This is a genomic window from Azospira sp. MPR-E4 (assembly GCF_058809645.1).
The window spans coordinates 55717-110682 of the sequence record NZ_JBXAST010000001.1; the positions used below are offsets into that span (position 1 = coordinate 55717).

Below are 54966 nucleotides of genomic sequence, written 5' to 3' on the forward strand. Positions count from 1 at the left end.
GATACCCCGCACCAGCACCAGGAAATGGGTGAGGGGCAGGACATTGCCCACCACCTGGGCCCACTCCGGCATGCCGCGGAAGGGGAACATGAAGCCCGAGAGCAGCATGGAGGGCAGGAAGAAAAAGAAGGTCATCTGCATGGCCTGCAACTGGTTGCGGGCGATGGAGCTGAAGGTGATGCCCAGGGTCAGGTTGGCGCAGATGAAGAGCAGTACCACGGCGTAGAGCAGCAACAGGTTGCCGTGCATGGGCACGTCGAAAATGTAGCGGGCGGCGAGCAGGATCAGGGTCACCTGGATCAGGCCGATGAGGATGTAGGGCACGATCTTGCCGGTCATCACCTCCACCGGGGTGGCCGGCGTCGCCAGCAGGTTCTCGAAGGTGCCCCGCTCCCGTTCCCGGGTCATGGCCAGGCCGGTCATCAGCACCATGGTCATGGTCAGGATCACCCCCAGGAGGCCCGGCACCACGTTGTAGGAGGTGAGCCCTTCCGGGTTGTAGCGGCGGTGCACCCGCAGGTCCAGGGGCGGCGTCGCGGTCTTTTCCAGCCCCGGCAGGTCGGGCGCGAAAACCTCCAGTCCCAGTCTGTTGAGCACCGAAATGGCGCCACCGGCGGCCATGGGATCGGTGGCGTCCGCCTCCACCAGCAGGGTCGGTGCCTTGCCCCGCACCAGGTCCCGGTGGAAGCCGGGTGGGAAGGTGACGACGAACTGCACCTGGCTGCGGTTCAGCAGGGCGTTGGCCTCTTTTTCGTCCACGCTGCCGACGATCTTGAAGTAGTCGCTGTTCTGCATCGCCGCCACATAGGAGCGGGCGAAGGGGCCCGGGTCGGCCATGACGATGGCGGTGGGCAGGTGCTTGGGGTCGGAGTTGATGGCGAAGCCGAACAGCAGCAGCTGGATGATGGGAATGCCGACGATCATGCCGAAGGTGAGCCGGTCCCGCTTCAGCTGGATGAACTCCTTGAGCAGGATGCCGAACCAGCGGGAAAAGGAGAAGGTGAAGGAGAAGGCTTGGGAGAAATTCTGCAGACGCTGTTTCATGGCATCACCCCTGGAACGGATCCGGACTGCCCTGCATGAGGTGGATGAAGGCATCCTCCAGAGAGGCAGGAACGACGGCCATCTCCATGGGCTTGCCCTGGAGGAAGGCTTCCAGACTGGCTTGCAGCCTGGCCTCGTCGCGGCCGCTGACGTGGAGCACGTTGCCGAAGCTGGCCACCAGATCCACCCCGGGCAGGCCCCGCAGTGCCTCCCCCAGGCCGTGCAGGCTGGCGCCGCTGATTTCCCGGGTGTGCAGGCCCTGGGCCGCCACCACCTGCTCCGCCGTGCCCGAGGCCAGCAGGGTGCCGTAGGCGATGTAGGCGAGACGGTGGCAGCGCTCGGCCTCGTCCATGTAATGGGTGGATACGAGCACCGTGATGCCGGCGGCGGAGAGGCGGTGGATTTCCTCCCAGAAGTCGCGCCGGGCCTTGGGGTCCACCCCGGCGGTGGGTTCGTCCAGGAGCAAGAGCCGGGGCCGGTGCAGCAGGCAGGAGGCCAGGGCCAGGCGCTGCTTCCAGCCGCCGGAAAGGGTGCCGGCCAGCTGGCTGCGGCGGCCGGCCAGGCCCAGTTCCTCCAGGGCCCGGTCCACCGCCTCCCGGCGCCGCTCCATGCCGAACATGCGGGCGACGAAATCCAGGTTTTCGCCGATGGTAAGGTCGTCCCACAGGGAGAACTTCTGGGTCATGTAGCCCACCTGGCGCTTGATGGCGGCGCTCTCCCGCAACACGTCCAGACCCAGGCAGGTGCCCTGGCCGCTGTCCGGCGTCAGCAGGCCACACAGCATGCGGATGGAGGTGGTCTTGCCGCTGCCGTTGGGGCCGAGGAAGCCAAAGATTTCCCCCTGCCGCACCTGCAGCGCCAGGTCCTTCACCACGTGCTTGTCGCCGAAGTGCTTGTTGATGCCGGTGACGTCGATGACCAGCGGGGAGTCGTTCATCCCGGCTTCCATTTCAGCGCTCCAGCAGGCGCACATCCACCGGCAGGCCGGGACGCAGGCTGGCGGCCTGCTCCGGGGCCGGTGCCGCCTCGATGCGGAACACCAGTTTTTCCCGGCTGCCCCGGCTGTAGATCACCGGCGGCGTGTATTCGGCCTGGGGCGCGATGAAGTCGATGCTGGCGCGGATGGGCTGGGCGCAGCCGTCGCAGGCCGCTTCCACCGCCTGTCCCGGCTTGAGCCCGGCCAGGGCCGTTTCCGGCACGTAGAAGCGCAGCTTGCGGCGGTTGTCCGGCAGCAGGCTGGCCACGGCGGCGCCGGCGGGCACCCATTCGCCGGGACGGTAGTAGGTCTCCGTCACCTCGCCGGCGGCAGGCGCGCTGACGGCCTTCCGCTCCACCACCCAGCGCTTCTGGGCCGCCAGGGCGGCGGCGGCCTGGAGGTCGGCCTCGGCGCCTTTGATCTCGGCCTGGCGGCCCAGGGTGCTGCGGTAGGTGGCCAGCTGCTGGCGGGCCGCCTCCTCCTGGGCCAGGGCCTGGTCGAAGGCGCTCTGGGCTTCGTCCAGCTTGGCCTGGGCGACGAAGTTCTGCCGCGCCAGGGCCTGCTGCTGGTCGAGGCGGGTGCGGGCCAGGCGGCGGCCCGCTTCGGCCGCCCGCAGATTGGCTTCCAGCCCGGCGATCTCCGGCGCCCGGCGCGGTTCCTTGAGGTTTTCCGCCTTTTCCCGGGCGGCGGCGATGCGGGCCTCGGCCTCGGCCAGGGCCTGGGCGTCCGGGTCCGCCGCCACGGCAAAAAGGGCCTGGCCCTCGCTCACCCGGCTGCCCCGGGGCGTCTCCAGGGACTTCAGGTAGCCGGCCTGGGGTGCCGCCAGGTAGAGGTATTCGCCTTCCACGTAACCCGGGTAGACGGGGGCGGCGTCGCGGCCGCAGGCAGCCAGCAGGGGCAGGGCGGCGGCGAGCAGCAGGGGCAGGGTGGCGCTTTTCATGGTGCGGGACTCCCCGGGGCGGTGGGATGGGGCAGGAGGGCCAGAAGCTGGCGCAGGCCCACGGCCAGCTCCGCTTCGGATTGGGGGCTCTGGCGGCCCAGGTTCATCACCGCCAGGCCGACGATGGCGGCGTGGAAGACCAGCACCTGGGGCGCCTCCGGCGCGTAGCCCAGGTGGCTCAGCAATTGGGCGATGGATTGGCGCACATGGTCCACCAGGCGGCTCACCGCTTCCCGCAGGGACGGTTCCTGATCGGCGGCGGCCACCAGGCCCAGCAGCATGCGCACCCGAGGCAGGAAGCGCATGGCGGCGGCCAGGGCCTGGGCCGGGTCGGCCTCCGGGCTGCCCAACTGGCGTGTCAGGGCGTCATTCACCGACTGTTCGGCGATGGCCAGCAGCAGTTCGTTGCGGGTGGGGAAGTAATAGGTGAGATGGCTCTGGCTGACCCCGGCCGCCTTGGCGATGCGGGGCTGGGTGAGGGCCGCCAGGCCCTGTTCGTGGAGCAGGGTGACGCCGGCGGCGAGGAGCCGTTGCTTGACGCTCATGGTCGGTGGATGCCGTGGGTGAATACTGTTTGGTAACTCTACCAAGATTTGGTGGGCTTACCAAAAATATTTCGCCCGGGCCGGTGGTGGCTGCCGGTTGAGTCTGGGACAATGCGGCCCTTGGCTTTAGCGGCCGTCATTTTCTGAAGGATTTTTCATGGCCATCGTTTTTCCCGTGCGCGGCGAATACATCCAGCTCGATCAACTGCTCAAGGCGGCCAGCCTGGTGTCTTCCGGCGGCGAGGCCCACATCATGGTGGACGAGGGCCAGGTGAAGGTGGACGGCAAGGTGGAAACGCGCAAGCGGGCCAAGCTGCGCCCCGGGCAGAAGGTGCAGTTCGGCGGCGAGACCATCCAGCTGGTGGCCGAGGAGGCCTAAGCGCCCAGGAGGCAGTGGCCGGGCGGGACTGCTCCCGCGTTGGCTGAGTGCGGCGACACACAAGACAAAGGGCCGGCAACTTGCGTTGCCGGCCCTTTGTCTTGCGGCCTGTCGGATTGGCAGTTGACCAATCGACCGAGGCTAGAGGTCGGGGGCGCTGATGCCCAGGGCTTCTTCGGCCCAGGCCAGGGCCAGCTGGCTGGTGTTGCCGAGGCCCGCCGGATCGATGCCCAGTTCGCCGGCGATGTCCGCTGCCTGGGCGCTGGGGCCGTGCTCCACGGCCAGGGCCAGCTGCAGGAAGCGGGCGTAGGGCCCCTCGCTGCGCAACAGGACGGCCGTCACCTCGTCCGCCAGATTGATCAGCTGCAGCACCTTGGTCAGAGGCATGGCCAGCAGCACGTCGAAGAGGGAGAGCAGGCCCACCAGGAACAGCTCGTCGCAATCCTTCTTGGCCAGCACGCCGTCGGCCACGGTTTCGAGGAAGCGGGCCCGGGTCATGGCCACTTCCAGCAGGGCCTCGTCCCGGTCCCGGGGCGTGCCGACGCGGAACATGGCGACGGTGAGCCAGCGGTACAGGCGCTGCCGGCCCAGGACCATGATGGCCTGTTCCAGGCTGGCCACCGGCGCCGACAGGCCGGCTGCCGGGGAGTTGGCCAGGGCCAGCACCTTGAGGGCGATGCCCGGGTCCTTCTTGGCCACGGCCCCCAGGTCCGCTAGGTCGGCCTCGGCCCGGATCAGGTTGAGCATTTCCATGAGCACGACCCGGGAGTTGTCCAGCTTGCCTTCGGGTTCCTCGCAATCGGCCAGCACGGTGAACGGGCCGAGGCAGTAGTCGAAGCCCCAGGCCGCGCACATGCGGCGTTCCGGCCAGCCGGGCACGCCGTCGGCGGCCAGCTCCAGCTGGGGCGCAGCCGCCTTCAGGCCCCGGGCCAGGCGCTGGAAATCGGTGAGGTCGTAGTCGTCCAGGCGGAGCAGGGCCAGGTCCGCCAGGGCCAGCAGGGGCGCGTGTTCCGGCAGCAGGGTGAGGCCGCGCAGGGCGAGGCGGCAGCCATCCGCCCTGGCCTGCTGCAACAGGGGCAGCCAGGCTTCCACGTCCGAACCTTCCACATCCAGCAGCAAGGTGCTGCGGGCGGCCCGCAGGGGCAGGTGGCCGCCAGCGGCCAGGGCGGCGCGGGAGATCGGCACCAGGGCCAGGCGGCGGGTGGCGAAGGCGGGCAGGTCGATCTCTGCCAGGGCGGCGAGGAAAGCGCTTTCCGCCGGCGCGTCGGCCTGGGGTGACGTTTGTCCGGCGGCGCTGCCGGCGGTGGAAAAGCGGTAGCCGCAGAGACGGTTGCGGCTGTCGATGATTTCTTCACGCCGCAGCATGGCTTCGGCGGCGGCCCGTTGCCGTTGTTGGGCCGCCACGGCCGGATCGACGATGGGCGTCGTCACCAGGGCGGAAAGGGGCAGGGGCTGGAGCGGGGTGTCGTCCTGGCCGGTGAGACGGCCGATGAGTTTGCCAAAAACCATGGGTCGGGGATTTTATTGTGGGTTGTTGTAACCCGTTATTTTACGTCCCTCGCCGGGGTGGAAAGCTGTCAAAAGTTGGCAGTCGGGGCGCTAAATCTTATCCCCGATTCACCGGAGCAAGTCTGTGGATAGGCCGGGGATAAGCGCGCCAGCCCCCTGATTCATCGCTGTTTTTGCTCTCCGCCTAAAAAAACGGCAATCGGGGCAAAACCGGGGGATGGGCCGCAGATCGAGCATTGGCGCGGGGTTCCGCCGGTGGATAAAACGCCTTTATCCACCTTTTAGGGGAACAAGCCTGTGGAAAAGCAGTGGGCAAATCACCTAAGTACGTCACCCGCCAGGGTTTTTGGCCTCCGCCTAAAAAACAGGCGGAGGCCTTGTTATCCGGCTTGCCGCCTAGCTCAGCAACTGGCGCAGCACGTAGGGCAGGATGCCACCGTGGCGGAAGTATTCCACCTCGATGGGGGTGTCGATGCGACACAGCAGGGGCACTTGCTCCACCCGTCCGTCGCTGCGGGTGATGCGCAGCATCAGGTCCTGCTGGGCTTGCAGGGGACCGTCGGCGCCGGGCAGGTCGAAGCGTTCGCTGCCGTCCAGGCCCAGGCTGGCGGCGCTGGTGCCGGCCTTGAACTGCAGGGGCAGCACCCCCATGCCCACCAGGTTGGCCCGGTGGATGCGCTCGAAGCTGCGGGCCACCACGGCCCGCACGCCGAGGAGCCGGGTGCCCTTGGCGGCCCAGTCCCGGGAGGAGCCGGTGCCGTATTCCTCGCCGGCGAAGACCAGGGTGGGGGTGCCCCGCTGCTGGTAGGCGCTGGCGGCCTCGAACACCGTCACCTGCTGCCCGTCGAGCAGGGTGTAGCCGCCTTCCACCGGGCTGCCGTCTGCCTTGGGCGGCAGCATCAGGTTCTTCACCCGCACGTTGGCGAAGGTGCCGCGCACCATGACCTCGTGGTGGCCGCGGCGGGAGCCGTAGGAATTGAAGTCCAGGGACTTCACGCCCTGGGCGGTGAGCCACTGGCCCGCCGGGGTGGCCGCCTTGAAGGAACCGGCGGGGGAAATGTGGTCGGTGGTGACCGAGTCTCCCAGCACCAGCAGGGCCCGGGCACCGTTGATGGGCGCCAGGGGCGGCGGCTCGACAGTGAAGCCGTCGAAGAAGGGCGGCCGGGCGATGTAGGTGGAGGGCGGCCAGTCGTAGATTTGTCCCTCCGGCGCCGGCACCGCGTTCCACAGGTCGTGGTCCCGGGTGAAGTCCGCGTAGAGGCGGCGGTAGGTGGCCGGGTCCTGGGCGAAGGGCAGCACGGCGGCGATTTCTTCCGAGCTGGGCCAGATCTCCCGCAGGTACACCGGCTGGCCGTCGCGGCCCGTGCCCAGGGGCGTGGTGGTGAGATCCACATTGACCCGGCCGGCGATGGCGAAGGCCACCACCAGGGGCGGCGAGGCCAGGTAGTTGGCGCGGATGGCGGGATGGATGCGGGCCTCGAAATTGCGGTTGCCGGAGAGCACGGCGGCCACCACCAGGTCCCGCTCGGCGATGGCCTGGTTGAATTCGGGCGCCAGGTCCCCCGCATTGCCGATGCAGGTGGTGCAGCCGTAGCCTGCTAGGGCGAAGCCCAGTTGGGCCAGGGGCGCCAGCAGGCCGGCCTTTTCCAGATAGTCGGTGACCACCCGGGAACCGGGGGCGAGGGAGGTCTTGATGTGGGGCTGCACCGAGAGACCTTTGTCCACCGCCTTTTTCGCCAGCAGGCCGGCGGCGATCAGCACCGCCGGATTGGAGGTGTTGGTGCAGGAGGTGATGGCGGCGATGAGCACGTCGCCGTGGCCCAGGTCCACGCCCGCCCGGGCCGTGGGCTGGCGCTGCGGCAGTTGTTCGGCCGGCTTGCCGAAGCCGTTGGCGCTGGTGGGCTGGCTGAACAGGGTGTCGAAACTGCGGCCCATGTCGGACAGATTGATGCGGTCCTGGGGCCGCTTGGGGCCGGCCAGGGAGGGCACGATGGTGGCCAGGTCCAGGCTCAGCTGGGTGCTGTAGTCGATGTCGCCGGCCCGGGGGGCGCCGAACAGGCCCTGGGCGCGGAAGTAGGCCTCGAAGGCTTCCACCTCGGCCTCGTTGCGGCCGGTCTGGCGCAGGTAGTCCACGGTCTTCTCGTCCACCGGGAAAAAGCCCATGGTGGCGCCGTACTCGGGCGCCATGTTGGCGATGGTGGCCCGGTCGGTGAGGGACAGGCTGGTGGTGCCGGGGCCGAAGAATTCGACGAACTTGCCCACCACCTTTTCCCGGCGCAGCAGTTCGGTGACGGTGAGCACCAGGTCGGTGGCGGTGACGCCCTCGTTGAGGCGGCCGCGCAGTTCCACGCCGACCACGTCGGGAGTGAGGAAATACACCGGCTGGCCGAGCATGGCCGCCTCCGCCTCGATGCCGCCGACGCCCCAGCCGACGACGCCGACGCCGTTGATCATGGTGGTGTGGGAGTCGGTGCCCACCAGGGTGTCCGGGAACAGCAGTTCGCCCTGGCGGCGCACGCCGCGGAACAGGTATTCCAGGTTCACCTGGTGCACGATGCCGATGCCCGGCGGCACCACCTTGAAGGTGTCGAAGGCCTGCATGCCCCATTTCATGAACTGGTAGCGCTCGGCGTTGCGCTGGAACTCCAGCTCCATGTTGCGGCGCAGGGCCGTGGGGGTGCCGTACTCGTCCACCTGTACCGAGTGGTCCACCACCAGGTCCACCGGCACCAGGGGCTCGATGCGCTTGGGGTCCGTGCCCTGGGCCGCCGCCGCATCGCGCATGGCGGCCAGATCGCAGAGCAGGGGCACGCCGGTGAAGTCCTGCAGCACCACCCGGGCGACGACGAAGGGAATTTCCTCGGTGCGTTCCGCCCGGGGCTGCCAGTTGGCCAGCTGGTGCACGTGCCGGGGCGTCACCCGGCGGCCGTCGCAGTGGCGCAGCAGGGCTTCGAGGACGATGCGCAGGGACACCGGCAGGCGGGACACGGGGCCGATGCCGGTGGCCTCCAGGGCAGGCAGGGAGTGGAAGAGGCCGATGGGCCCCCGGGCGGTGGCCAGGGGCTGCAGGGTGGAAAAGGAATCAGTGGTCATGACGGCTCCGGAAAAGGGGAGGGACATGGGTACTGAGTCCGCCGCCGGCCGAACGTTCCGGAAATGTGGCCACCCATGTCACGGCCCCCCCGGGCGGGCGTGGCGTGTCTGTCGGCCGTTGCCCAGCCTCGGGGCGGGCGGGCCGCCGGAGCAAAACGCCGGGCAAGAAAAAGGGCGGCCCGCGGGCCGCCCTGGGGTGTGGGGCGTTCGTCCTCAGGCGGCGTTGGCGCGGCCGATGGCGGCGGCGAGGCGCTCGGTCTGAACCATGGCGCTGATGCCGATCAGCAGGTGGGCGGCCTGGACCAGCCAATGGTAGTCGCCGGGCAGCAGGGCGGTCTGGAACACGCCCAGGGCCAGCACCACGACGCCCCAGGTGGCGCCGAGGATGGCCAGGGCCGGGGCGGCCTTGAGACCGAGCAGGGACAGCAGCCACAGGGACAGCACCAGCAGGGCGCCGGTGCCCATGTGGGCGTGGAGCAGGGCGCCGCCCTGGCCGAGCCAGAGCAGGATGCCGAGAATGAGGGCGGCGGTGCCGGCCAGGCGGGCCGTGACGATGGCGATGCGGGTGAGGGTTTGCTGCATGTTGCGTTCTCCTTTGATGTTTATGGTTTGTTGTGGCGCCGTCCCCGGCCGGGGACGGAGACGCGGCCTTTTCGCCTTTGCCGGCGTTACGGGCCGTGCTGATTCTATGCTGCAATGCCGGAAATGCCGAAGCCCTTTCACACTGCGCCCGGCACCTCGGCTGCAAGCCGCGCCCCTGGCCGATCCCGGCGATGGCATGCTGAAGATAAAGGACTGGTGACGCTTTCAGGGCAGGTGCCATGAAAAACGGGAATGGATCGCTCCATTCCCGTTACTGTGGGGACGGGCCGGAAGTTAGGGACGGGCCGGCAGGGGCGCGAACTCCACCGGCACCCAGGCGTAGCTGCCCTTGCCTTCGGCGCGGACGTGGCCGAGGCCGGGGAAGGGCAGGTGCATGCCGCCCACCAGGACCTTGCTGGCGGCGGCTTCCTTCATGATGGCCTTGCGCGTGGCGATGGCCTGCTTCTGGTCCACGTCGAACTCGATGGAGACGCCGGGCTTGGCGAACTGCACGGCGTGGGCATGGACCAGGTCGCCCCAGATGAGCAGCTTCTGGCCTTTGGACTCCACGGCGAAGGCAGTGTGGCCGGGGGTGTGGCCGTTGGCCTTGACCGCCCGGATGCCCGGCACCAGCTCGCTGCCGGCGGCGAAGGTAGCCCATTGGCCCTTGGCCAGATAGGGTGCGGCGCTGTCCCGGGACAGCTTGAAGAAGGGCTGCATGCCTTCCGGCGCGGCGGCGGCCACCTTTTCCGAGAGCCAGAAATCATTGTCTTCCTGGGCCGCCAGGATGCGGGCCTTGGGGAAGATGGGCTGGCCTCCGGCGTCGTTGAGGCCGCCCATGTGGTCGGCGTGGAGGTGGGTCAGCACCACCGTGTCCACCTGCTCCAGGCTGTAGCCGGCCGCCTTCAGGTTGGCGGCGATGTTGCCGAGGGAGGGGCCGAACAGCTTGGCGGCGCCCGTATCCACCAGCACCAGGTTCTTGCCGGTGTTGATCAGGTAGGCGTTCACCGCCGTCTGCATCTTCGGGTTGCCGACGAACATGCGGGCCAGCAGGGAGTTCAGGTCCTGGGGCCGGGCGTTCTTCAGCAGCTTGGTCTCCAGCTCGATGGCGCCGTCGTAGAGGGCGGTTACCTCGAAGTCGCCCAGCTGGGTGCGGTAGTAGCCGGGCACCTGGGTCTGCACCTGGGGCGCTTCGGCCCGGGCCAGGGGCGCGAGGAAAAGGAGGGCGGCGGAAAGGGCCAGCAGTGAGCGGCGCAGTTGCATGGGGAAATCTCCTGTTATGGGTTTGGGATGATGGGAGAAGGAGAGGAGTGTAGCCTATGACGCGGGGCTCGCCGCAAGGACTGTTTCCCCGTCTTTTATCCCTTGACCTGGAGTGCGCTCCAGCTTTTAGGATGCCTGCCATGAAGCCCTATCTCTCCATCCAGGAAGCGGCCGCCAGCACCGGCCTGAGTCCCGACACCCTGCGCTACTACGAGCGCATCGGCCTCATCGGCGCGGTGCCCCGGGGGCCGGGAGGACAGCGCCGCTACGTGCCTGACGACATGGCCTGGCTGGCCTTCCTGTTGCGCCTGCGCAGTACCGGCATGCCGGTGCGGCAGATGCAGCAATTCGCCGAGCTGCGTCGGCAAGGCGAAGCCACCGCCGGGGCGCGCCGGGAAATGCTGGAGCGGCACCTGGAGGGCGTGCGGCGGAACATCCGCCAGCTGGAGGAAACGGCGGCGGTGCTGGCCGGCAAGGTCGAGCATTACCGGCAGCTGGAGGCTTCATCCATCCAACCCAAGGCAAAAGGAGCCTCCCATGGAAAAGTCCGAAGCGATGCAAAACGAGCGTTACGCCAGAGGCCTGGCAAAGCTGCAGGAGATTGACGGCCAGGCCGGGGAAAAGGTGGTGGCCAGCCTGGCCGATATTGCCCCGGATTTTGCCCGCTACCTGATCGAATTTCCCTTCGGCGACATCTACAGCCGCCCGGGCCTGGACCTGCGCTCCCGGGAAATCGCCGTGGTGGCGGCCCTGACGGCCCTGGGCAATGCGGCGCCCCAGCTCAAGGTGCACATCCAGGGCGCCCTCAACGTGGGTGTGAGCCGTCAAGAGGTGGTGGAGACCATCATGCAGATGGCCGTCTATGCCGGCTTTCCGGCGGCCCTCAACGGCCTGTTTGCGGCGCAGGAGGTGTTTGCCGAAGCCGGGTGAGCGGGACGGCGGCGATGTTCCCCGGGGCGGGAGTCCCGGATGCCCCTTGTCGTTGTAAGGGGCGGCAGGTTATGGTCCTGCTCTTGCACATGTCATGGTCCGGAAAATGTCGCGCCACCCCATGTATCCTTCCGCCCGCCTCGCCTTGTTGTTGCTCAATACCTGGTCCTTCTTCACCGGCCTGGCAGCCTTTTATCTCTACTGGCTTCTGTCCCTGTCCGGCGCCGCGGTCATGGCCGGAGGCATGGCGGCCGATATCGGCCAATTGAACGATGTCGGCATCCTGCGGCAACTGGCCCTCAGTTTGCTGCATGCAGCGGTCGATTTCCGTCAAAGCGGAATCACCCTGGCAGTATGGGGCCTGTCCCTGCTTATGCTCTCGAGCGGCCTGTCCTTGCTGCTGCTGTTCCGGGAAATGCGCCGTCCAGCGCAGCCCAGGGAACCGGAGCCGACGGATACAGGAAGCGGCTTCGTGGCCGACCTGCTGCAGGGGCGCCTGCCGTTGTGGAAGGCCTTCTGGCTTGTCTATGTTCCGGAGCCCTTCCTCGCCAGCCTTGTCGTCAATGTCCTCATCGGGAACCTGGACGGAAAGACCCAGGTGCTGCTGTCCATGTTCGTATTTCCATTGACCGTCGGTTTTGTGTGGACGCTGCTTTTGAGCGTGACGGTCCTGGTCTGGCGTTGCAGCGACAATACCGCCCGGCCGGTTTGGGGCAAGGTGGCGCGGGTGCTGCTGGTACTGGTCGTTGCCGTACCGCTGCTGCAGTTCCTGATCCGCATGGTGCCTTTCCTGGGGCTGCTTTCCCGCAGCTGACGGGGGCTAGTTCTCCCAGGGCGCCTGCTCGAAGGCCGTTGCCAGGAAATTGACCAGGGCCCGCACCTTGCCCGAGAGGTGCTTGCGTGAGGGATAGACGGCGTAGATGCCCAGTTCCCGCTGCTTGTACTGGGGCAGGATGGGCACCAGGCGGCCGCTGGCCAGGTCCTGGTGGCAGAGGAAGGTGGGCTGGAAGACGATGCCCTGGTGGTCCAGGGCGGCGGCGCGGCAGGTGTCGCCGTTGTTGGCGTGGAAGCGGGGGCGGAGATTGACGCTTTCCATGCCGTGGGGGCCTTCCAGTTCCAGGGTGTCGCCGCTGGGGGAATAGCTGTAGCCGATGAACTGGTGCCGGGCCAGGTCCGCCAGGGTCTGGGGCGTGCCGTGGGCCGCCAGGTACTGGGGCGAGGCGCAGAGCAGGATGCGGGTGCTGGCCAGGCGCCGGGAAACCAGGGAGGAGTCGGGCAGGCGGGTGATGCGCACCGCCAGGTCGTAGCCTTCCTCCACCAGATCCACCACCCGATCGTTGAGGCTCACATCCAGGCTCACTTCCGGATGGGTGGCGAGAAAGGCGCCCCACAGCGGCGCCAGGTGCAGCACGCCGAAGGAGAGGGGGGCGTTGACCTTGAGCTGGCCCACGGCCCGGTTGGTGGTGAGGCCCACGGCGCTGTCCGCGTCCTCCAGTTCTTCCAGGATCTGCTTGCTGCGTTCCAGGTAGAGGCGGCCGGCCTCGGTGAGGGACAGGCGGCGGGTGGTGCGATGCAGGAGGCGGGCGCCCAGGCGGCTTTCCAGGTCCTGCACCAGGCGCGATACGGCGGCCTTGGAACTGCGCAGCTGGTCCGCCGCCTTGACGAAGCTGCCGCTGTCCACCACGGCAACGAAGGCTTCCATTTCCCGGAATCTGTCCATTTTGTTCCGAATATAAAAACAGTTAGTCACTGGATTGTATATTTATCTTCAATCGTCGGTTCAATAAAGTACGTTCCATAGCGGCCACACCTGTTGCCGCCCACTTTCGAGGGACCGCACCATGACCCTGCCCACCCTGTTCATTTCCCACGGCGCGCCGACCTTCGCCCTGGAGCCCGGCATCATCGGCCCCCGGCTGACGGCCCTGGGGCGGCAACTGCCCAAGCCCCGGGCGGTGGTGGTGGTGTCCCCCCACTGGATCACCGCCGGCCTGGAAGTGGCCACCAGCCCCCGGCCCGAGACCATCCACGACTTCGGCGGCTTCCCGGAGGCCCTGTACCAGTTGCGCTACCCGGCCGCCGGTGCCCCCGAGGTGGCGGCCGAGGTCCTGGAGGCCTTGGCCCGGGCCGGCTTCCCCGGTCGCAGCAATCCCCACCGGGGCCTGGACCACGGCGCTTGGGTACCTCTCATGCACCTCTACCCGCAAGCCGACGTGCCGGTGGTGCAGCTGTCCCTGCCCATGACCGGTTCGCCCCAGGTGCTGCTGGCCCTGGGCCGGGCCCTGGCGCCCCTGCGGCAGCAGGGCGTGCTGCTGCTGGCCTCCGGCAGCATCACCCACAACCTGATGGACTTCCGCCTGGGCGGCGGCGAAGCGGCCTATGCCCGGGAGTTCATGGAGTGGGTGGCTGACACCATCGCCGCCGGCGACCTGGACGCCCTGCTGGACCTGCGCCGCCGGGCACCCCACGCGGTGCGCGCCCATCCCACCGACGAACACCTGCAGCCCCTGCTGGTGGCCATCGGTGCCGCCGGCGAGGACTGGGCTGCCGCCCGCCGCCTGGAAGGGGGCCTGGTCTATGGCGTGATCGGCATGGACAGCTATGCCTTCGGCGTCACCGCCGGGGGGGCAAACCAAATCGACCATTCCGCGTCTACCCCGGTGTCCGCCGCGGTAGCTGCCCACTGAAGCGAGGAATCACCATGAACCACAGCACCGACCGTTACAGCAGCACCGCCAAGGCCCTGCACTGGCTGATGGCCCTGGGCCTCTTCGGCGCCCTGGGCGTCGGCTTCTACATGACCGGCCTGCCCCTGTCGCCGCAGAAGCTGCAGATCTACTCCTGGCACAAGTGGGCCGGTGTCAGCCTGTTCCTGCTGGTGCTGCTGCGTTTTGCCTGGCGCCTCGGCCACCGGCCGCCGGCTCCCGTGCCCATGCCGGCCTGGCAGCGCCTCGCCGCCGAGGGCGTGCATCACCTGCTGTACCTGCTGATGTTCGCCATCCCCCTCACGGGCTGGCTGATGAGTTCGGCCAAGGGCTTCCAGACCGTCTATTTCGGCGTGCTGCCCATCCCCGACCTGATCGGCAAGGACCCGGACCTGGGCAACCTGCTGAAGACTGTGCATGTGAGCCTCAACTTCCTGCTGCTGGCCCTGGTGGCCGCCCATGCCGGCGCCGCCCTGAAGCACCACTTCCTGGACCGGGACGCCACCCTGCGCCGCATGCTGCCGGGCCGCTCCTGAGCTGCACCAAGAAAAACGCACGCCAACCCCAACGTCACGGAGATAACACCATGATCAAACAAACCCTCGGCGCCGCCGCCCTGGCCGCCGCCGTCTTCGCCCTGCCGGCCCAGGCCGTCGAGTTCAACGCGGTGCAGGCCGACAAGACCCAGATCGCCTTCACCTACAAGCAGATGAACGTGCCCGTGGATGGCAAGTTCAGGAAAAGCGCCGCCAGCATCGCCTTCGATCCGGCCAAGCCCCAGGCCGCCAGGGCCAGCCTGGAGATCGACCTGGCCAGCATCGATGCCGGCTCCCAGGAGGCCAATGACGAAGTGGCAAGCAAGCTGTGGTTCAACACCAAGGCCTTCCCCAAGGCCACCTTCGTCTCCAGCAGCGTCAAGGCCCTCGGCAACAACCATTTCGAGGTGGCCGGCAAGTTGAGCATCAAGGGCAAGACCCTGGACGCCACCGCACCCTTCACCTTCAAGCAGGAGGGGGCCAACGGCGTCTTCGACGGCGCCTTCGTGCTGAAGCGGGCCGACTACGCCATCGGCGAAGGCATGTGGGCCGACTTCGGCACCGTGGCCAATGAAATCCAGATCAAGTTCCATGTCGTGGCGGCGGCTGCCGCTGCGGCCAAGAAGTAAGCCGTACCGCTGTATCGCCCCAACCCCAAGCCGTACCCAGAGAAATCTTAGAAAACCCCTTACAGGAGATTAACCATGATCAAGCAACTCGTCGCCGTCGCCATCGCCGCTTCCTCCTTCGCCGCCGTGGCCGCTCCCGAAACCTATGTGATGGACGGCAGCCACACCTTCCCCCGCTTCTCCTACAGCCACTTCGGCTATTCCACCCAGCTCTCCCATTTCGACAAGACCAGCGGCAAGATCGTGATCGACAAGGCCGCCAAGAGCGGCAGCGTGGAGGTGACCATCGACATGAAGTCCGTCAATACCGGCTCCGCCCTGTTCAACGGCCACATCCAGGGCGAGGATTTCCTCGACACCGCCAAGTTCCCCACCGCCACCTACAAGTCCACCAAGGTGAACTTTGACGGCGACAAGGTTGTGTCCGTGGACGGCAACCTGACCATCAAGGGCATCACCAAGCCGGTCACCCTCAGCGTCACCTCCTTCCAGTGCATGCCCCATCCCATGCTGAAGAAGGACGCCTGCGGCGCCAACGCCACCGCCGTCATCAAGCGCAGCGAATTCAACGCCGGCAAGTACGCTCCCTATGTGGGCGACGACGTCACCCTGACTATCGCCGTCGAAGCCATCAAGGAATAAGCCTCCCCGAGGCTGCCTCCGGGCCCGCCGATGCAAGGCGCATCGGCGGGCCTTTTTGCCTTTAGAATGGGCCTCCCCAGATATCGCGCCGGCCCGTCGTGTCTCCCCGCTTCTATCCCAAGTCCTTTCTCAAGCTGCTCTCCCTGGCCTTTCTCGCCGCGGCCCTGCCTCTGGTGGTGGCCCTGGTGCAGACGGCCATGGAGGTGAACCTGCTGGTGCAGCAGAGCCGCCAGGCCGTGGGCCAGACCGCCCAGGCGGCCCGGGCCAGCCGCCAGCTGCTGGAACAGACCGTGGCCCTGGAACGCTCCGCCCGCCAGTACCTGGTGCTGGGGGAGCCGTCCCTGCTGGCGGACTACGACACCCTGCGGGCAGGCTTTCGCACCACCTTCAGCGAGCTGTCCCTGCTGCCCCTGGATGAAGCCCAGCTGCTGGAACTGAACCGCACCATCGACACCGAGGCCGCCCTGCGCGAGCGCCTGGAGAAGATCCAGGGCGGCAAGGCCCGCCTGGCCGAAGACTATGCCGCCCTTTCCGACCTGGCCCGGGGCGTGCAGCGCATCAGCGACGCCCTCACCGACCGGGAAATGAGCCGCCTCGGCGAACTGGCCGGGGAGGCGGAACAGCGCCTGTGGAAGCAGCTGCTGGCCATGCTGGTGCTGGGCCTGGTGGTCTCGGCCCTGGCCGCCGCCCTCATCGCCCGGCCGGTGCGGGAACTGGAGGCCGCCGTCTCCCGCCTCGGCGGCGGCGACCTGCAGGCGCCGGTGGCGGTGCACGGCCCGGCCGACCTGGAGCGCCTGGGCCAGCGCCTGGAATGGCTGCGCCAGCAGCTGAACGAGCTGGAGGCCCAGAAGGTGCGCTTCCTGCGCCATGTCTCCCATGAACTGAAGACGCCCCTGACCGCCCTGCGCGAAGGGGCGGAGCTGCTGGCCGACGGCGCCGCCGGTTCCCTCTCCGAAGGCCAGCGGGAGATCGTTGCCATCCTCCAGGGCAAGAGCCGCCAGCTGCAGACCATGATCGAGCGCCTGCTCAATGCCCAGCGGGCCCTGGATGAACTGGGGCGCCTCGAATTCGTGCCGGTGGACCTGGCCCGGCTGGTGGGCCGGGGGCTGGACGATCACCGTCTGGCAGCCCAGGCCCGGGGCCTGCGTTTCCAGGCCGAATGCGAGCCCCTGACGGTGTGGGGCGACCGGGACAAGCTGGCCACGGTCCTCGACAACCTGCTCTCCAACGCGGTCAAGTACTCTCCCGAGGGTGGTATGATCGCCGTCGCCCTGAAGTCCGAAGACGGCCTTGCCTGCCTGGACGTGCGTGACCAGGGCCCCGGCGTCGCCCCCAACGACCGGGAACGCATTTTCGACTGGTTCTACCTGGGCGGCAGCCGCCCCGCCGCCGCCAGCGTCCCCGGCAGCGGCCTCGGCCTCGCCATCGCCCGGGAACTGGCCCAGGCCCACCGGGGCCGGCTCGAAATGCTGCCCGAAGGCCCTCCCGGGGCCTGTTTCCGTCTCAGCCTGCCCCTCGCTGCCGCCGGGCGCTGAACCCTCCCTAGCCGAACTGCCTTGTCTTACCGCATACCCATGAAATTCCCATCCCTGCTGCTGAGCCTCTGCCTCTTCCTGGGGGCCTGCAGTCATGTGCCGCCGGCGCCGGTGGACGAAAGCCGCCTGGTGCTCGATACCCTGGCCCTGGCCCAGAAGACTGCCGCCGCCAACGCCGAGGAACAGAAGCGGGAGCTGGCGTCCGCCCAGCAGGCCTACAACCGGGAACGCAGCCTGGGCAACCGCCTGCGCCTGGGGGTGCTGCTGGCCTTGCCCCAGCCGGCCCTGGAGGACAAGTCCCGGGCCCTGGCCCTGCTTGAACCCCTGGCCGGCCATGCCGGTCCCGCCGGCCAGTTGGCGACCCTGGTTCAGGGCCAGCTCAACGAGCGCCTGAAGGAAGGACGCCGGGCCCAGCAGCTGAAGGAACAGCTGGACGAACTCAAGTCCATCGAGCGCCAGCTCATCGAACGCAGCCGCAAGGGGAGGCAATAGCCATGGCTGAACTGCTGCTGGTGGATGATGACGCCGACATCCTCAAACTGCTGGCCCTGCGCCTGGCCACCGCCGGCCACCGGGTGCGCACCGCCGACAGCGGCGAGCAGGCCCTGGTCATGTTCCAGGCCCAGCGGCCCCAGCTGGTCATCACCGACCTGAAGATGGGCGGCATGGACGGCCTCGCCCTGTTCGACGAGATCCAGCGCCGGGCCCCGACCCTGCCGGTGATCGTGCTCACCGCCCACGGCACCATTCCCGAAGCGGTGGATGCCACCCGCCGCGGCGTCTTCGGCTTCCTCACCAAACCCTTCGACGGCAAGGCCCTGCTGGAGCAGGTGGAGCAGGCCCTGCGCCTGGCGTCCCCCGCCGGCCAGGGCGGCGGCGAGAACGAGCCCTGGCGCGCCGATCTGGTGGGCGGCAGCCCGGCCATGCAGGAACTGCTGGAGCGGGCCCGCCTGGTGGCGGCCTCCGATGCCAGCGTCTTCATCGCCGGCGCCAGCGGCACCGGCAAGGAGCTGCTGGCCCGGGCCATCCACCTGGCCAGCCCCCGGGCGGATAAGCCTTTCGTCGCCATCAACTGCGCCGCCATTCCGGAAAACCTGCTGGAGTCCGAACTCTTCGGCCACCGCAAGGGCGCCTTCACCGGCGCCACCTACAACCACAAGGGCCTGTTCCTGGAGGCGGACGGCGGCACGGTCTTCCTCGACGAGATCGGCGACATGCCCCTGTCCCTCCAGGCCAAGCTGCTGCGGGTGCTGCAGGAGCGCCAGGTACGCCCCGTGGGCGCCACCCAGGCGGTGCCGGTGGATGTGCGGGTGGTTTCGGCCACCCACCGGGACCTGGACGAACTCCTGAAAAGCGGCCAGTTCCGCGAAGACCTCTACTACCGCCTCAATGTGGTCTCCCTGGCTCTGCCCCTATTGGCGGAGCGGCGCGAGGACATTCCCCTGCTGGCCAACCATTTCCTGCAGCGCACGGCCAGCCGCTACGGCAAACCCGTCACCGCCTTCGCCCCGGATGCCATGGAAGCCCTGGTGACGGCGCCCTGGCCGGGCAATGTGCGGCAGTTGCAGAATGTGGTGGAGCAGGCGGTGGCCCTCTCCCCGGTGAGCGGCGGCCTGGTGCCGGCGGCCCTGATCCAGGGTGCCCTGCGCTCCGGTGATAGCGCCTTCACTTCCCTGGACGAAGCGAAGAAGGTGTTCGAGCGGGATTACCTGGTGCGCCTGCTGCGCCTCACCGAAGGCAGCGTCACCCAGGCGGCCCGTCTGGCCCAGCGCAACCGCACTGAGTTCTACAAGCTGCTGGAACGGCATCAGCTGGATGCCAAGCAGTTCAAGCCCGGGGCCGGCGACAGCGCCTGAGGGGCGTCGGGCTGGCCCGACAAAATAAATCCGTTTTAAATCAATTGGCTGCGATCAAGGATGGCAGCCCCTGTCGGGCCGCCCCGAAATTCCGGGGCCGGCCCGTTCTTTTTGTTTTCTCCTAACCGACTGATCTTCAAGGAAGTTTTTTTCCTGGCACGGCCGTTGCAATAACGGTTGCAAGCCGCGCTCCCAAGGCGGCGCTTTTTGCCCAGGAGAATAAAAATGAAGTTCAGGAAAGTTGTCATGCTGGCCCTGCTGATCGGTAGCACCGGTCTGTTCAATGCGGCCCATGCCCACGGTGGCATCGACGGCGATGCCGTGGTTGGCGGCGCCCTTGGCGGTGCGGCCGGCGCCGCCGTCGGTTCGGCCATCGGCGGCCGCGACATGGCCATGGTCGGCGGCGCCCTCGGTGCGGCTGCCGGCGTTTCCCTGAATACCCGTTCCCGTTACGACGATGGCCGCCGCCGCGGCTATTACGACGACCGCCACGACCGGGGTTACCACCGCGGCCACTACAAGCATCGTCACCGTCACCACCACGACCGCCACGACTGGTAAGCCAGTTCCCCCTGCCAAGGAGCGACCATGGATTCCACTTTCGAAATCGGCCATTCCCCGACCCCGGCCCCGGTGCGGGCCCGTCGCCTGCATCCTCTGCTGACGGCTGCCGCCGTCTCTCTCACCGTCTTCAGCCTGCTGGGCATCGGTGCCATTACCGGTCTCATTCCCTCGGCGTCTTCCCAGCTGCAGGAGAAGGGGGCCGATAAGGACGCCGCCAAGGCGGAGGAGGGCGGCAAGCCCGCCGCCAAGGGGGCCGCCAGCGCCAAGTCCACTTGCGCCAACTGCGGCGTGGTGGAAACGGTGCGCATGGTGCAGCTGGAAGGCAATGCCAGCGGCCTGGGGGCTGTGGCCGGCGGCGTCACCGGCGCCCTGGTGGGCAACCAGTTCGGCCGGGGCGGCGGCAATACGGCCATGACCCTGATCGGCGCTGCCGGCGGGGCCTATGCCGGCAACAGCATCGAAAAGAACATGAACCGCCAGACCGCCTACCGCATCACCGTGCGCATGGATGACGGCGCCTACCGCACCATTTCCCAGTCCCACGTGCCCGCCGTGGCCGCCGGTGACAAGGTGAAGGTGGTGAACGGCAACGTCAGCGCCATTCCCTGAACCCATCCCAACCCCGTGGAGAACAACATGAAAACCGCAAAATCCTTCGCCCTCGTCGCCGCTGCCGTCCTGGCTATGACCCTGTCCGCCTGTAGCGGCAATCCCACCCGGCAGCAGGTCGGGGTGGCCACCGGCGCCGTTGTCGGCGGTGTCGTCGGCTCCGCCCTGACCGGCGGCAGCACGGCGGGTACCGTGGCCGGCGCTGCTGCCGGCGGCCTGGTGGGCAACGAGCTGTCCAAGCGTCGCTGACGCCGAGCCGAATCCCTTTGAGCCGCGCCCGGTTTCCGGGTGCTTGTGTAAGCCGATGGTAGGCGGGGGCGCCTACCATCGGCTCTTTTTTTGGTGCACCGCCGCAGCCGGCCCCGGGTCATGCTAGTATTTTTGTCATAGAAAAAAATACCATCGGCAATGCCCGTCGGCAGGGAGCGAGTGGGATGTTTCCGAATCACAAAATAAGGGCCTGGTTGTTCCCGGCCCTGCTGCTTTGGTGCCTGGCTGCCGCAGGGGGAGCCCAGGGGGGCGAGCGCCCCCGCCTGGTGGCCTTCGCCCAGGACACCCTGGCCAACGACTACCGCCTGGCCCAGGTACGGGCCCTGGTGGAGGCATTCAATCGCCAGCCCGGCGTCAATTTCGTCTTTTCCGATGCCCAGGGCGAGACGGCCCGGCAGGTGGCCGACGTGGAGGATTTCGTCGCCCGTGGCGTCGATGTGCTGATCGTCAGTCCCCGGGATTCCCGGGCCCTGGCGCCCGTGCTGGCCAAGGCTTACCGTCAGGGTATCCCGGTGGTGCTGCTGATGCGCCGGGTGGAGGGGGACGCCTATACCACCTGGGTGGGGCCCGACGACGGGCAGATTGGTGCCGCTGCCGCCGCCTTCATCGCCGCCGAATTGCAGGGCCGGGGCACGGTGCTGGTGCTGCAGGGCATTCCCGGCGCCAGCACCTCCCAGATGCGCACCGCCGCCTTTGTCGAAGCCTTGCGCCGCCACCCCGGCCTGCGCCTGCACAGCATTCGCCCGGCCAATTACCTGCGGGCCGACGCGGTCAAGGCCGTGGAGGAGGCGCTGGAGGAAGGGCGCCCCTTCGATGCCATCTACGCCCAGTCCGACAGCATGGCCAGCGGCGCCCGCCTGGCCTTGCGCAAGCACGGCATCGATCCGGGCCGGCTGGTCATCGTCGGCATCGACTACATCCGGGAGGCGCGCCAGGCCATCGCTGACGGCGAGCAGCGGGCCTCCTTCACCTATCCCCTGAGCGCCGAGGCCACGGCCCGGGTGGTGCGGGATATTCTCGCCGGCCGGCCCGTTCCGCGGCGGGTGGTGGTGCCCAGCGCACTGGTGACACGGCAGGGTAGCGCCCGCCAGGAGCCGGTTTTCTAGATGCCCGCCCCGAACTGGCTTCCCAGCATCAAGGCCAAGCTGCTGGCCCTGCTGCTGCTCAGCATTTTCCTGGTGCTGACGGTGGTGGGCACCCTGCTTTCCGTCGGGGTGGAGCGTTTCCACCGGGAGGAAACCAGGCAGGTGTTCGCCACCGCCCAGCGGGCCCTCAGCGCCGAAATCCGGGCCCGCCAGTCCTTCCTGCAGCAGATGGCCGGGCGCCTGGCGGCGGACGAGGCCCTGGTGGCCAGCCTCAATCTGGTGTCCCGCTATTCCGATCCCCTGCACTACGATCCCCTGGTGTTCGACGGGGAGAAGAAGCGCCTGGCCGGCGATCTGGCCCGCCTTTCCAGCGCCACCGACCACCTGTCCCTGGTGGTGGTGGACAGCCGGGGCCAGTGGGTGGCTTTCGGCCGGGTGGAGAAGAACGGCCAGGAAGCAGGCTTCCTGGCCTTCGACAATGCCGGTGCCCCCCTGGCCTGGCAGCAGGATTCCCTTGCGCCCAACCAGTGGCACGCCGGGCGCACGCCGGTGGAGGTGGAATTCCTTGCCGGCCTGGCCCGTAGTGCGCCGCCGACCCAGGCCATGGTCCGCTCGCCCGACGGCCTGATGCTGCTGGCCAGCGCCCCGGTGATCCGCCACTTTCCCCGGGGCGAGCCCCTCACGGTCGGGCGGGTGGTGGTGGCCCAGACCCTGGGCCAGGGCTTCCTGGAACAGGTGACCCGCTACACGCCGCTGCACTTTGGCCTGCTCTTCGCCCAGGGGCAGGTGGTGGGGGACATCCAGGCCCTGGCTTCCGAGGTCGATCTGAGCCGGGCGGCGCCGCTCCTGAAAAATGCCGGCAATCCCTTGAGCGGCTGGCAGGAGACGCCCCGGCACTTCCTCATGCTGTTTTCCCTGCCCCTGCTGGGCAACGAACAGGCCTATCCGCTCCTGGTCCTGGAAAAGGAGGGCGTAAACAAGCAGGTGCGGGAAACCCTGGGGGTGTTGCTGCTGGTGCTGCTGCTGGCCGGGGCCCTGGTGGTGCCCCTCAGCCAGGCCCTGGCCAACCGGGGCATCTCCCGGCCGGTGCTGAACCTGCTGGCCAGCGTGGAACGGGTCAAGGCCGGCCAGTACGACGGTATCGCCGGGCAGGCGCCGGGCAGCGTCGAGTTCGCCAGTCTTTTCGATTCCCTGCAGGACATGGCCCACACCATCCGCAGCCGAGAGGACCAGCTGCGCCTGTGGGCCAGCGTGCTGGAACAGAGCCGGGAAGCGGTCTTCGTCACCGATGCGGAAAACCGCATCCTGCTGGTGAACCGGGCCTTCGTCGCCGTCACCGGCTACACCCTGGAAGAGGCGCGGGGGCAGACGCCCCGTTTCCTCCAGTCCGGCCGCCACGACCAGGCGTTCTACGCCAATCTGTGGCGCAGCCTGAAAGAGACCGGCCACTGGCAGGGGGAAATCTGGGACCGGGCCAAGGATGGCCGCATCCATCCCCAGTGGGCTGCCATCAGCGCCGTGGCCGATGCCGCCGGGACGGTCAGCAACTACATCGCCATCTACTCCGACCTCACGGAGCACAAGGCGGCCCAGGACCGCATCCAGTTCCTGGCCCAGCACGATCCTCTCACCGGCCTGCCCAACCGCATGCTGCTGCAGGACCGGCTCACCGTGGCCATTGCCGCCGCCGCCCGGGAGGGGCATGAGGTGGGGGTGCTGTTCATCGACCTGGACCGCTTCAAGACCATCAACGATTCCCTCGGCCATTCCGTCGGCGACGAGCTGATCAAGGGCGTCACCAAGCGCCTGCAGGATGCGGTGCGGGAATCGGATACGGTGTCCCGCCTGGGGGGCGACGAGTTCATCGTCGTCCTGCACCGCATCCGCCGCTCCGAGGACGCGGCCCATGTGGCCGACGCCGTCCTGGCCCAGCTGACGGCGCCCTTCAACATCGCCGGCAAGGAGCTGCGGGTGACGGCCTCCATCGGCATCAGCGTCTTCCCTGCGGACGGCGAGGACGAGGAGGGGCTGATCAAGAATGCGGACACGGCCATGTTCCATGCCAAGGAACGGGGGCGCAACAACTACCAGTTCTTCCGCCCGGAAATGAACGCCCGGGCCGGGGAGCGCCTGGCCCTGGAGAACTCCCTGCGGGGGGCGGTGCAGCGCAAGGAATTCGTGCTTTTCTACCAGCCCCAGGTGGAGATCCGCAGCGGCCGCCTGGTGGGGGCCGAGGCCCTGATCCGCTGGCGGCGGGGCGACTCGGGCTTCGTTTCGCCGGCCGACTTCATTCCCCTGGCCGAGGAGACCGGCACCATCCTGGAAATCGGCGACTGGGTCCTGGCCGAAGCCTGCCGCCAGCAGGTGCAGTGGGACCAGCAGTGGCCAGCCATGGGCCTGAAACCGGTACCGGTGGCGGTGAATCTGTCGTCCCTGCAGTTCCGCCAGAAGCACTTCAAAGAAAACCTGCTCGACATCGTCGGCGACTATCCGCTACCCGCCGGGCGCATTGAACTGGAGCTGACGGAAAGCATCGTCATGGAGGAGCCGGAGCAGGTGGGCGCCGTCCTGGCCGAACTGAAACAGGCCGGCCTGCGCCTGTCCATCGACGACTTCGGCACCGGCTATTCCAGCCTGTCCTACCTGAAGCGTTTCCCCCTGGACAAGCTGAAGATCGATGCCTCCTTCGTCCGGGACATCGTCAACGATTCGGCCGATCTGGCCATCGTGCACGCCGTCGTCTCCCTGGGCCACAGCCTGGGGCTGAAGGTGGTGGCCGAAGGGGTGGAGCACGAGGCCGAACTGCTGATCCTCAACGCCATGGGCTGCGACATCGCCCAGGGTTACCACTTCTGCCGGCCGGTTCCGGCGGAGGAATTCCAGGCCTGGGTTGCCGCCTATGTGCCGGTGCCGCTACGGGGCGGTGTTCCCATGCCGGAAAGCTGAGGCAAAACGATCGCGGAAAAGAGAAACGGCGCCCGCAGGCGCCGTTTTTTCATACCCGTAGCGGGTGAGGTGTGCTTTGGCGTCTCAGCGCGGCAGGTTGCTGCCCCGGTTGGACTGCACGGTCTGCAGCAGTTGGGCGAAGATTTTCGGGCTGCCCGCTACCACGTTGCCGCTGTCCAGATAGCCGGGTTCGCCGGCCAGGTCAGTAGCCAGGCCGCCGGCCTCGGTGATGAGCAGGGTGCCGGCTGCCATGTCCCAGGGGGAAAGGCCGAATTCCCAGAAACCGTCCAGACGGCCGCAGGCCACCCAGGCCAGGTCCAGGGCGGCGGCGCCCGGGCGGCGGATGCCGGCGCAGGTCTGGGTCAGTTCCTTGAAGATGTTGAGATAGGCATCCACGTGGTCGAAGCTGCGGTAGGGGAAACCGGTGCCGATCAGGGCGTCCTGCAGCTTGGCCCGCTTGCCGACGCGGATGCGGCGGTCGTCGAGGAAGGCGCCGGCACCCTTGGTGGCGGTGAACATCTCGTTGCGGATGGGGTCGTAAACCACGGCCTGGGTCACCTGGCCGCGGTGGGCCAGGGCGATGGAAATGGCGTACTGGGGAAAGCCATGGATGAAGTTGGTGGTGCCGTCCAGGGGATCGATGATCCACTGGTATTCCTCATCCCGTCCGACGGAGGCGCCGCTCTCCTCTGCTAGAATCCCGTGATTCGGGTAAGCCTCGCGCAGGGTTTCGATAATGGCGGCTTCGGCAGCCCGATCCACTTCGGTGACAAAGTCGCTCTGCTGCTTGGCAACGACCTTGAGCAGGTCGATGTCGTTGGAGGCGCGGTTGATGATCTGGCCGGCGCGACGGGCGGCCTTGACGGCGATGTTCAGGGTTGGATGCATGGCTTTTGTAAAGAACTCGAAGGGGCAGTTTCCGGGCTTCCGGTCTTGTAGACCCGGCCGGCGACTGCCCTAAGCATTTGGATAAACCGGCATTTTACACCATGAACCCCATTAGCCCCATTGAGATGCTCGGACGCATCCGCGTCGTGCTGTGCAACACCAGCCATCCCGGCAACATCGGCGCCGCCGCCCGGGCCATGAAAACCATGGGCCTGTCCCGCCTGACCCTGGTCAATCCGAAACAGTTTCCCGACGACGAAGCCACCGCCCGGGCCTCCGGCGCTGCCGACGTGCTGGAGCACGCCCGCATCTGCACCAGTCTGGAAGAGGCCTTGCAGGGTACCGTCCTGGCAGCGGCCCTGTCGGCCCGGCAGCGGGACCTGGGGCCCCTTCCCCGGCCGGCGCGCCAGGCCGTGCCCGAGCTGCTGCAGTGGACGGCGCAGGGCGACATTGCCCTGGTCTTCGGCGGCGAGACTTCCGGCCTCACCAATGCGGAGGTGGAACAGTGCCAGCGGCTGGTGACGGTGCCGGTGAACCCGGATTACGGTTCCCTCAACCTGGGGGCCGCCGTCCAGGTGCTGTGCTACGAGGTGCGCCAGGCGGCCTTCGACGGGGCGCCCCCGGTCAGTTCCCTGGCCACGCCCTTTGCCACGCCGCCGGCCAGCCATGAGGAGGTGGAAGGTTTCTACGCCCACCTGGAGCGCCTGATGACGGCCACCGGCTTCCTCAATCCCAACAGTCCGCGCCGCCTCATGCCCAAGCTGCGCCGCCTGTTCGGACGGGCGGCCCTGGAGAAGGACGAGATCAACATCCTGCGCGGCATCCTGGCAGCGGCGGAGAAGCCCTTGCCCGGGGCCAAGATTAATTGGGACAATAGTTGATAAAAATAGTGGGATATTTTAAGATAACCCCACAAATCCAAGGAGTATTGATCCATGTTTGCCCGCCTGCGTGAAGACATCCACTCGGTTTTCGACCGCGATCCCGCGGCCCGGTCCGTGCTGGAGGTGCTCACCTGTTATCCGGGCATCCATGCCATCACCCTGCACCGGCTGGCCCACTGGCTGTGGGGGCATCGCCTGCGCTGGCTGGCCCGTTTCGTCGCCCACATCTCCCGCTTCCTGACCGGCATCGAGATTCATCCGGGGGCCACCATCGGCCGCCGTTTCTTCATCGACCACGGCATGGGCGTGGTGATCGGCGAGACGGCCGTCATCGGCGACGACGTCACCCTCTATCACGGTGTCACCCTGGGCGGCACTTCCTGGAACAAGGGCAAGCGCCATCCCACCCTGGAGAACGGCGTCGTTATTGGCGCCGGGGCCAAGGTGCTGGGGCCCATCACCATGGGTGCCGGCGCCAAGGTGGGTTCCAACGCCGTGGTGGTGCGGGATGTGCCCGGCGGCGCCACCGCCGTCGGCAATCCGGCCCGCATCATCCAGGGCGAGCAGGAGCAGAAGCGGGAGGAGAAGGCCGTGAAAATGGGCTTTTCCGCCTACGCCGTGGCCCAGCAGAACCAGGACGACCCCCTGGCCAAGGCCATCCACGGCCTGCTCGACCACGCGGTGGAAACCGACCGGCGCATCGAAACCCTGCTGCACAAGCTGGAACAGGCCGGCGTGCGGGTGGAGGACGAACTGGCGGTGGCCGACCGTTTCGATCCCAAATACCTGAGCAAAATAGTTGACTAATAAATCCGGGTATCAGTATAGTTGACTTAAATTCTCAGGTATTTCCTGGAGGGCCTAAAAATGCGCTTGACCACCAAAGGACGTTTCGCCGTTACCGCCATGATCGATCTCGCCATCCGTGGCGGTGAGGGTCCGGTGACCCTGGCCGGCATCAGCGAACGGCAGAAGATTTCCCTGTCTTACCTGGAACAGCTGTTCGGCAAGCTGCGCCGCCACAACCTGGTGGAAAGCGTGCGCGGCCCCGGCGGCGGCTACTGTATCGCCCGGCCCCTGGAGCAGGTGACGGTGGCCGACATCATCCGCGCCGTGGATGAGCCCCTGGACGCCACCCAGTGCGGCGGCAAGGAAAACTGCCACGAAGAACACCGCTGCATGACCCACGACCTGTGGTCCACCCTCAATGCCAAGATGTATGAATACCTGGCCTCGGTGAGCCTGCACGACCTGGTGAGCAAGCAGCAGGACAAGGTGGCCCTGCTCACGGGGCAGCGCCTTGGTCCCCGGCCCCGGGTCAAGGAAGTCCTGGTCCGCGCCTGAAAGCTGGATCGCCGCCATGTTCGCCCCGGTCTATCTGGACCATAACGCCACCACCCCGCTGCATCCCGAGGTGCTGGAGGCCATGCTGCCCTATCTGCGCGAGCAGTACGGCAATGCCTCGAGCCGCCACGAGTACGGCCGGGCGGCGCGGCGGGCGGTGGACGAGGCCCGGCAGCAGGTGGCGGCGGCCACCGGCGCCCATGCCACCGAGGTGGTGTTCACCAGCGGCGGTTCCGAAAGCAACAACCTGTTCCTCAAGGGCGCGGCGGCCAGCCTGCGGCCCGGCCTGCTGGCGGTCTCCGCCGTGGAGCATCCCTGCATCGCCCGTCCGGCGGAGCAGCTGGCCCGGCAGGGCTGGGAAGTGGCTACCCTGGCCGTTGATGGCGAGGGCAGGGTGGAGCAGGGCGCCTATGCTGAACTTCTGGCCCGGCGTCCGGCTCTGGTGTCGGTGATGCTGGCCAACAACGAAACCGGCGTGCTGCAGGATGTGGCCGCCCTGGCCCAGGCGGCCCGGCCCACCGGCGCCTGGTTTCACAGCGATGCGGTGCAGGTGCTGGGCAAGCTGGAGCTGGATTTTCGCGCCCTCAACGGGGCCGGCGTCCACGCCCTCAGCGTTTCCAGCCACAAGATCGGCGGCCCCAAGGGTGCCGCGGCCCTGGTCCTGGACAAGCGGGTCGAGCTGCAGCCCCTGATCGCCGGCGGCGGACAGGAACGGAACTTGCGTTCCGGTACGGAAAACGTCCCCGCCATTGTCGGGTTCGGTGCAGCCTGTGCCCTGGCGGCCCGTAACGTGAAGGAAAACCGACGCCGGCTGGCGGATTTGCGACAGCAACTGGAAGCCGGTCTGCATCACCAGGGCGCCAGGATTTTCGGTGCCGGCGCCGAGCGCCTGCCCAACACCAGCTACTTCGCCTTTCCCGGTGTGGATGGCGAAACCCTGGTGGGCTACCTGGACCGGGCCGGTTTTGCGGTGGCCAGCGGTGCGGCCTGTTCCTCGGCCAATCCGGAGCCTTCCCGGGTCCTCATGGCCATGGGCGTGGCGCCGGAACTGGCCCGGGGCGCGGTGCGGGTGAGCCTGGGGGCCACCAGTACGGCGGCCCAGATTGAAGAATTTCTCGGGGTGCTGAAGGGCACCCTGGAACGCCTGACCAGCCTCACGGCCATGGCGTCGTAACGGACAATAAGAACGTGCAAAACCTTTTTGGAGCGACGAGAACATGAAACTGCCCATCTACCTCGACTACTCGGCCACCACGCCCGTGGATCCGCGCGTGGCGGAAAAGATGATCCCCTTCCTGGTGGAGAAGTTCGGCAACCCCGCCTCCCGCTCCCACAGCTACGGCTGGGAAGCCGAGGCCGCCGTGGAAGAGGCCCGGGAGCAGGTCGCCGCCCTGGTGAATGCGGACCCCAAGGAAATTGTGTGGACCTCCGGCGCCACCGAATCCAACAACCTGGCCATCAAGGGCGCCGCCAATTTCTACGCCGGCAAGGGCAAGCACATCATCACCGTCAAGACCGAGCACAAGGCCGTGCTCGACACCGTGCGCGAAATGGAGCGCCAGGGCTTCTCCGCCACCTACCTGGACGTGCAGGAAAACGGCCTGATCGACCTGGAAGTGCTGAAGGCCGCCATCCGTCCCGACACCGTGCTGGTATCGGTGATGTTCGTGAATAACGAAATCGGCGTGGTCCAGCCCATCGCCGAGATCGGCGAGATCTGTCGCGAGAAGGGCATCATCTTCCACGTCGATGCGGCCCAGGCCACCGGCAAGGTGGATATCGACCTGGACAAGCTCAAGGTGGACCTGATGAGCTTCTCCGCCCACAAGACCTACGGCCCCAAGGGCATCGGCGCCCTCTACATCCGCCGCAAGCCCCGCGTCCGCCTGGAAGCCCAGATGCACGGCGGCGGCCACGAGCGCGGTTTCCGCTCCGGCACCCTGGCCACCCACCAGATCGTCGGCATGGGCGAAGCCTTCCGTCTGGCCAAGGAAGAGATGGTCGAGGAAAATAAGCGCATCGCCGCCCTGCGCGACAAGCTGCTGAAGGGACTTTCCGACATGGAAGCGGTCTACGTGAACGGGGATCTGGAGCACCGCGTCGCCCACAACCTGAACATGAGCTTTGCCTACGTGGAAGGCGAGTCCCTGCTGATGGCGATCAAGGACGTGGCCGTTTCCTCCGGTTCCGCCTGCACCTCCGCCAGCCTGGAACCTTCCTACGTTCTGCGTGCCTTAGGGCGGGAAGACGAACTGGCCCACAGTTCCATCCGCTTCTCCATCGGCCGCTTCACCACCGAGGAAGAGGTGGATTTCGTGGTCAAGCTGCTGCACAGCAAGGTGGGCAAGCTGCGCGAACTGTCCCCCCTGTGGGACATGTTCAAGGAAGGCATCGATCTGAATACCGTCCAGTGGGCTGCCCACTGAACCTGAATTAAGGAGCAATCATCATGGCATACAGCGTCAAGGTCCTGGACCACTACGAAAATCCCCGCAACGTCGGTTCCTTCACCAAGGAGGAAGAGGGCGGCGTTGGCACCGGCATGGTGGGCGCCCCCGCCTGCGGCGACGTCATGAAGCTGCAGATCAAGGTCAACAAGGAAGGCGTCATCGAGGACGCCAAGTTCAAGACCTACGGCTGCGGTTCCGCCATTGCCTCCTCCAGCCTGGTGACCGAGTGGGTCAAGGGCAAGAGCCTGGATCAGGCCCTGGAGATCAAGAACACGGACATCGCCGAAGAACTGGCCCTGCCGCCGGTGAAGATTCACTGCTCCATCCTGGCGGAAGATGCCATCAAGGCGGCGGTGGCCGACTATAAGAAGAAGCACGGAGACAACTGAGCTTTATTGTCCAGTTTTCCAAGGGGAACACATCATGGCGGTTACACTGACCGAGCAGGCGGCCAAGCACGTGGCCAACTACATCACCAAACGCGGCAAGGGCATCGGCCTGCGCCTGGGCGTCCGCACCAGCGGCTGCTCCGGCATGGCCTACAAGCTGGAGTTCGCTGACGAACTGGCCGAAGACGATCAGATTTTCGAGTGCCACGGCGTCAAGGTGCTGGTGGATCCGAAGAGCCTGCCCTACCTGGACGGCACCGAGCTGGACTATGCCCGTGAAGGCCTGAACGAGGGGTTCAAGTTCAACAACCCCAATGTCAAGGATCAGTGCGGCTGCGGCGAAAGCTTCAAGGTCTGAGGCGGCTTGCCTGGGCGTCATTGCCCGGGCTTGTCGTGCTGCTTGCCCTGTCCCGCAGGGATTCCCTGGGGACATCTTCTTGGGGCGCGCCTAGCCCTGGCTGCGCTTTGCCCGCGGGTGGAGCCTGATCCGCCCAAAAAACAATACAATCGGGGCCGCCATGGATTTCAACGCTGATCATTTCACCCTTTTCGGGCTGCCCCGGGTCTTCAATGTGGACCTGGGCGTGCTCGATGCCCGCTTCCGCGAGGCCCAGGCCCAGGTGCATCCGGACAAGTTCGCCGACGCTTCCGAAGCGGACCGGCGCCTGTCCATGCAATGGGCGACCCGGGTCAACGAGGCCTACCAGGCCCTGAAGAAGCCCCTGCCGCGGGCCCAGTACCTGCTGCATCTGGCGGGCCAGGACGTGGGCGCCGAAAACAACACCGCCATGCCCGTGGATTTCCTCATGGAGCAGATGGAATGGCGCGAAGCCGTGCAAGAGGCGCGGCAGGCCGGCCAGGTGGATGAACTGGAAGACCTGCATTTCCGCCTGCGGGACCAGATTGCCGAACGCTATGCGGAACTGGGCGCCCTGTTCGACCAGCAGGCCGACTACCCGGCAGCGGCCGACCTGACCCGCCGCCTGATGTTCCTGGAAAAGCTGCAACACGATATTGACGAGGCCCTGGTGGCCCTGGAAGACCAATAATGGCCCTACTGCAAATCGCCGAACCCGGCCAGTCCGAACTGCCCCACGAACACAAGCTGGCGGTGGGCATCGACCTGGGTACCACCAATTCCCTGGTCGCCACCGTGCGCAGCGGCATGGCCGTGGTCCTCAACGACGAGGACGGCCGCGCCCTGCTGCCTTCCGTGGTGCGCTACACCCCGGAAGGGGAGGTGGTGGTGGGCATCGAGGCCCAGGCCGAGCAGGCCCGGGACCCGAAGAACACCATCGTCTCCGTCAAACGTTTCATGGGCCGGGGCCTGGAAGACATCGGCCACGTGGAATCCGCCCCCTACGATTTCCAGGTGGCGCCGGGCATGGTGCGGCTGAAGACCCGGGCCGGGGTGAAGAGCCCGGTGGAGGTCTCCGCCGACATCCTCAAGGTGCTGCGCACCCGGGCCGAAGCCGCCCTGGGCGGCGAACTGGTGGGCGCCGTCATCACCGTGCCCGCCTACTTCGACGACGCCCAGCGCCAGGCCACCAAGGATGCGGCCCGCCTGGCCGGCCTCAACGTCCTGCGCCTGCTCAACGAACCCACCGCCGCCGCCATCGCCTACGGCCTGGACAACGGCTCCGAGGGCATCTACGCCGTGTACGACCTGGGGGGCGGCACCTTCGACATTTCCATCCTGCGCCTCTCCAAGGGCGTTTTCGAAGTCATGTCCACCGGCGGCGATTCCGCTCTGGGCGGCGACGATTTCGACCAGCGCATCCTCTGCTGGATCAGCGAGACCGCCAAGCTGGCGCCCCTGGCCGCCATGGACGCCCGCCTGCTGCTGACCAAGGCCCGGGAAGCCAAGGAATACCTGACCGGACACAACGAGGCTCCGATCACCGCCAAGCTCACCAGCGGCGAACTGGTGAACCTCAAGCTTTCCGCCGAAGTCTTCAACGACATCACCCAGACCCTGGTGGCCAAGACCCTGCAGCCCTGCAAGAAGGCCCTGCGGGATGCGGGCCTGCGTCCCACCGACGTCAAGGGCGTGGTCATGGTGGGCGGCGCCACCCGCATTCCCGCCATCCAGAAGGCCGTGGGCGAGTTCTTCCGCCAGGAGCCCCTGACCAACCTGGACCCGGACAAGGTGGTGGCCATCGGCGCCGCCACCCAGGCCAACCTGCTGGCCGGCAACCGCAATCCCGGCGACGACTGGCTGCTGCTGGACGTGATTCCCCTGTCCCTCGGCCTGGAGACCATGGGCGGCCTGACCGAGAAGGTCATCCCGCGCAATTCCACCATCCCCGTGGCCCGGGCCCAGGAATTCACCACCTTCAAGGACGGCCAGACCGCCATGGCCATCCACGTGGTTCAGGGCGAGCGGGAGTTGGTGTCCGACTGTCGTTCCCTGGCCCGCTTCGAACTGCGGGGCATTCCCCCCATGGTGGCCGGGGCGCCGCGCATCCGCGTCACCTTCCAGGTGGATGCGGACGGCCTGCTCTCCGTCACCGCCCGGGAACAGACCTCCGGCGTGGAGGCCTCCGTGGCCGTGAAGCCGTCCTACGGCCTCACCGACGACGAAATCACCGGCATGCTGCAATCCTCCCTGGAGCACGCTAAGGACGACGCCTTCCGCCGCGCCCTGCAGGAAGCTCGGGTCGAGGCCGACCGCCTGCTCGAAGCCACCGAAGCGGCTCTCAAGGAAGACCCCCACCTGCTGGATGCGGGCGAACGGGCCCGGGTCGATGTGGCCCTGGAAAAGCTGCGCACCGTCATTCAGGGCGAGGACCGCCATGCCATCAACCACGGCATGGACCTGCTGGCCCTGGAAACCAATGAATTTGCCGCCCGCCGCATGGACCAGAGCATCAAGCGAGCCCTGGCCGGGAAGCGGGTGGACGACGTGAAAATCGGAGAAGAAGAATGACCCAGATCATCGTCCTGCCCCATGAGGAGCTGTGCCCCGAGGGCGCCGTGATCGAGGCCGAACCGGGCACCAGCGTCTGCGATGCCCTGTTGCAGCATGATATCGAAATCGAGCATGCCTGCGAGAAGTCCTGTGCCTGCACCACCTGCCACGTGGTGATCCGGGAAGGCTTCAATTCCCTGGAACCGGCCGAGGATCTGGAAGAGGACATGCTGGACAAGGCCTGGGGCCTGGAGCCCAATTCCCGCCTGTCCTGCCAGGCCATCGTCAAGGCCACGCCCCTGGTGGTGGAAATCCCCAAGTACACCATCAACATGGCCAAGGAAGGCAAGCACTGAGGAGAGCGCCATGAAATGGACCGACATCAACGATATCGCCATCGAACTCGCCGACGCCCATCCGGACGTGGACCCCACCAAGATCAATTTCGTGGACCTGATGAACTGGGTCATGGCCCTGCCCGGATTCAACGACGATCCCAAGCACTGCGGCGAGAAAATCCTGGAAGCCATCCAGGGTGCCTGGATCGAAGAGGCCGAGTAATTCGGGTGATGCGGGTGAATTGACTCCGCCCGCAGCCGAGGTGGAACGAAGCAATCAGGACAGGGAAGGCACGACCATGGAACAGCGCTTCAGCGACCAGCAACTGGAACGGATCATCGACGAGGCAACCATCTACATGTGTGCCTGTCCGGCCCAGGTGGCGGCGGCCATCCGCGACCTGCGCGGGCTCTATCGCTACCAGCAGGACTGTCTGGAGGCGCCGAGCAGCGAGCGGCCGGTGCACCAGCTCATCGCCGCCTCCACCAACACCGCCCATGCGGAACTGGAAGAGTGCCTGGACCGGGTGCTCGACCTGGAGGGCTGGGACCGCCAGACCCTGCGCATGCCCGAAGGTCTGCGCCGCAAGCGGGAAGAATCCCTGGCCGGCTTGTAGCCCCGGGAAAGCATTTGCCGCCCAAAACAAAAGCCCCGCACTGCGGGGCTTTTGTTTTGCTGTCGGAGCCGGGGCGCTTCAGGCTTCGAACAGGTTGAGCAGGCTGTCCAGGCCGCCGTGGCTGATGGCCACCGAGGCCTTGGCCCGGGTTGCGGGCTTGGCGTGGAAGGCCACGGAAAGGCCGGCTTCGGCCATCATCAAGAGGTCGTTGGCGCCGTCGCCGACGGCGATCACCTGCTCCCGTTCCAGGCCCAGTTCGTCCCGCAGCCGGTTCAGGTGGTGGGCCTTGGCCTGGGCGTCCACGATGTCGCCCACTACCTTGCCGGTGAGCTTGCCGCCGGAGATTTCCAGTTCGTTGGAGGTGGCGAAGTCGAAGCCCAGTTCGATGCGCAGGCGTTCGGTGAAATAGGTGAAGCCGCCGGAGAGGATGGCGGTGCGCAGGCCGGCCGTCTGGGCCGCTTCCAGCAGTTCCCGGGCGCCCTCGGAGAGCAGCAGGCGTTCGCCATAGACCCGGGCCAGGACCCGGGCGTCTAGCCCCGCCAGCAGGGCCAGGCGGCGGCGCAGGCTTTCCCGGTAGTCGATTTCGCCGCGCATGGCCGATTCGGTGACGGCGGAGACTTCCGCCTTCTTGCCGGCGAAGTCGGCCAGTTCGTCGATGCACTCGATGGTGATGAGGGTCGAGTCCATGTCGAAGCAGATGAGGCCGTAGTCGGCCAGCTTGCGGTCGGCGGGGACGAAGGCCCAGTCCAGCTTTTCGGCTTCGATCAGGGGCAGCAGGGCGTCGAATTCGGTTGTGCGGCTGGCGTTGCGGAAGCACACCACCCGGGGCGGCCGGGGTTCCACGGCAGCGGCCTGGGTGGCGGCGGCAATGCGGTCGAGGAGAAAGGTCGGCAGGGCGCCGTTCTGGATGATGAGGTTCATGGTGGTAAGCGGTGATCGGGGTGGAACTCAGGTCGTCTGGGGCGACGACAGGTAATTGTTTTTCACCCGCACGTAGTGTTCGGCGGAATAGCGCAGGTAGGCGATTTCGTCAGGCGTGAGGGGCCGCACCCGGACAGCGGGGCGGCCCACGTAGAGGTAGCCGCTCTCCAGGGTCTTGCCCGGGGACACCAGGCTGCCGGCGCCGAGCATGACCCGGGGCTGGATCACCGCATCGTCCATGACCATGGAACCCATGCCGATCAGGCATTCGTCGCCGATGCGGCAGCCGTGCAGGATGGCGCCATGGCCCACGGTGACGTGGTCGCCGATCAGCAGGGGCGAGCCCTCCGGCTTGGCGGCATTCTTGTGGGAGACGTGGCCCATGGAAAAATCCTGGATGTTGCTGCAGGCGCCGATCTCGATGCGGTTCACGTCGCCCCGCAGGACGGCGTTGCACCACACCGACGAATCCCGCCCCAGCCGCACGTCGCCGATGAGCTGGGCCGAGGGGTGAAGGTAGCAGGACTCGCCGACGGACGGATAAGTGTCCAGGTAGGGACTGAGGAGCATGGGCAGGGCCGGGAAAGGCTTAACCGGCCTGCCGTTCCGGCAGCACGTCGCGCAGCAGGGTGGCGGCGTCGCGGATCATCTTTTCCGTGGTGGCCCAGTCCACGCAGCCGTCGGTGACGGAGCAGCCGTACTTGAGCTGGGACAGGTCGGCGGGGATGGACTGGTTGCCGGCCTCGATGTTGGATTCGATCATCACCCCCACCATGGATTTGTTGCCCAGACGGATCTGGTTCACCACGTCGGACATCACCAGGGGCTGCAGTTCGGGCTTCTTCAGGCTGTTGGCGTGGGAACAGTCCACCACCACATTGGGGATCAGCTTGGCCTTGACCATGGCCTGCTCGGCCACGGAGACGGAGACCGTGTCGTAGTTGGGCCGGCCGCCGCCGCCGCGCAGCACGATGTGGCCGTAGGCATTGCCGGTGGTGCGCACGATGGCCACCTGGCCCTGGTCGTTGAGACCGAGGAAGCTGTGGGGCTTGGAGGCGGAGAGAATGGCGTTGATGGCGATTTCGGTGTTGCCGTCGGTGCCGTTCTTGAAGCCCACCGGGGTGGACAGGCCGGAAGACATTTCCCGGTGGGTCTGGGATTCGGTGGTGCGGGCGCCGATGGCGGTCCAGGAAATGAGGTCGCCGTAGTACTGGGGCGAATTCGGGTCCAGGGCCTCGGTGCCGGCGGGCAGGCCGATTTCATTGACCTGCAGGAGGAACTCCCGGGCCTTGGCCATGCCCACGTCCACGCGGAAGGAGTCGTCCATGAAGGGGTCGTTGATATAGCCCTTCCAGCCCACGGTGGTGCGGGGCTTCTCGAAGTAGACGCGCATCACCAGCAGCAGGGTGTCGGAGACCTCGTCGGCCAGGGCCTTGAGGCGGCGGGCGTAGTCCAGGCCGGCGACGGGGTCGTGGATGGAGCAGGGGCCCACCACCACGAAGAGGCGGTGGTCCTTGCGGTCCAGAATGTTCTTCAGGTCCTGCCGGCCCTGGCGCACCACGGCGGCGGCCTTCTCGGAGAGGGGCTGGCTGGCCAGCATTGCCGCCGGGGTCGGCATGGGGTCGAAGGCGGCGATATTGATGTTGTCGATGTCGGGGGTGGTCATGGTCGTTATGGGCAGCACTGGTTCCGGTTGCAATCGGGAGGAGCCGGCGCCCACCGGAACGGACGCCGCCAAGCCGAGGATGGGAGTTTAACCCTTCCGCCGTCCCTTGCGCACCCTAATGCCGCGATAGCCGGCGCTTATTGCGGAGCCAGCCAGCGGCGCAGCAGGGTGACCAGTTCCTGCTCCGAGAAGGGCTTGGCGAGGAAGTCGTTCATGCCCGCCTCCCGGCACTGGGCCCGGCTCTCGTCCGGGTCGCCGGCGGTGAGGGCGATAATGGCCGTCGGCGTGCCCCGTTCCCGGGCCCGCCAGGCCCGGGTGGTGGCGCAGCCGTCGAGCCCGGGCATGCGGCAGTCCATCAGCACCAGGTCGAAGTCGGCCTCGGGGCCCAGTTGCAGGGCCTCTTCGCCGGAAGACGCGCTCTGTACCTGGCAGCCCAGGGCTTCCAGCAGGTAGGTGCTAGCCTCCCGGATTTCCGGGTTGTCGTCCACCAGCAGGATGCGGCCGCTGAAGCGGGGCGTCCGGGCCGGATTGGTCTCGCGGCCTTCCAGCCATTTGCCGATGGTGGCGATCAGGGTCTGGGCGTCCACCGGCTTGGGCAGGTAGTCGTCCATGCCGGCGGCCAGGCATTTTTCCCGGTCGCCGCGCATGACGAAGGCGGTCAGGGCGATGATCGGCGTGCGCCGCCGCTGGCCTTCCTGGATGCGGATCTGGCGGGTGGCCTCGTAGCCGTCCATGCCGGCCATCTGGCAGTCCATGAGGATGGCGTCCGGCTGCCAGCTTTCCGCCAGGGTCACCGCCTCCAGGCCGTTGGCCGCCTGGCGCACCTGGCAGTGGGCCTGGGCCAGGTATTCGGCCAACACTTCCCGGTTGGCCTCGGTGTCGTCCACCAGCAGGATGCGGGTGTCCCGGGGCAGGGCGGTGATGGGGCTGCCCGCCGGCAGCACGGGTACCGGGCTCACCGTGGGGTCGCTCTCCGGTAGTTCGATGTCGAACCAGAAGCAGCTGCCTTCGCCGCTGTTGCTGCTGACGCCGATGCTGCCGTGCATCAGTTCCACCAGCTGCTTGCAGATGGTCAGGCCCAGGCCGGTGCCGCCGAAGAGGCGGGTGGTGGATGAATCGGCCTGGGTGAATTTGTCGAAGATGGTTTCCTGCAGTTCCGGCGGCACGCCGATGCCCGAGTCCCGCACCTCGACCCGCAGGTGCTGGCGGCCGGGGGCGATGCGGGTGCATTCAATGTCCAGCTCGACCCAGCCGCTGTTGGTGAACTTGATGGCGTTGTTGAGCAGGTTGGCCATGATCTGGCGCAGGCGTACCGGATCGCCATGGATCTTGGGCGGGATGATGCCCTTGATGTGGTAGCGGAACTCCAGCCCCTTCTGGGCCGCGGCGGCGGCTTGGACCTCGGTCAGTTCGCCCAGCAGCAGCACCAGGTCCACCTCCTCCGGGTGGATCACCAGCTTGCCGGCCTCGATCTTGGAAATATCCAGGATGTCGTTGAGGATGGCCAGCAGCTGCTTGGTGCTGCCGTAGGCCAGGCGGATGTAGCGCTCCTGCTTTTCGTTGAGGGGCGTGTGCAGGAGCAGGTCCAGCACCCCCAGGATGCCGGTGAAGGGGGTGCGGATTTCGTGGCTCATGTTGGCCAGGAATTCGCTCTTGGCCCGGTTTGCCGCCTCCGCCTTTTCCCGGGCGTGGCGCAGTTCGCTTTCCGCCGCCTTGCGTTCGGTGACGTCCTCGAAGGTCCACACCACGCCGCGGCTGAGGTCGTCCGGATTGATGGCCTTGCCCGACACGGCGCACCAGAAGCACTCGCCGTTGCGCCGCCGCATGATCAGTTCCTGGCGCATCACCTGGCCCTGTTCCAGTATGGGCATGATGTCCTGGGTGGCGCTGACGAAGCTTTCCCGGCTCGGGTACAGCTCCTCGGCCCGCAGGCCGATCACCTCCTGGGAGCCGTAGCCGAACATGGCGGCCATCTGCCGGTTGGCCAGGACCACGTGCCGGTCTTCGTGGTTGCTGGTGTCCAGGTAGGCGATGCCGATGGCCGAGGCGTCCAGGGTGGTCTGCTGGATCGCCTCCACTTCCTCCTTGGCCCGCAACAGGGCGCTCTCGGCCCGGCTGGCCCGGGTCAGGGCCCAGCCCAGCATGGACATGAGGGCGATGAAGCCGACCACGATGGCGGCGATGAACAGGCGCATCTGCTCCATGCGCTCGGCCAGGGCCGCGTTCATGGAGGAGAGCATGCCCCAGCGGTCCAGTTCCGCCGCTTCCAGGTCGTCGGCCAGGAGGCGGGACTCCTGCACCAGATGGGGCAGGTCGGCGGCGGGCGTACCGCTGCCTTCCAGGTACTGGTTGGTCTTCAGCTTCAGGTTGCGGATGCGCTCGGAGAGCCGGGCGCGCATTTCCGGATTGCTGTCCCGGCCTTCGGCGCTGTAGTTCTCGGCCAGGGCCAGGGCTTCCCAGGCGGCAGCCACGTGCTTGCGCCGCGCATCGGGGGAATCGGCGGCCCGCTCCAGCAGCTCCTGGCTCTGGCCGATGAAGTAGCGCGCCTTGAGCAGGGTGCGGGCGCCGTGGACGCTGTCGAAATTGGCGTCGAGGAAGACTTCGTGCAGGGTGTTGAAACGGGCGAAGCCGAGCACCAGGATGAGTCCCGCCAGGATGGCAAAGCCGTAGATGACGAAGGGGAGTCGCTGGGAGGCTCTGGGTCGTGGCGGCACGGATTGGGTCCCCGAATGGAAATCAGCGGTTGTGACCGCCGCTTGTCGCTTTTATGATGTTTGGCATTTTCCACTGAGAAGCCGCCAATGGACAAGCTGTTCCCCGCTCCCCGGTCTTTGCAGATTGCCGCCGGCCGCCCCGCCGTTCCCCGGCCGTGGGCCGGAAAGGCAATGCTGGCCTTGTCTCTGGCAATTTTCAGCCTGGCCGCCCGGGCCGATTTTTCCGACGGGGAAATTCGCGTCGGCCTGCTTGTGGATATGCAATCGACCTATGCCCACATCACCGGCAGCGGTTCCGTGGCGGCGGCGCGTATGGCCATCGAGGACGTGGGCGGCAAGATCAACGGCAAGCCCATCCGCCTCTTTTTCGCCGACCACGGCAACAGCGTGGCCCAGGGCTCGGCGGTGGCCAAGCGCTGGCTGTTCGAGGAGGGGGTAGATGTCATTGCCGACGTGGCCAGTTCCCCCATCGCCCTGGCGGTGCAGGAAATCAACCGGCCCAAGGGGGCGGTGGTCTTCTACAACGGCGTCATGAGTACGGAAATCACCGGCAGCCGCTGCGCCGCCACCGGGGTGCACTGGATGTACGACAGCCAGGCCTACACCACCGCCCTGGGCCGGGAACTGACCCGGGGCGGCGCCAGGACCTGGTATTTCATCACCCTGGACAATGCCTTCGGCCGCAATACGGAAAAGGAGCTGGCGGCGGTGATCGAGGCCAACGGCGGCCAGGTGCTGGGGCGTACCTATCACGGCCTGGGAGAGGGGCAGCTGTTCGTCAAGCTGCGCCAGGCGGCGGAGTCCGGGGCCCAGGTGATCGCCCTGGTGGATGCGGGCCAGGACATGATCCGGGCGGTGCGGCAGAGCTTCGACCTGCTGCGGGTGAGCAAGGGCAAGACGGTGCTGGCGGCGGTGGCCACCGCCCTTAACGATGTCCATGTGATGAAGCCCCAGCTGGCCCAGGGCCTCAAGCTTTCCCATTCCTTCTACTGGAATCAGGACCCGGAGGCCCGGGCCTGGTCCCTGCGTTTCTTCGAGCGCACCGGCGCCATGCCCAGCGACCTGCAGGCCGGCGTCTATTCCTCCCTCATCCACTACTTCAAGGCCGCGGCCGCCAGCGACAGCGACAAGGGCACTACCGTGGTGGCCAGGATGCGGGAAATCCCCATCCGCGACCCCATCGTGCGCAACGCCCGCCTGCGGGAAGACGGGCGCATGGTGCACGACATCTACCTGCTGGAAGTGAAGAAGCCCGGGGACATCCGGGAACCCTGGGACTACCTGCGGGTGTTGCGCACCATCCCCGGGGAGCAGGCCTTCAGCCCCCTTTCGGCGAGCGCTTGCCCTTTGCTGGCGCGCTAGGCTTGGCGGCCTGGCCGCGGCGGGGCAGGTGGCTGCCGGCCCCGGCGAGGAACTGGCGGCCGGAGTCGTAGCCCACCTGGAACAGGGTCTCCAGGTTGGAACGGGACCAGTCGAGGGAGGTTTCCCATTTGTCCGCCGGGATGTCGAAGGGCACCTTGAGCAGGTTCCACTTGCCGTCCCGGTTGTACTTGGCTTCGAAGATCTTGGTGTCGTCCCGGGCGATTTCCACCAGGGGCACGATGATGGAGAGCAGCCAGGCGTCGTAGAGGTCCCGCGGCGTGCGCATCAGCTTCTCGGCACCCAGCACGTCGAAGACCACAATGTCCTTCACCTCCGGTTCGTGGCTGACCAGGGCTTCGTAGTTGAGGCAGTCGTGGGCGGCGCCTTCGTAGTAGTACTTGGGCTGGCCGTCCTCCGGGTCCACCATCTGGTGCGGCGGGTAGAGGAAGGGGAAGGCCAGGGCGGCGCGCAGGGCGTCGCCGCTGATCTGGCCCTTGGCGCTGCTGAAATTCTGCATGCGCCGGTCGTTGATGTTGTAGGCGTTCACGTAGAAACGCTCGTGGCGCTGCTGCAGGGCGGAAAAATCCACCACCTGCTCGAGGAAGGGCACCGGCGCGCAGAGACCCAGGCTGTCGGCATTGAGGTCGGTGGGGCAGGCCACGGCGAACATCAGCTTGATCAGGTCGGCCTGCAGCCGCGTCGCCTCGTGGCCGCCCAGCTGCTGCTCCATGGCCTGGACCAGGGGATTGGCCTGCAGCAGGGCCCGGTAGGCCTCGGCGATGGAGCCGGATTTCTGGAATACCTTGAAATTGACCGGATAGCGCTGGTAGAGGGCATCGGCGATGCCCATGTCCACGGTGCTGCGCAGGGCCTTCAGGGAATCGCCGCCCTGGGGCGCCAGGTAGAGCAGGCCGATGAGGGCGCCGGCCCCGGCGGTGGAAACTACGTCGAATTCGACGCCGGCCTCCTCGAAGGCCACCAGGGCGCCGGCCATGAGGGTGGCGTTGGGGGCGCCGCCCCCGATGATCAGTGCAGTCTTTGCCATTGCGTTGTCCTCCGGAATTGGGTTTTCCGGCAACGCAGGCCCGGGGTGGTCAGGCGCCCAGTTGCCGGAACAGATCCTTCACTGCATCGACCCGTTCCTTGAGGGTCGGCATATGACGAACGACTGCCAGTTTATCCTGCCCGGCCAGCTTGAAGTGACGGTTTTTCTGAATCAGTTCGATGATGCGGATGGGCTCGATGGGCGGATTGGGGCAGAACTGCACGGTCAGCTGGCTGGCAGTGGCGTCCAGCTTGACGATGCCCAGGGGCCTGGCCAGCAGGCGCAGGCGGTGGGTGGCCAGCAGGCACTGGCCCTGGGGCGGCAGTTCGCCGAAGCGGTCGATCAGCTCTTCCTGCAGGGCGTTGATGTCCTCCTCCGTTTCGCAGTTGGAGAGGCGCTTGTAGAGAGTCAGGCGCTCGTGCACGTCGGGGGCGTAGGCGTCGGGCAGCAGGGCCGGGGCGTGCAGATTGATTTCCGTGGTGACGCCCAGGGGCTGGGTCAGGTCCGGCTCCCGGCCCTGCTTGAGGGCGGCCACCGCCCGGTTGAGCATCTCGGTGTACAGATTGAAGCCCACCTCCTGCATTTCGCCGGACTGGTTTTCCCCCAGTACCTCGCCGGCGCCGCGGATTTCCAGGTCGTGCATGGCCAGGTAGAAGCCGGCCCCCAGCTCTTCCATGTGCTGGATGGCCTCCAGGCGCTGCTTGGCCTGCTTGGTCAGGGCCTTTTCATCCTGCACCAGGAGGTAGGAGTAGGCCTGGTGGTGGGAGCGGCCGACCCGTCCCCGCAGTTGGTGCAGTTGGGCCAGGCCGAATTTTTCGGCCCGGTTGATGAGGATGGTGTTGGCGTGGGGATTGTCGATGCCGGTCTCGATGATGGTGGTGCATAGCAGCAGGTTGGCCCGCTGCTGGGTGAAGTCCCGCATCACCCGTTCCAGCTCCCGTTCGTTCATCTGGCCGTGGCCCACCACGATGCGGGCCTCGGGCACCAGGGACTGGAGCTTCTCCCGCATGTTGTCGATGGTGTCCACCTCGTTGTGCAGGAAGTACACCTGGCCGCCCCGCTTCAGTTCCCGCAGTACCGCCTCGCGGATGATGCCGTCGGAGAACTTGGCGACGAAGGTCTTGATGGCCAGCCGCTTCTGGGGCGCCGTGGCGATCACCGAGAAGTCCCGCAGGCCTTCCAGACTCATGGCCAGGGTGCGGGGGATGGGGGTGGCGGTCAGGGTCAGCACGTCCACCTCGGCCCGCAGGGCCTTCAGGGCTTCCTTCTGGCGCACGCCGAAGCGGTGTTCCTCGTCGATCATGACCAGGCCCAGGCGGTCGAACTTCATCTCCTTGGAGAGCAGTTTGTGGGTGCCGATGACGATGTCGATCTTGCCCGCCTCCAGGTCCTTCATGGCCTGGGCGGTTTCCTTGGCGGTCTTGAAGCGGGACAGTTCGGCGATCTGCACCGGCCAGTCGGCGAAGCGGTCCTTGAAAGTCTGGTAGTGCTGTTCGCAGAGCAGGGTGGTGGGGCACAGCACCGCCACCTGCTTGCCGCCGGCGACGGCGACGAAGGCGGCGCGCAGGGCCACCTCGGTCTTGCCGAAGCCCACGTCGCCGCACACCAGGCGGTCCATGGGCTTGCCCGACTTCATGTCCTCGATCACCGCGGCGATGGCGGTGGCCTGGTCTTCCGTCTCCTCGAAGCCGAAGCCGTCGGCGAAGGCCTCGTAGTCGTTTTCGGTGAAGGCGAAGGCATGGCCCTGGCGCGCCGCCCGGGCGGCGTAGAGGGCCAGCAGTTCGGCGGCGGTGTCCCGGGCCTGTTCGGCGGCCTTCTTCTTGGCCTTTTCCCACTGGCCCGAGCCCAGGCTGTGCAGGGGCGCCGCATCGGGCTCGTTGCCGGAGTAGCGGGAGATGACGTGGAGCTGGGAGACGGGCACGTACAGCTTGGCCTCGTTGGCGTAGTGCAGCTCCAGGAATTCGGTGTCGCCTTCGCCCAGGTCCAGGTGCAGCAGGCCCATGTAGCGACCGATGCCGTGGGATTCGTGCACCACCGGGTCGCCCACCTTGAGCTCGGTCAGGTCCCGCAGCCAGTTGTCCATGGAGGCCCGGCGCTGGGCGTTCTGGCGGCTGCGGCGGTTGGGGCTGCCGGCGTACAGCTCGGTCTCGGTGATGATGGCCAGGCCGTCGAGGCAGAAGCCGCTTTGCAGGGGGGCCACGCCCAGGGCCAGGGGCGCGTCGCCGCCGAGGAAGGCGGCAAAGTCGGCGCTGGCGGCGGGCTTGAGGCCGTGTTCAAGCAGCAGTTGCTGCAGGGTTTCGCGGCGGCCGGCGGATTCGGCCAGGAGCAGGGTGCGGCGGCCCTGGCGGCCGGCGATGAACTGCTTGAGGGCGGTCAGCGGGTCCTCGGCCCGCCGTTCCACCGCCACGGCGGGAACGGCGGTGGCCAGGGGCGGCGTGCCTTCCGCCGGGGTGCCCAGGATCAGCTTGGCGTAATCCTTGGCGGCGACGAAGAACTGCTCCTCGGAGAGGAACAGCTCGGCCGGGGGCAGCAGGGGTCGGGCCTTGTCGCCGGCCAGCATGTTGTAGCGGGACTGGGTGTCGCGCCAGAAGTCCTGCAGGGCAAGCGCCACGTCCCGGTGCTGGCAGAGCACGGCGTCCTTGGGCAGGTAGTCGAAGAAGGTGGCGGTTTCCTCGAAGAAGAGGGGCAGCCAGTATTCGATGCCGGCGGAAGGAACGCCGTTGGAGACATCCTTGTAGATGCCGGACTTGGCCGGATCGCCTTCGAAGACTTCGCGGAAGCGCTGGCGGAAGCGGGTGCGGCCGCCGTCGTCCAGGGGGAATTCCCGGGCCGGCAGCAGGCGGATTTCCGGCACCGGGTAGAGGCTGCGCTGGGTGTCGGCGTCGAAGGTGCGCAGGGTCTCGATCTCGTCGTCGAAGAGGTCGATGCGGTAGGGCAGGGCCGAGCCCATGGGGAACAGGTCCACCAGGCCGCCGCGGATGGAGTATTCCCCCGGCGACACCACCTGGGTGACGTGGGTGTAGCCGGCCAGGGTGAGCTGGCTGCGGAACTGCTCGGCGTCCAGCTTCTCGCCCTTTTTCAGGAAGAAGGTGTAGGCCGCCAGGTAGCTGGGCGGGGTCAGGCGGTAGACGGCGGTGGTGGCCGGCACCAGCAGCACTTCGCACTCGCCCCGGCTGACGGCGTAGAGGGTGGCCAGGCGTTCGGAGACCAGGTCGTGGTGGGGCGAGAAATTGTCGTAGGGCAGGGTTTCCCAGTCCGGCAGCAGGCGCACCTTCAGGTCCGGCGCGAACCAGGGAATTTCCTCCAGCAGGCGCTGGGCGTCCGCAGGGCTGGCGGTGAGCACGGCCAGCAGGCGCTTCTGGCTGCGGGCCTGGCTGCCCAGCCGGGCCAGGGCCAGGGCGTCGGCGGAACCGGCCAGGGGCGGCAGGTGCAGGCGTTCGCCGCTGCGCGGCAGCTGGGCCAGGGCGCGGGAAATTTCGGGAGGCAGTTCGGGCAGGGCGGGCGAGGTGGAGGCGGACACGAGGAGGTAAATCAGGCAGGCGGGGGAGGCAGGATTATAGCCCAGGGGCGATGGCCCGGCCGGGGCGCTGCCGTTTGCCGACGCCGGGGCCGGGCTGGCGCAGCAGTGCCGCCGGGGAGGATTGCCTCAGGTGCATGGCCGCAGCGCCTTGCGGGGTGCGGCTTGCGGCCGGGCCATGCCGAAGATGCCCGTCCCTCCTGGCCTGCAGGCCATGCCGCTTTTCGATGTTCCCGCTCGTCAGGTGCCGAGCCGCACCGGCTGGCGGCGGGCGCCGAAGTCGCCGGGCCCCGGGCCGAAGCGGCCGGCCAGCTGGTGGCCGCAGTCGGGGCAGGCGCCGCTGGCGGTGAGACGGTACTGCCTGAGGGTGTACCAGTCGCGCACGATCAGGGGTGCGTGGCAGCGGGGGCAGTCGGTGGTGCCGCCCGCGGTGTCGTGCACGTTGCCGGTGTAGACGAAGTGCAGGCCGGCATCCCGGGCGATGCGGCGGGCCCGGCTGAGGGTGGCCGGCGGCGTCTCCGGCGCCTCGAGGAATTTCCAGTCCGGATGGTAGGCGCTGAAGTGCAGGGGCACTTCGGGCCCCAGTTCCCGTTCGATCCAGCCGGCCAGCTGGGCGATTTCCCGGTCGCTGTCGTTGTGGCCGGGAATGAGCAGGGTGGTGATTTCCAGCCAGCAGTCGGTGAGGTGGTGGATGTGGGCCAGGGTGTCGAGCACCGGCTGCAGGTGGCCGCCGCACAGCTTGACGTAGAAGTCCTCGGTGAAGGCCTTGAGGTCCACGTTGGCGGCGTCCATCAGGGCGAAGAACTCCTTCCGCGGTTCGGCGTGGATGTAGCCGGCGGTGACGGCGACGCTGCGGATGCCGGCCTCGCGGCAGGCCAGGGCCGTGTCCATGGCGTACTCGGCGAAGATCACCGGGTCGTTGTAGGTGAAGGCCACGGCCGGGGCCTCCAGGCGGCGGGCAGCGGCGGCGATGGCGGCCGGGCTGGCGGCGTCCATCAGCCGGTCCATGTCCCGGGACTTGGAGATGTCCCAGTTCTGGCAGAACTTGCAGGCCAGGTTGCAGCCGGCGGTGCCGAAGGAAAGGATGGGGGTGCCCGGGTGGAAGTGGTTGAGGGGCTTCTTTTCCACCGGGTCCAGGCAGAAGCCGGAGGAGCGGCCGTAGGTGGTGAGGATCATGGCCCCGTCCCGGGCCTGGCGCACGAAGCAGGCGCCGCGCTGGCCTTCGTGCAGGCGACAGTCCCGGGGACAGAGGTCGCACTGCAGGCGGCCGTCTTCCAGGGCATGCCACCAGCGGCCCGGGTGGGCGCTCTCGGCCACGGCGGGGGTGTGGTCGGGATTCATGGCCGTTCTCCTCTGTTCTGGTGCCACTTGTGCACCCGGTAGGTGGCCAGTTCCACCTGGGGCGACCAGAAATCCCGGGGCAGGCCGGCCTTGGCCTTGAGCTCGGCGAGAAAGCGTGACGGCTCGGGCAGGGCTTCCCAGACCTGGGGCAGGAAGGTGGCGCAGTGGGCGCCGTGGCGTAGGATCAGGCCGTCCTTGCCGGGCACCAGGGCCGCCAGGGCGTCCGCCTCGCTGGCGGCGGCCAGGGGTCGGGGCGTCTGCAGCAGGGACACTTCCAGGTCCAGCAGGGGCCATTCCTCGACGCTCACCGGGGCGAAGCGGGGATCGCGGAAGGCGGCGGCCCGGGCATTGGCGGCCACGTCATCGCCCAGGGGGCGGCGGGCTTCCAGGGTGCCGATGCAGCCCCGCAGGCGGCCGTCCCGGGTCAGGGTGACGAAGGTGGCGGCGGGCTTTTCCAGGGCCCGGGGCGGCGGCGTCCCCAGATTGGGCGGCGGGTCGGCCAGGCCCAGCTCCCGGGCGATGGCGTGGCGGGCCAGGGCCAGCAGCAGGCGGCCCAGGGCGGCGTCGGGCGGCCCGTTGGCGAGGGGCTCAGTGGGGACCATGATCCGGCTCCAGGGCGAAGGCGGCGTAGCCCACCACCCGTTCCCGGTCGCCGGCGGTATCGCCGGAATTGCGCCGGTCCAGGAGGCGGGGCCGCAGGCCGTGGCGGGCTGCCGCCAGCAGCAGGCCGTTGATGGGAATGGCGCCGCAGGCCTCCCGGGGCGCCAGGTCGGCCCGGGCGGCGGCGATGCGGGCGCAGGTGGCCTGGTCCAGGCGTTCGGCCTCGGCGTAGGGCTGGTAGTGGGAAAGGTCGGAACTGACCAGGATCAGGGTTTCCTCGCCGCCCCACAGGCGCTCCAGCACCTGGGCCACGGTCTCGCCGGAGGCGGCGCCCACTGCCAGGGGCAGCAGGGTGAAGGGCCCCAGCAGGCGTTGCAGGAAAGGCAGTTGCACTTCCAGGGAATGCTCCAGGGCGTGGGCGCCGTCGTCGGCCACCACCTGGGGCAGGTCGGCGATGCGCTGCCGGGCCTCGGCGTCGATGGGCAGCGGGCCCAGGGGCGTGGTGAAACTGTCCACGGTGGGCACGGCCAGGCCCCGCACCGCCACCCGGTGGGTGGGGCCGAGCAGGATGACGCGGCGGATGCGCCCGGCCTGGGGCGCCAGGGCGGCATAGGCGGTCGCCGCGATGGGGGCGGAATAGATGTAGCCGGCGTGGGGCACGATGAGAGCCTTGATCGGTCCTGCGGCGCCTGGCGGCCGGGCCTGGGCCAGGTAGGCGTCGATGTCGGCGCCCAACTGGGCGGGATCTGCCGGGTAGAAGAGGCCGGCGACGGCGGCGGGACGAAGGCTGGGCATGGCTCGCTCCCCGGAAGGTGACGCTACAGGTGCATGAATATCCAGCCGCCGATGGTGCCCGCGGCCAGGGCCAGGAAGCCCAGGCCGATGCGGCGTCCCAGGCTGGGGCCGGCGACGGAGAAGACGATGCCCAGCTTGAACACCAGGTTGGCGAGGAAGGCGATGACGATGGAGTTCACCGCCTCATGCATGGGCAGCTTGCCCATGCCGAACAGGCGCAGGGAGGACAGGGCGATGGCATCCACGTCGGTGAAGCCGGAAATCAGGGAAATGGCGTAAAGGCCCTCGGAACCAGCCACATCGGAGAGCCAGGCGGCCAGCAGCAGCACCACGGCGTAGATGCAGCCGAAGGTGAGGGCGGTGCGGATTTCCGCCGGGTTGTGCAGGTTGAGGGGCGTTTCCGGCTGGCCGCTCTGGTCGCCGAGGATGCGCCACAGCCAGCCGATCACCACCAGGCCCAGCAGCAGGCCGCCGCCCAGGGCCGGCAGCAGTTGCGGCAGCAGCTCGGGCTGCAGCATGGCGGCCAGGAGGGAGAGACGCACCAGCACCACCACGTTGGCGGTGAGGATCACCACCATGGACAGGCGCAGCAGGTTGGGCGTGGCCTTGACGTGGCGGGAATACACCAGGGTGATGGCGGTGGAGGAGGCGAGGCCGCCCATGAGGCCGATCAGGGGGGCGCCGTGCTGCTGGCCGAAGAGGCGCAGGGCGGCATAGCCGGCCAGGCTCATGCCGGAGATGAGCACCACCATCCACCACACCTGGTAGGGGTTGAGGGCCAGGTAGGGGCCGAAGCCCTGGTCCGGCAGGATGGGCAGGATGACCAGGGAGAGGACGCCGAACTGCAGCATGGAGATGAGGTCCTTGCGCGTCAGCTTCTCGCTCAGCAGGTGCAGCTCGGTCTTGAAGTAGAGCAGCACGGTGGTGAGGATGGCCAGCATCACCGCCAGGGTCTGCTCCTGGTACCAGATCATGGCGCCGAAGGTGTAGGCCAGGAGCAGGGCCACCACCGAGGTGGTGCCCGGGTCCTGGGCGTCGGGGCGGGAATGGTAGGCGGCCACCATCATCAGGCCCACCATCAGGAGGCCGGCGGCCAGCACCCACTCGGAACCGCTCTTTTCCCCCAGCAGGCCGGCGATGGTGCCGAGCAGGGCGGTCAGGGCGAAGGTGCGCAGGCCGGCCCGGGAGGAAGAGTGCCGTTCCCGCTCCAGGCCCATGAGCAGGCCCACCCCCAGACTGAGGAGAAAGGCTTGGGCGAATTCCAGCCCGGTTTCGGTGAGGAAGTTGTTTTCCATGGTTTTTCTTATTTCGCCTGGTTTTTGATGGGGGGCAAAAATGGCGGAAAAGTCCCCCGGCCGGCCGGTTATGACGAGGCCCCTCCTGTTAAAATTAATGCATGGCCCGACACTACGCAATCGTTCCCGCTGCCGGCAGCGGTTCCCGCTTCGGCAGCGACACTCCCAAACAGTATCTTCCCCTGGCGGGACAACCCCTCATCCACCACACCTTGGCGGCCCTGTGCCGCCATCCGGCCATCGACCGGGTATGGGTGGTGCTGTCGCCGGGGGACGAGTGGTGGCGGGAATACGACTGGAGCGCCCTTGGGCCCAAGCTGGAAACCGTCTTCCACGGCGGCGCCACCCGGGCCCAGAGCGTGGCCAGCGGCCTCAAGGCAGCCCAGATGGCGGCCGCCGAGGACGACTGGGTGCTGGTGCACGATGCGGCCCGGCCCTGCCTGGCCGCCGCCATGATCGATGCCCTGGTGGCGGAACTGGCGGACGATCCGGTGGGCGGCATCCTGGCGGTGCCCGTGGCCGACACCCTGAAGCGGGCCGATGTGCAGCAGCGGGCCGCGGCCACCGTACCCCGGGACGGCCTGTGGCAGGCCCAGACACCCCAGATGTTCCGCTACGGCACCCTGTGCCGGGCCCTGGCGGCCAACCCGGACGTCACCGACGAGGCCGGCGCCATCGAGGCCCTGGGCCTCAAGCCCCGGCTGGTGAAGGGCGACGCCAGCAATCTCAAGGTTACCTATCCGGCGGACCTGTCCCTGGCGGAGGCCATCCTGCGCAGCCGCCTCGGCCTCCGGGCCGCCCTTGGAGCATTGGCATGAGTCACAAGGAAATTCGCATCGGCCAGGGCTGGGATGTGCACGCCCTGGTGCCGGGACGGGCCCTGATCCTGGGCGGCGTCACCATTCCCCACGAACTGGGGCTGCTCGGCCATTCCGATGCCGACGCCCTGCTGCACGCCATTACCGACGCCCTGCTCGGCGCGGCGGCCCTGGGCGACATCGGCCGCCATTTCCCCGATTCCGATCCGCGCTGGAAGGGGGCCGACAGCCGGGTGCTGCTGCGCCACACCCTCAGCCTGCTGCAGCAGGCGGGCTGGCGCGTGGTCAATGTGGACGCCACGGTGGTGGCCCAGCGGCCCAAGCTGGCAGCCCACATTCCGGCCATGGTGGCCAATATCGCCGCCGATCTGGGTCTGGCCGCCGAGCGGGTCAACGTCAAGGCCAAGACCTGCGAACGGCTCGGTTTTGCCGGCCGGGAGGAGGGCATGGAAGCCCAGGCCGCCGTCCTCATTGAACGGGAGTGACTTTGTCCGGTCAGACAGCGTCCCCAGAACGGGCCCGGGTGTTTTTCGCCCTCTGGCCCGAGGCGGCCCTGGCTGAGCGCCTGGCGGCCCTGGCCGAAGCCCAGGCGGCGGCCGTGGGCGGCCGCGCCATGGCCCGGGAGACCCTGCACCTGACCCTGGCCTTTCTCGGCGACGTTCCCCTCGAAACCCTGCCGGCCCTGCAGGAAGCCGGCCACCTGGTGGCCCGGCAACAAGTCATGCACCACGTATTTCCCCTGGAGTTTTCCCTGGATCATTTTGGCTACTGGCAGCACAACCACCTCGCCTGGATCGGCTGCCGCGCTCCCGTCGCTGCCCTGCACGGCCTCGCTGACGCCCTGGCGGCGGCCGTGGGCGAGCGGGGCTTTGCCCTGGAACCCCGTCCCTTCGTGCCCCACGTGACCCTGGTGCGCCGCGCCCCCGTGGCGCCGCCCTGCCGGGAGGAGGCCTTGCCCCTGTACTGGCGCGCCACGGATTTCGCCCTGCTGCGCTCCCGCCGCCATGCCGGCGGTGCCGCCTACGAGACCCTGGCCCGCTGGCCGGTGGAGGGCTCGGCATGATCAAGAAGATTCCCGTGGCCCAGATCCGGGTCGGCATGTATGTCAGCGACGTCAATGCGGGCTGGATGGATCATCCCTTCCTGCGCAACAGCCTGCTGCTGGAAGACCAGGAGCAGGTGCTGAAGATCCGCCGTGCCGGCATCCGGGAGGTGTTCATCGACACCGCCAAGGGGCTGGATGTGGACGACGTGCCCACGGCCCAGGAGGCGGCACGGAGCAGCCAGCAGGATCTGGAAAGGATGGCCGAGGCGTCGGAAAACAAGGCGCCGCCGCCCCGCACCAGCCTGGCGGAGGAGCTGGCCAAGGCCAAGGGGGCCTTCAACGAGGGGGCCCGCCTGGTGCGCAGCGTCATGGACAACGCCCGCCTGGGGCGCCAGATCGAGATGGAATCGGTGAAGCTGGCGGTGGAGAAGATCACCAACTCCGTCATCCGCAACAGCAACGCCATGTTCACCCTGCGCCGCCTGCAGCAGCGGGACGACTACACCTACCAGCACTCGGTGGGCGTCTGCGCCATGCTGGCGGCCTTCGCCAAGGCCATGGACATGGACCTGGCGACCATCCACCAGGTGGCCCTGGGCGGCCTGCTGCACGACATCGGCTATGTGCGCATCCATGCCGAGATTCTGGCCAAGCCGGGCAAGCTGACCGACGAGGAATACCTGCACGTGAAATCCCACGTGGTCCAGGGTTCCGACATCCTGCACCAGACGGCGGGCATTCCCCAGCTGGCCTTCGATATCATGGAGCACCACCACGAGCGTTTCGACGGCAGTGGCTATCCCCGGGGCCTCAAGGGCGAGGAGATTTCCCAGGTGGGACGCATGGCGGCCATCGTCGATGTGTATGACGCCATCACCACCGACCGGGTTTATCATCGGGGCGTCAATCCGGGGGAAGCCATGCGCAAGCTTTTCGACTGGAGCAAGTACCACTTTGATCCGGCCCTGTTCCAGATCTTCGTCAAGAGCATCGGCATCTACCCGGTGGGCACCCTGGTGCGCCTGGAGAGCGAGCGCCTTGGCGTGGTGGTGGAACAGCGGGAAAAGAACCTGCTGCAACCCCTGGTGCGGGTCATCTACGACGCCAAGCGCCAGTACTACCTGCCGCCCCAGGATGTGGACCTCTCCCGCCCCTTCGGCCATGGCGGCGGCGACCGCATCGTCACCCATGAATCCCCCCTCAAGTGGGGCATCGACGTCAATCGTTTCCTTTCCTGAAGCATGCCCAAGCCACCGCCCGCTCCCCGCGAAACCCGCGGCATCGAGAATGTGCTGACCCGCCTGCGGCAGGGCGAGAACCGCTTCGTCCAGCTGGCGGACAACATCCCGGAAAGCTTCTGGCTGATCGACATCGCCGCCCGCCGCGTGGTCTATGCCAATCCGGCCTACGCCACCCACTGGGGCGGCTCGGTGGAAGACCTCTACCGCAACCGCTTCGACTGGCTGCGCTTCATCCACCCGGACGACCTGGACCGCATGCGGGAGGCGGTGCGGCGCAATCCCCGGGGCGGGGTCAACGAGGTGGTGCGCATCGTCCATCCCAACGGTGGCGAGCGCTGGCTGCACATCCGCAGCTTCGACATGAAGGACGAGCAGGGCAATGCCCACAGCGTCGGCGGCGTCGGCACCGACATCACCGACCTGGTGCTGCAACGGGAAGCCCTGCGGGCCAGCGAGGCGGTGCAGAAGGGCGTGCTGGACGCCCTGCCGGCCCATATCGCGATCCTCGACGCCGAGGGCATCATCGTCGCGGTGAACGAGCCCTGGAGCCGTTTCGCCGCCGAGAACAGCCATGATCCGAGCAGCGCCGGCGTGGGCTGCAACTACATCCGGGTCTGTGAGAGGTCCTGGGGCGAATCGGCGGAAGAGGCCCAGGACATCGCCGTCGGCATCCGTGCCGTGATCGACGGTCTGCAGCACGAATTTTCCCTGGTCTATGCCTGTCATTCGCCCACCGAGAAGCGCTGGTTCCGCGTTCTGGTGACGCCCCTGGAAGCCCGGGGCAACCGGGGCGCGGTGGTGATGCACCTCAACGTCACCGAGACGGTGGAAGCCCAGCAGCGCCTGACCCATCTGGCCCACTTCGACAGCCTCACCGGCCTGCCCAACCGCCTGCTCTTCCGCGAGCGCCTGAAGGCGGCCCTGGCCATGGTGCAGCGCCAGGGCGGCCGGCTGGCGGTGATGTTCATCGACCTGGACCGTTTCAAGGTGGTCAACGACACCCTGGGCCACCTGGCCGGCGACGCCCTGTTGCAGCAGGTGGCCGCCCGCATCGGCGGCTGCCTGCGGGCCAGCGACACGGTGGGGCGCCTGGGCGGCGACGAGTTCGCCGTGCTGGTGCCGGACCCGGAGCGGGAGTACGACGTCACCGTGGTGGCCCGCCGCCTGGTGGACACCCTGGCCCAGCCCATCACCCTGGAAGGGCAGGAGCTGTTCGTCTCCGCCTCCATCGGCATCACCCTCTACCCGGACGATTGCGACGACCTGGAAAAGCTCATCCGCAACGCCGACACGGCCATGTACCGGGCCAAGGAGCTGGGACGCAACAACTTCCAGTTCTTCACCGCCGCCATGAACGCCCGGGTCAAGGAACAGCTGCAACTGGAGACGGACCTGCGGCGGGCGGTGCAGCGCCAGGAATTCATCCTCCACTTCCAGCCCAAGGTCAGCTGCAGCCACGGCGGCATCACCGGCTTCGAGGCCCTGCTGCGCTGGCAGCATCCGGTCCGGGGCCTGGTCTCGCCCATGGAATTCATTCCCCTGCTGGAAGAAACCGGGCTCATCGTGCCCGTCGGCACCTGGGTGCTGCAGCAGGCCTGTCAGCAGGCGGCGGCATGGCACCTGGCCGGTCACGGTCAGCTGACGGTGGCGGTGAACCTGTCGGCCCGGCAGCTGCAGTCCGAGGCCCTGGTGCAGGACGTGCGCCAGGCCCTGGAGGATTCCGGCCTGCCGCCCCAGGCCCTGGAGCTGGAACTGACCGAGAGCCTGCTGATGAGCCACGTCGAGGACAACATCGCGTTGCTCAACCGGCTCAAGGCCATGGGCGTGCAGCTGTCGGTGGACGATTTCGGCACCGGCTATTCCAGCCTGGCCTATCTGAAGCGCCTGCCCCTGGACACGGTCAAGGTGGACCGGGCCTTCGTCCAGGACATCACCGCCGATCCGGGCGATGCCTCCATCACCCGGGCCGTCATCACCATGGCCCACAATCTGCGCCTCAAGGTGGTGGCCGAAGGGGTGGAGACCGAGGGCCAGATCGCCCTGCTGGTGGCCAACCACTGCGACGAGATGCAGGGCTACTACTTCAGCCGTCCGGTGCCGGCGCCGGAGGCCCTGGCCCTGCTCGACAAGGGGCGGGTGCTGCCGGG

54 protein-coding genes (2 of these 54 cut by a window edge) are annotated in these 54966 nt (G+C 67.5%); 34 read left to right on the forward strand and 20 right to left on the reverse strand.

From position 1 onward, the window contains the following. The 4 genes in view from AC1RTA_RS00265 to AC1RTA_RS00280 are tightly spaced (at most 13 nt apart) and all read right to left on the reverse strand, a layout consistent with a single transcriptional unit that may run on beyond the window. Window positions 1–1044: the 5' portion of an ABC transporter permease gene (locus AC1RTA_RS00265; RefSeq protein WP_492783674.1), read on the reverse strand. It extends 114 nt beyond the left edge of the window; 1044 of the gene's 1158 nt are visible here — the first part of the coding sequence; the start codon lies at window positions 1042–1044; its stop codon lies beyond the left edge, outside the window. A 4-nt stretch (window positions 1045–1048) separates the two neighbouring features. Then, entirely contained in the window at window positions 1049–1981 is a 933-nt protein-coding gene (locus AC1RTA_RS00270; protein ID WP_416242593.1) for an ABC transporter ATP-binding protein, read from the reverse strand. A 13-nt stretch (window positions 1982–1994) separates the two neighbouring features. Continuing rightward, a complete protein-coding gene (locus AC1RTA_RS00275; protein ID WP_492783675.1) occupies window positions 1995–2960 on the reverse strand; it encodes an HlyD family secretion protein in 966 nt (321 codons plus the stop codon). After that, a complete protein-coding gene (locus AC1RTA_RS00280; protein ID WP_130458415.1) occupies window positions 2957–3505 on the reverse strand; it encodes a TetR/AcrR family transcriptional regulator in 549 nt (182 codons plus the stop codon). Before AC1RTA_RS00280 ends, AC1RTA_RS00275 begins: the two co-directional genes overlap by 4 nt. 157 nt (window positions 3506–3662) lie before the next feature. Here AC1RTA_RS00280 and AC1RTA_RS00285 point away from each other — a divergent pair, with 157 nt between their 5' ends. Beyond that, entirely contained in the window at window positions 3663–3884 is a 222-nt protein-coding gene (locus AC1RTA_RS00285) for an RNA-binding S4 domain-containing protein (protein ID WP_014237398.1), read from the forward strand. 141 nt (window positions 3885–4025) lie between these two features. On the opposite strand, the gene AC1RTA_RS00290 is transcribed toward AC1RTA_RS00285, so the two are convergent. From AC1RTA_RS00290 to AC1RTA_RS00305, 4 genes are all read right to left on the reverse strand, one after another. Next, window positions 4026–5393 carry an EAL and HDOD domain-containing protein gene (locus AC1RTA_RS00290; protein WP_492783676.1) on the reverse strand — a complete coding sequence of 456 codons (1368 nt, stop codon included), beginning with the start codon at window positions 5391–5393 and terminating at the stop codon, window positions 4026–4028. Window positions 5394–5789: 396 nt separating this feature from the next. Continuing rightward, a complete protein-coding gene (gene acnA / locus AC1RTA_RS00295) occupies window positions 5790–8486 on the reverse strand; it encodes an aconitate hydratase AcnA (RefSeq protein ID WP_492783677.1) in 2697 nt (898 codons plus the stop codon). Window positions 8487–8699: 213 nt separating this feature from the next. Then, entirely contained in the window at window positions 8700–9068 is a 369-nt protein-coding gene (locus AC1RTA_RS00300; protein ID WP_205230054.1) for a hypothetical protein, read from the reverse strand. Between the two features lie 294 nt (window positions 9069–9362). Continuing rightward, on the reverse strand, window positions 9363–10331 hold the full coding sequence (locus AC1RTA_RS00305; protein WP_152089273.1) for an MBL fold metallo-hydrolase: 969 nt from the start codon (window positions 10329–10331) through the stop codon (window positions 9363–9365). Window positions 10332–10471: 140 nt separating this feature from the next. On the opposite strand from AC1RTA_RS00305, the gene AC1RTA_RS00310 reads away from it, so the two are divergent. The 3 genes from AC1RTA_RS00310 (at window position 10472) to AC1RTA_RS00320 (ending at window position 12075) form a co-directional block, all read left to right on the forward strand. After that, on the forward strand, window positions 10472–10936 hold the full coding sequence (locus tag AC1RTA_RS00310; protein WP_492783678.1) for a MerR family transcriptional regulator: 465 nt from the start codon (window positions 10472–10474) through the stop codon (window positions 10934–10936). Next, entirely contained in the window at window positions 10869–11261 is a 393-nt protein-coding gene (locus AC1RTA_RS00315; RefSeq protein ID WP_492783679.1) for a carboxymuconolactone decarboxylase family protein, read from the forward strand. Before AC1RTA_RS00310 ends, AC1RTA_RS00315 begins: the two co-directional genes overlap by 68 nt. 121 nt (window positions 11262–11382) lie before the next feature. Then, window positions 11383–12075 carry a hypothetical protein gene (locus AC1RTA_RS00320; protein WP_492783680.1) on the forward strand — a complete coding sequence of 231 codons (693 nt, stop codon included), beginning with the start codon at window positions 11383–11385 and terminating at the stop codon, window positions 12073–12075. A 6-nt stretch (window positions 12076–12081) separates the two neighbouring features. On the opposite strand, the gene AC1RTA_RS00325 is transcribed toward AC1RTA_RS00320, so the two are convergent. Next, on the reverse strand, window positions 12082–12963 hold the full coding sequence (locus tag AC1RTA_RS00325; RefSeq protein WP_492783681.1) for a LysR family transcriptional regulator: 882 nt from the start codon (window positions 12961–12963) through the stop codon (window positions 12082–12084). A 139-nt stretch (window positions 12964–13102) separates the two neighbouring features. Between AC1RTA_RS00325 and AC1RTA_RS00330 the strand changes: the two genes are divergently transcribed. The 12 genes from AC1RTA_RS00330 (at window position 13103) to AC1RTA_RS00385 (ending at window position 24638) form a co-directional block, all read left to right on the forward strand. Beyond that, complete coding sequence (locus AC1RTA_RS00330) at window positions 13103–13948, forward strand: DODA-type extradiol aromatic ring-opening family dioxygenase (RefSeq protein WP_492783682.1); 846 nt, start codon at window positions 13103–13105, stop codon at window positions 13946–13948. 14 nt (window positions 13949–13962) lie between these two features. Beyond that, window positions 13963–14502 (forward strand): cytochrome b, encoded by a 540-nt coding sequence (locus AC1RTA_RS00335; RefSeq protein ID WP_014237409.1) that lies wholly within the window; start codon window positions 13963–13965, stop codon window positions 14500–14502. Window positions 14503–14552: 50 nt separating this feature from the next. Further along, a complete protein-coding gene (locus AC1RTA_RS00340) occupies window positions 14553–15131 on the forward strand; it encodes a YceI family protein (protein WP_492783683.1) in 579 nt (192 codons plus the stop codon). Window positions 15132–15206: 75 nt separating this feature from the next. Further along, window positions 15207–15773, forward strand: a complete 567-nt coding sequence (locus tag AC1RTA_RS00345; RefSeq protein ID WP_287875475.1) for a YceI family protein — start codon at window positions 15207–15209, stop codon at window positions 15771–15773. A gap of 98 nt (window positions 15774–15871) precedes the next feature. Continuing rightward, entirely contained in the window at window positions 15872–17308 is a 1437-nt protein-coding gene (locus AC1RTA_RS00350) for a HAMP domain-containing sensor histidine kinase (RefSeq protein WP_130458427.1), read from the forward strand. A gap of 39 nt (window positions 17309–17347) precedes the next feature. After that, a complete protein-coding gene (locus AC1RTA_RS00355) occupies window positions 17348–17800 on the forward strand; it encodes a hypothetical protein (RefSeq protein ID WP_287875473.1) in 453 nt (150 codons plus the stop codon). 2 nt (window positions 17801–17802) lie between these two features. Next, on the forward strand, window positions 17803–19164 hold the full coding sequence (locus AC1RTA_RS00360) for a sigma 54-interacting transcriptional regulator (protein WP_014237414.1): 1362 nt from the start codon (window positions 17803–17805) through the stop codon (window positions 19162–19164). Window positions 19165–19389: 225 nt separating this feature from the next. Further along, the gene (locus AC1RTA_RS00365) at window positions 19390–19725 is read left to right on the forward strand and encodes a hypothetical protein (RefSeq protein WP_014237415.1); all 336 of its coding nucleotides are present in this window, start codon (window positions 19390–19392) and stop codon (window positions 19723–19725) included. Window positions 19726–19752: 27 nt separating this feature from the next. Next, entirely contained in the window at window positions 19753–20337 is a 585-nt protein-coding gene (locus tag AC1RTA_RS00370) for an outer membrane lipoprotein (RefSeq protein WP_014237416.1), read from the forward strand. A gap of 27 nt (window positions 20338–20364) precedes the next feature. After that, the gene (locus AC1RTA_RS00375; RefSeq protein WP_130458429.1) at window positions 20365–20586 is read left to right on the forward strand and encodes a YMGG-like glycine zipper-containing protein; all 222 of its coding nucleotides are present in this window, start codon (window positions 20365–20367) and stop codon (window positions 20584–20586) included. A gap of 185 nt (window positions 20587–20771) precedes the next feature. After that, complete coding sequence (locus tag AC1RTA_RS00380; RefSeq protein WP_492783684.1) at window positions 20772–21713, forward strand: substrate-binding domain-containing protein; 942 nt, start codon at window positions 20772–20774, stop codon at window positions 21711–21713. Further along, window positions 21714–24638, forward strand: coding sequence for a putative bifunctional diguanylate cyclase/phosphodiesterase (locus tag AC1RTA_RS00385; RefSeq protein ID WP_492783685.1), 2925 nt, complete (start codon window positions 21714–21716; stop codon window positions 24636–24638). 84 nt (window positions 24639–24722) lie between these two features. Here the strand turns inward: AC1RTA_RS00385 and AC1RTA_RS00390 are convergent, their stop codons facing one another. Further along, window positions 24723–25526 (reverse strand): inositol monophosphatase family protein, encoded by an 804-nt coding sequence (locus tag AC1RTA_RS00390; protein ID WP_014237420.1) that lies wholly within the window; start codon window positions 25524–25526, stop codon window positions 24723–24725. A gap of 101 nt (window positions 25527–25627) precedes the next feature. On the opposite strand from AC1RTA_RS00390, the gene AC1RTA_RS00395 reads away from it, so the two are divergent. The 12 genes from AC1RTA_RS00395 to AC1RTA_RS00450 all read left to right on the forward strand — a co-directional run bounded on the left by AC1RTA_RS00395 (window position 25628) and on the right by AC1RTA_RS00450 (window position 34459). After that, window positions 25628–26407 (forward strand): RNA methyltransferase, encoded by a 780-nt coding sequence (locus AC1RTA_RS00395; protein WP_492783686.1) that lies wholly within the window; start codon window positions 25628–25630, stop codon window positions 26405–26407. Window positions 26408–26461: 54 nt separating this feature from the next. Continuing rightward, complete coding sequence (gene cysE / locus AC1RTA_RS00400; RefSeq protein ID WP_130458432.1) at window positions 26462–27217, forward strand: serine O-acetyltransferase; 756 nt, start codon at window positions 26462–26464, stop codon at window positions 27215–27217. 60 nt (window positions 27218–27277) lie between these two features. Beyond that, window positions 27278–27754, forward strand: coding sequence for a Fe-S cluster assembly transcriptional regulator IscR (iscR, locus tag AC1RTA_RS00405; RefSeq protein ID WP_014237423.1), 477 nt, complete (start codon window positions 27278–27280; stop codon window positions 27752–27754). 16 nt (window positions 27755–27770) lie between these two features. Then, a complete protein-coding gene (locus AC1RTA_RS00410) occupies window positions 27771–28928 on the forward strand; it encodes a cysteine desulfurase family protein (protein ID WP_152089260.1) in 1158 nt (385 codons plus the stop codon). 43 nt (window positions 28929–28971) lie between these two features. Beyond that, complete coding sequence (locus AC1RTA_RS00415) at window positions 28972–30180, forward strand: IscS subfamily cysteine desulfurase (protein WP_130458434.1); 1209 nt, start codon at window positions 28972–28974, stop codon at window positions 30178–30180. 23 nt (window positions 30181–30203) lie between these two features. Further along, on the forward strand, window positions 30204–30593 hold the full coding sequence (iscU, locus tag AC1RTA_RS00420) for a Fe-S cluster assembly scaffold IscU (protein ID WP_014237426.1): 390 nt from the start codon (window positions 30204–30206) through the stop codon (window positions 30591–30593). A 34-nt stretch (window positions 30594–30627) separates the two neighbouring features. Further along, window positions 30628–30951, forward strand: coding sequence for an iron-sulfur cluster assembly protein IscA (gene iscA / locus AC1RTA_RS00425; RefSeq protein WP_014237427.1), 324 nt, complete (start codon window positions 30628–30630; stop codon window positions 30949–30951). A 160-nt stretch (window positions 30952–31111) separates the two neighbouring features. Next, window positions 31112–31642, forward strand: coding sequence for a Fe-S protein assembly co-chaperone HscB (hscB, locus tag AC1RTA_RS00430; RefSeq protein ID WP_014237428.1), 531 nt, complete (start codon window positions 31112–31114; stop codon window positions 31640–31642). Continuing rightward, window positions 31642–33522 (forward strand): Fe-S protein assembly chaperone HscA, encoded by a 1881-nt coding sequence (gene hscA, locus AC1RTA_RS00435; protein ID WP_014237429.1) that lies wholly within the window; start codon window positions 31642–31644, stop codon window positions 33520–33522. Before hscB ends, hscA begins: the two co-directional genes overlap by 1 nt. Further along, window positions 33519–33860 (forward strand): ISC system 2Fe-2S type ferredoxin, encoded by a 342-nt coding sequence (gene fdx / locus AC1RTA_RS00440; protein WP_014237430.1) that lies wholly within the window; start codon window positions 33519–33521, stop codon window positions 33858–33860. Before hscA ends, fdx begins: the two co-directional genes overlap by 4 nt. Before the next feature lie 10 nt (window positions 33861–33870). Beyond that, window positions 33871–34065, forward strand: a complete 195-nt coding sequence (iscX, locus tag AC1RTA_RS00445) for a Fe-S cluster assembly protein IscX (protein WP_014237431.1) — start codon at window positions 33871–33873, stop codon at window positions 34063–34065. 40 nt (window positions 34066–34105) lie between these two features. Then, window positions 34106–34459 (forward strand): hypothetical protein, encoded by a 354-nt coding sequence (locus AC1RTA_RS00450; protein ID WP_235832395.1) that lies wholly within the window; start codon window positions 34106–34108, stop codon window positions 34457–34459. 78 nt (window positions 34460–34537) lie between these two features. On the opposite strand, the gene serB is transcribed toward AC1RTA_RS00450, so the two are convergent. From serB to AC1RTA_RS00470, 4 genes are all read right to left on the reverse strand, one after another. Next, window positions 34538–35380, reverse strand: coding sequence for a phosphoserine phosphatase SerB (gene serB, locus AC1RTA_RS00455; RefSeq protein ID WP_014237433.1), 843 nt, complete (start codon window positions 35378–35380; stop codon window positions 34538–34540). A 27-nt stretch (window positions 35381–35407) separates the two neighbouring features. Further along, window positions 35408–35950, reverse strand: coding sequence for a gamma carbonic anhydrase family protein (locus AC1RTA_RS00460; RefSeq protein ID WP_492783687.1), 543 nt, complete (start codon window positions 35948–35950; stop codon window positions 35408–35410). Between the two features lie 19 nt (window positions 35951–35969). Continuing rightward, window positions 35970–37046: a 3-deoxy-7-phosphoheptulonate synthase gene (locus AC1RTA_RS00465; RefSeq protein ID WP_130458438.1), complete on the reverse strand. Its 1077-nt coding sequence runs from the start codon at window positions 37044–37046 to the stop codon at window positions 35970–35972. A 137-nt stretch (window positions 37047–37183) separates the two neighbouring features. Beyond that, on the reverse strand, window positions 37184–39760 hold the full coding sequence (locus AC1RTA_RS00470) for a PAS domain-containing hybrid sensor histidine kinase/response regulator (protein WP_492783688.1): 2577 nt from the start codon (window positions 39758–39760) through the stop codon (window positions 37184–37186). A 171-nt stretch (window positions 39761–39931) separates the two neighbouring features. Between AC1RTA_RS00470 and AC1RTA_RS00475 the strand changes: the two genes are divergently transcribed. Next, a complete protein-coding gene (locus tag AC1RTA_RS00475; RefSeq protein WP_492783689.1) occupies window positions 39932–41122 on the forward strand; it encodes an ABC transporter substrate-binding protein in 1191 nt (396 codons plus the stop codon). Here AC1RTA_RS00475 and AC1RTA_RS00480 read toward each other — a convergent pair. From AC1RTA_RS00480 to AC1RTA_RS00505, 6 genes are all read right to left on the reverse strand, one after another. After that, window positions 41079–42167 carry a patatin-like phospholipase family protein gene (locus AC1RTA_RS00480; protein ID WP_014237438.1) on the reverse strand — a complete coding sequence of 363 codons (1089 nt, stop codon included), beginning with the start codon at window positions 42165–42167 and terminating at the stop codon, window positions 41079–41081. The genes AC1RTA_RS00475 and AC1RTA_RS00480 overlap by 44 nt on opposite strands. 49 nt (window positions 42168–42216) lie before the next feature. Continuing rightward, on the reverse strand, window positions 42217–45687 hold the full coding sequence (gene mfd / locus AC1RTA_RS00485; RefSeq protein ID WP_492783690.1) for a transcription-repair coupling factor: 3471 nt from the start codon (window positions 45685–45687) through the stop codon (window positions 42217–42219). 237 nt (window positions 45688–45924) lie between these two features. After that, complete coding sequence (gene amrS / locus AC1RTA_RS00490) at window positions 45925–47025, reverse strand: AmmeMemoRadiSam system radical SAM enzyme (protein ID WP_492783691.1); 1101 nt, start codon at window positions 47023–47025, stop codon at window positions 45925–45927. Continuing rightward, a complete protein-coding gene (gene amrA / locus AC1RTA_RS00495; protein ID WP_492783692.1) occupies window positions 47022–47627 on the reverse strand; it encodes an AmmeMemoRadiSam system protein A in 606 nt (201 codons plus the stop codon). Before amrA ends, amrS begins: the two co-directional genes overlap by 4 nt. Continuing rightward, a complete protein-coding gene (gene amrB / locus AC1RTA_RS00500; protein WP_492783693.1) occupies window positions 47614–48420 on the reverse strand; it encodes an AmmeMemoRadiSam system protein B in 807 nt (268 codons plus the stop codon). The genes amrA and amrB overlap by 14 nt, the downstream gene beginning before the upstream one ends. A gap of 23 nt (window positions 48421–48443) precedes the next feature. Then, the gene (locus tag AC1RTA_RS00505; protein WP_014237443.1) at window positions 48444–49715 is read right to left on the reverse strand and encodes an MgtC/SapB family protein; all 1272 of its coding nucleotides are present in this window, start codon (window positions 49713–49715) and stop codon (window positions 48444–48446) included. A gap of 101 nt (window positions 49716–49816) precedes the next feature. On the opposite strand from AC1RTA_RS00505, the gene ispD reads away from it, so the two are divergent. The 5 genes in view from ispD to AC1RTA_RS00530 are tightly spaced (at most 38 nt apart) and all read left to right on the forward strand, a layout consistent with a single transcriptional unit that may run on beyond the window. Further along, the gene (gene ispD / locus AC1RTA_RS00510) at window positions 49817–50533 is read left to right on the forward strand and encodes a 2-C-methyl-D-erythritol 4-phosphate cytidylyltransferase (RefSeq protein WP_492783694.1); all 717 of its coding nucleotides are present in this window, start codon (window positions 49817–49819) and stop codon (window positions 50531–50533) included. Next, entirely contained in the window at window positions 50530–51018 is a 489-nt protein-coding gene (gene ispF, locus AC1RTA_RS00515) for a 2-C-methyl-D-erythritol 2,4-cyclodiphosphate synthase (protein ID WP_492783695.1), read from the forward strand. The genes ispD and ispF overlap by 4 nt, the downstream gene beginning before the upstream one ends. Window positions 51019–51056: 38 nt before the next feature. Next, window positions 51057–51596, forward strand: a complete 540-nt coding sequence (gene thpR / locus AC1RTA_RS00520) for an RNA 2',3'-cyclic phosphodiesterase (protein ID WP_492783696.1) — start codon at window positions 51057–51059, stop codon at window positions 51594–51596. Further along, window positions 51593–52816: an HD-GYP domain-containing protein gene (locus AC1RTA_RS00525; RefSeq protein WP_492783697.1), complete on the forward strand. Its 1224-nt coding sequence runs from the start codon at window positions 51593–51595 to the stop codon at window positions 52814–52816. The genes thpR and AC1RTA_RS00525 overlap by 4 nt, the downstream gene beginning before the upstream one ends. Window positions 52817–52819: 3 nt before the next feature. Then, window positions 52820–54966: the 5' portion of an EAL domain-containing protein gene (locus AC1RTA_RS00530; RefSeq protein ID WP_492783698.1), read on the forward strand. Its footprint extends 814 nt past the window's final position; the window shows 2147 of its 2961 coding nt (coding positions 1–2147); its start codon is at window positions 52820–52822; its stop codon lies beyond the right edge, outside the window.

What these genes read in the sequence shown, in the direction of transcription:
- AC1RTA_RS00315 (WP_492783679.1), top strand. Translation starts at nt 10,869, where the DNA reads ATGGAAAAGTCCGAAGCGATGCAAAACGAGCGTTACGCCAGAGGCCTG.
- iscX (WP_014237431.1), top strand. Translation starts at nt 33,871, where the DNA reads ATGAAATGGACCGACATCAACGATATCGCCATCGAACTCGCCGACGCC.
- AC1RTA_RS00320 (WP_492783680.1), top strand. Translation starts at nt 11,383, where the DNA reads ATGTATCCTTCCGCCCGCCTCGCCTTGTTGTTGCTCAATACCTGGTCC.
- AC1RTA_RS00395 (WP_492783686.1), top strand. Translation starts at nt 25,628, where the DNA reads ATGAACCCCATTAGCCCCATTGAGATGCTCGGACGCATCCGCGTCGTG.
- AC1RTA_RS00345 (WP_287875475.1), top strand. Translation starts at nt 15,207, where the DNA reads ATGATCAAGCAACTCGTCGCCGTCGCCATCGCCGCTTCCTCCTTCGCC.
- AC1RTA_RS00390 (WP_014237420.1), bottom strand. Translation starts at nt 25,526, where the DNA reads ATGCATCCAACCCTGAACATCGCCGTCAAGGCCGCCCGTCGCGCCGGC.
- iscU (WP_014237426.1), top strand. Translation starts at nt 30,204, where the DNA reads ATGGCATACAGCGTCAAGGTCCTGGACCACTACGAAAATCCCCGCAAC.
- AC1RTA_RS00410 (WP_152089260.1), top strand. Translation starts at nt 27,771, where the DNA reads ATGTTCGCCCCGGTCTATCTGGACCATAACGCCACCACCCCGCTGCAT.
- fdx (WP_014237430.1), top strand. Translation starts at nt 33,519, where the DNA reads ATGACCCAGATCATCGTCCTGCCCCATGAGGAGCTGTGCCCCGAGGGC.
- AC1RTA_RS00380 (WP_492783684.1), top strand. Translation starts at nt 20,772, where the DNA reads ATGTTTCCGAATCACAAAATAAGGGCCTGGTTGTTCCCGGCCCTGCTG.
- AC1RTA_RS00270 (WP_416242593.1), bottom strand. Translation starts at nt 1,981, where the DNA reads ATGAACGACTCCCCGCTGGTCATCGACGTCACCGGCATCAACAAGCAC.
- AC1RTA_RS00370 (WP_014237416.1), top strand. Translation starts at nt 19,753, where the DNA reads ATGGATTCCACTTTCGAAATCGGCCATTCCCCGACCCCGGCCCCGGTG.
- ispF (WP_492783695.1), top strand. Translation starts at nt 50,530, where the DNA reads ATGAGTCACAAGGAAATTCGCATCGGCCAGGGCTGGGATGTGCACGCC.
- AC1RTA_RS00465 (WP_130458438.1), bottom strand. Translation starts at nt 37,046, where the DNA reads ATGACCACCCCCGACATCGACAACATCAATATCGCCGCCTTCGACCCC.
- AC1RTA_RS00305 (WP_152089273.1), bottom strand. Translation starts at nt 10,331, where the DNA reads ATGCAACTGCGCCGCTCACTGCTGGCCCTTTCCGCCGCCCTCCTTTTC.
- AC1RTA_RS00275 (WP_492783675.1), bottom strand. Translation starts at nt 2,960, where the DNA reads ATGAAAAGCGCCACCCTGCCCCTGCTGCTCGCCGCCGCCCTGCCCCTG.
- AC1RTA_RS00340 (WP_492783683.1), top strand. Translation starts at nt 14,553, where the DNA reads ATGATCAAACAAACCCTCGGCGCCGCCGCCCTGGCCGCCGCCGTCTTC.
- serB (WP_014237433.1), bottom strand. Translation starts at nt 35,380, where the DNA reads ATGAACCTCATCATCCAGAACGGCGCCCTGCCGACCTTTCTCCTCGAC.
- AC1RTA_RS00285 (WP_014237398.1), top strand. Translation starts at nt 3,663, where the DNA reads ATGGCCATCGTTTTTCCCGTGCGCGGCGAATACATCCAGCTCGATCAA.
- acnA (WP_492783677.1), bottom strand. Translation starts at nt 8,486, where the DNA reads ATGACCACTGATTCCTTTTCCACCCTGCAGCCCCTGGCCACCGCCCGG.
- AC1RTA_RS00330 (WP_492783682.1), top strand. Translation starts at nt 13,103, where the DNA reads ATGACCCTGCCCACCCTGTTCATTTCCCACGGCGCGCCGACCTTCGCC.
- AC1RTA_RS00280 (WP_130458415.1), bottom strand. Translation starts at nt 3,505, where the DNA reads ATGAGCGTCAAGCAACGGCTCCTCGCCGCCGGCGTCACCCTGCTCCAC.
- AC1RTA_RS00480 (WP_014237438.1), bottom strand. Translation starts at nt 42,167, where the DNA reads ATGGCAAAGACTGCACTGATCATCGGGGGCGGCGCCCCCAACGCCACC.
- AC1RTA_RS00525 (WP_492783697.1), top strand. Translation starts at nt 51,593, where the DNA reads ATGATCAAGAAGATTCCCGTGGCCCAGATCCGGGTCGGCATGTATGTC.
- amrB (WP_492783693.1), bottom strand. Translation starts at nt 48,420, where the DNA reads ATGCCCAGCCTTCGTCCCGCCGCCGTCGCCGGCCTCTTCTACCCGGCA.
- amrS (WP_492783691.1), bottom strand. Translation starts at nt 47,025, where the DNA reads ATGAATCCCGACCACACCCCCGCCGTGGCCGAGAGCGCCCACCCGGGC.
- AC1RTA_RS00505 (WP_014237443.1), bottom strand. Translation starts at nt 49,715, where the DNA reads ATGGAAAACAACTTCCTCACCGAAACCGGGCTGGAATTCGCCCAAGCC.
- AC1RTA_RS00365 (WP_014237415.1), top strand. Translation starts at nt 19,390, where the DNA reads ATGAAGTTCAGGAAAGTTGTCATGCTGGCCCTGCTGATCGGTAGCACC.
- AC1RTA_RS00415 (WP_130458434.1), top strand. Translation starts at nt 28,972, where the DNA reads ATGAAACTGCCCATCTACCTCGACTACTCGGCCACCACGCCCGTGGAT.
- AC1RTA_RS00310 (WP_492783678.1), top strand. Translation starts at nt 10,472, where the DNA reads ATGAAGCCCTATCTCTCCATCCAGGAAGCGGCCGCCAGCACCGGCCTG.
- AC1RTA_RS00360 (WP_014237414.1), top strand. Translation starts at nt 17,803, where the DNA reads ATGGCTGAACTGCTGCTGGTGGATGATGACGCCGACATCCTCAAACTG.
- AC1RTA_RS00460 (WP_492783687.1), bottom strand. Translation starts at nt 35,950, where the DNA reads ATGCTCCTCAGTCCCTACCTGGACACTTATCCGTCCGTCGGCGAGTCC.
- AC1RTA_RS00355 (WP_287875473.1), top strand. Translation starts at nt 17,348, where the DNA reads ATGAAATTCCCATCCCTGCTGCTGAGCCTCTGCCTCTTCCTGGGGGCC.
- iscA (WP_014237427.1), top strand. Translation starts at nt 30,628, where the DNA reads ATGGCGGTTACACTGACCGAGCAGGCGGCCAAGCACGTGGCCAACTAC.
- AC1RTA_RS00300 (WP_205230054.1), bottom strand. Translation starts at nt 9,068, where the DNA reads ATGCAGCAAACCCTCACCCGCATCGCCATCGTCACGGCCCGCCTGGCC.
- AC1RTA_RS00290 (WP_492783676.1), bottom strand. Translation starts at nt 5,393, where the DNA reads ATGGTTTTTGGCAAACTCATCGGCCGTCTCACCGGCCAGGACGACACC.
- AC1RTA_RS00375 (WP_130458429.1), top strand. Translation starts at nt 20,365, where the DNA reads ATGAAAACCGCAAAATCCTTCGCCCTCGTCGCCGCTGCCGTCCTGGCT.
- amrA (WP_492783692.1), bottom strand. Translation starts at nt 47,627, where the DNA reads ATGGTCCCCACTGAGCCCCTCGCCAACGGGCCGCCCGACGCCGCCCTG.
- iscR (WP_014237423.1), top strand. Translation starts at nt 27,278, where the DNA reads ATGCGCTTGACCACCAAAGGACGTTTCGCCGTTACCGCCATGATCGAT.
- AC1RTA_RS00385 (WP_492783685.1), top strand. Translation starts at nt 21,714, where the DNA reads ATGCCCGCCCCGAACTGGCTTCCCAGCATCAAGGCCAAGCTGCTGGCC.
- AC1RTA_RS00325 (WP_492783681.1), bottom strand. Translation starts at nt 12,963, where the DNA reads ATGGAAGCCTTCGTTGCCGTGGTGGACAGCGGCAGCTTCGTCAAGGCG.
- AC1RTA_RS00475 (WP_492783689.1), top strand. Translation starts at nt 39,932, where the DNA reads ATGCTGGCCTTGTCTCTGGCAATTTTCAGCCTGGCCGCCCGGGCCGAT.
- hscA (WP_014237429.1), top strand. Translation starts at nt 31,642, where the DNA reads ATGGCCCTACTGCAAATCGCCGAACCCGGCCAGTCCGAACTGCCCCAC.
- ispD (WP_492783694.1), top strand. Translation starts at nt 49,817, where the DNA reads ATGGCCCGACACTACGCAATCGTTCCCGCTGCCGGCAGCGGTTCCCGC.
- hscB (WP_014237428.1), top strand. Translation starts at nt 31,112, where the DNA reads ATGGATTTCAACGCTGATCATTTCACCCTTTTCGGGCTGCCCCGGGTC.
- cysE (WP_130458432.1), top strand. Translation starts at nt 26,462, where the DNA reads ATGTTTGCCCGCCTGCGTGAAGACATCCACTCGGTTTTCGACCGCGAT.
- AC1RTA_RS00335 (WP_014237409.1), top strand. Translation starts at nt 13,963, where the DNA reads ATGAACCACAGCACCGACCGTTACAGCAGCACCGCCAAGGCCCTGCAC.